42 protein-coding genes are annotated in these 54747 nt (G+C 67.3%); 19 read left to right on the forward strand and 23 right to left on the reverse strand.

Going from position 1 to position 54747, the window contains the following annotated elements; all coding sequences use genetic code 11:
• The 5 genes from ACT6S0_RS06400 to ACT6S0_RS06420 all read left to right on the forward strand — a co-directional run.
• The coding region (locus ACT6S0_RS06400; RefSeq protein ID WP_444763056.1) for a TolC family protein at window positions 1-932 on the forward strand (932 nt) is incomplete at its 5' end.
• 2 nt (window positions 933-934) lie between these two features.
• Complete coding sequence (locus ACT6S0_RS06405) at window positions 935-2062, forward strand: efflux RND transporter periplasmic adaptor subunit (RefSeq protein ID WP_444763057.1); 1128 nt, start codon at window positions 935-937, stop codon at window positions 2060-2062.
• Window positions 2063-2076: 14 nt separating this feature from the next.
• A complete protein-coding gene (locus ACT6S0_RS06410) occupies window positions 2077-5163 on the forward strand; it encodes an efflux RND transporter permease subunit (protein ID WP_444763058.1) in 3087 nt (1028 codons plus the stop codon).
• A 293-nt stretch (window positions 5164-5456) separates the two neighbouring features.
• Window positions 5457-5729 carry a chemotaxis protein CheB gene (locus tag ACT6S0_RS06415; protein ID WP_444763059.1) on the forward strand — a complete coding sequence of 91 codons (273 nt, stop codon included), beginning with the start codon at window positions 5457-5459 and terminating at the stop codon, window positions 5727-5729.
• A gap of 93 nt (window positions 5730-5822) precedes the next feature.
• Complete coding sequence (locus tag ACT6S0_RS06420) at window positions 5823-11624, forward strand: PAS domain S-box protein (protein WP_444763060.1); 5802 nt, start codon at window positions 5823-5825, stop codon at window positions 11622-11624.
• On the opposite strand, the gene ACT6S0_RS06425 is transcribed toward ACT6S0_RS06420, so the two are convergent.
• From ACT6S0_RS06425 to hutC, 6 genes are all read right to left on the reverse strand, one after another.
• Window positions 11614-12069, reverse strand: coding sequence for a response regulator (locus ACT6S0_RS06425; protein ID WP_444763061.1), 456 nt, complete (start codon window positions 12067-12069; stop codon window positions 11614-11616). The two genes, ACT6S0_RS06420 and ACT6S0_RS06425, sit on opposite strands and share 11 nt — an antisense overlap.
• Before the next feature lie 262 nt (window positions 12070-12331).
• The gene (hutF, locus tag ACT6S0_RS06430; RefSeq protein WP_444763062.1) at window positions 12332-13717 is read right to left on the reverse strand and encodes a formimidoylglutamate deiminase; all 1386 of its coding nucleotides are present in this window, start codon (window positions 13715-13717) and stop codon (window positions 12332-12334) included.
• Window positions 13705-14505: an N-formylglutamate deformylase gene (gene hutG, locus ACT6S0_RS06435; RefSeq protein ID WP_444763063.1), complete on the reverse strand. Its 801-nt coding sequence runs from the start codon at window positions 14503-14505 to the stop codon at window positions 13705-13707. Before hutG ends, hutF begins: the two co-directional genes overlap by 13 nt.
• Window positions 14502-15695, reverse strand: coding sequence for an imidazolonepropionase (hutI, locus tag ACT6S0_RS06440; protein ID WP_444763064.1), 1194 nt, complete (start codon window positions 15693-15695; stop codon window positions 14502-14504). Before hutI ends, hutG begins: the two co-directional genes overlap by 4 nt.
• The gene (locus ACT6S0_RS06445) at window positions 15692-16231 is read right to left on the reverse strand and encodes a HutD/Ves family protein (RefSeq protein ID WP_444763065.1); all 540 of its coding nucleotides are present in this window, start codon (window positions 16229-16231) and stop codon (window positions 15692-15694) included. The genes hutI and ACT6S0_RS06445 overlap by 4 nt, the downstream gene beginning before the upstream one ends.
• A gap of 58 nt (window positions 16232-16289) precedes the next feature.
• On the reverse strand, window positions 16290-17009 hold the full coding sequence (gene hutC / locus ACT6S0_RS06450; protein WP_444763066.1) for a histidine utilization repressor: 720 nt from the start codon (window positions 17007-17009) through the stop codon (window positions 16290-16292).
• A 66-nt stretch (window positions 17010-17075) separates the two neighbouring features.
• On the opposite strand from hutC, the gene hutU reads away from it, so the two are divergent.
• From hutU to ACT6S0_RS06465, 3 genes are all read left to right on the forward strand, one after another.
• The gene (gene hutU, locus ACT6S0_RS06455) at window positions 17076-18752 is read left to right on the forward strand and encodes a urocanate hydratase (RefSeq protein WP_444763067.1); all 1677 of its coding nucleotides are present in this window, start codon (window positions 17076-17078) and stop codon (window positions 18750-18752) included.
• Window positions 18749-20248: a histidine ammonia-lyase gene (gene hutH, locus ACT6S0_RS06460; protein WP_444763068.1), complete on the forward strand. Its 1500-nt coding sequence runs from the start codon at window positions 18749-18751 to the stop codon at window positions 20246-20248. Before hutU ends, hutH begins: the two co-directional genes overlap by 4 nt.
• A 154-nt stretch (window positions 20249-20402) precedes the next feature.
• Window positions 20403-21437 carry a hypothetical protein gene (locus ACT6S0_RS06465; protein WP_444763069.1) on the forward strand — a complete coding sequence of 345 codons (1035 nt, stop codon included), beginning with the start codon at window positions 20403-20405 and terminating at the stop codon, window positions 21435-21437.
• Window positions 21438-21499: 62 nt separating this feature from the next.
• Here the strand turns inward: ACT6S0_RS06465 and clsB are convergent, their stop codons facing one another.
• The 9 genes from clsB to ACT6S0_RS06510 form a co-directional block, all read right to left on the reverse strand.
• Window positions 21500-22759 carry a cardiolipin synthase ClsB gene (gene clsB, locus ACT6S0_RS06470; RefSeq protein ID WP_444763070.1) on the reverse strand — a complete coding sequence of 420 codons (1260 nt, stop codon included), beginning with the start codon at window positions 22757-22759 and terminating at the stop codon, window positions 21500-21502.
• Between the two features lie 13 nt (window positions 22760-22772).
• Window positions 22773-23561 (reverse strand): endonuclease/exonuclease/phosphatase family protein, encoded by a 789-nt coding sequence (locus tag ACT6S0_RS06475; RefSeq protein ID WP_444763071.1) that lies wholly within the window; start codon window positions 23559-23561, stop codon window positions 22773-22775.
• A gap of 157 nt (window positions 23562-23718) precedes the next feature.
• Entirely contained in the window at window positions 23719-24189 is a 471-nt protein-coding gene (nudB, locus tag ACT6S0_RS06480) for a dihydroneopterin triphosphate diphosphatase (protein WP_444763072.1), read from the reverse strand.
• A gap of 313 nt (window positions 24190-24502) precedes the next feature.
• Complete coding sequence (gene aspS / locus ACT6S0_RS06485) at window positions 24503-26296, reverse strand: aspartate--tRNA ligase (RefSeq protein ID WP_444763073.1); 1794 nt, start codon at window positions 26294-26296, stop codon at window positions 24503-24505.
• Window positions 26297-26383: 87 nt separating this feature from the next.
• The gene (locus ACT6S0_RS06490) at window positions 26384-27100 is read right to left on the reverse strand and encodes a DUF502 domain-containing protein (protein WP_444763074.1); all 717 of its coding nucleotides are present in this window, start codon (window positions 27098-27100) and stop codon (window positions 26384-26386) included.
• A gap of 11 nt (window positions 27101-27111) precedes the next feature.
• Window positions 27112-27417, reverse strand: a complete 306-nt coding sequence (locus ACT6S0_RS06495) for an FmdB family zinc ribbon protein (RefSeq protein ID WP_444763075.1) — start codon at window positions 27415-27417, stop codon at window positions 27112-27114.
• A gap of 54 nt (window positions 27418-27471) precedes the next feature.
• Window positions 27472-28935 carry a sodium:solute symporter family protein gene (locus ACT6S0_RS06500; RefSeq protein ID WP_444763076.1) on the reverse strand — a complete coding sequence of 488 codons (1464 nt, stop codon included), beginning with the start codon at window positions 28933-28935 and terminating at the stop codon, window positions 27472-27474.
• Window positions 28936-28998: 63 nt separating this feature from the next.
• A complete protein-coding gene (gene ubiB / locus ACT6S0_RS06505; protein ID WP_444763077.1) occupies window positions 28999-30561 on the reverse strand; it encodes a ubiquinone biosynthesis regulatory protein kinase UbiB in 1563 nt (520 codons plus the stop codon).
• Window positions 30558-31112 (reverse strand): hypothetical protein, encoded by a 555-nt coding sequence (locus tag ACT6S0_RS06510; RefSeq protein WP_444763078.1) that lies wholly within the window; start codon window positions 31110-31112, stop codon window positions 30558-30560. The genes ubiB and ACT6S0_RS06510 overlap by 4 nt, the downstream gene beginning before the upstream one ends.
• A 136-nt stretch (window positions 31113-31248) precedes the next feature.
• Between ACT6S0_RS06510 and ACT6S0_RS06515 the strand changes: the two genes are divergently transcribed.
• From ACT6S0_RS06515 to rfbC, 8 genes are all read left to right on the forward strand, one after another.
• A complete protein-coding gene (locus tag ACT6S0_RS06515) occupies window positions 31249-32637 on the forward strand; it encodes an undecaprenyl-phosphate glucose phosphotransferase (protein ID WP_444763079.1) in 1389 nt (462 codons plus the stop codon).
• A 55-nt stretch (window positions 32638-32692) separates the two neighbouring features.
• The gene (locus ACT6S0_RS06520; RefSeq protein ID WP_444763080.1) at window positions 32693-33868 is read left to right on the forward strand and encodes a hypothetical protein; all 1176 of its coding nucleotides are present in this window, start codon (window positions 32693-32695) and stop codon (window positions 33866-33868) included.
• Complete coding sequence (gene galE / locus ACT6S0_RS06525) at window positions 33868-34887, forward strand: UDP-glucose 4-epimerase GalE (protein ID WP_444763081.1); 1020 nt, start codon at window positions 33868-33870, stop codon at window positions 34885-34887. Before ACT6S0_RS06520 ends, galE begins: the two co-directional genes overlap by 1 nt.
• A gap of 3 nt (window positions 34888-34890) precedes the next feature.
• Window positions 34891-36324 (forward strand): mannose-1-phosphate guanylyltransferase/mannose-6-phosphate isomerase, encoded by a 1434-nt coding sequence (locus tag ACT6S0_RS06530; RefSeq protein ID WP_444763082.1) that lies wholly within the window; start codon window positions 34891-34893, stop codon window positions 36322-36324.
• Between the two features lie 154 nt (window positions 36325-36478).
• A complete protein-coding gene (gene rfbB / locus ACT6S0_RS06535; RefSeq protein WP_444763083.1) occupies window positions 36479-37540 on the forward strand; it encodes a dTDP-glucose 4,6-dehydratase in 1062 nt (353 codons plus the stop codon).
• A complete protein-coding gene (gene rfbD, locus ACT6S0_RS06540) occupies window positions 37537-38418 on the forward strand; it encodes a dTDP-4-dehydrorhamnose reductase (RefSeq protein ID WP_444763084.1) in 882 nt (293 codons plus the stop codon). Before rfbB ends, rfbD begins: the two co-directional genes overlap by 4 nt.
• A 22-nt stretch (window positions 38419-38440) precedes the next feature.
• Window positions 38441-39325, forward strand: a complete 885-nt coding sequence (rfbA, locus tag ACT6S0_RS06545; protein ID WP_444763085.1) for a glucose-1-phosphate thymidylyltransferase RfbA — start codon at window positions 38441-38443, stop codon at window positions 39323-39325.
• A gap of 5 nt (window positions 39326-39330) precedes the next feature.
• On the forward strand, window positions 39331-39882 hold the full coding sequence (rfbC, locus tag ACT6S0_RS06550; RefSeq protein WP_444763086.1) for a dTDP-4-dehydrorhamnose 3,5-epimerase: 552 nt from the start codon (window positions 39331-39333) through the stop codon (window positions 39880-39882).
• 54 nt (window positions 39883-39936) lie between these two features.
• Here rfbC and ACT6S0_RS06555 read toward each other — a convergent pair whose 3' ends face one another.
• Together ACT6S0_RS06555 and ACT6S0_RS06560 are read right to left on the reverse strand one after the other, a co-directional pair.
• Window positions 39937-41262: a UDP-glucose dehydrogenase family protein gene (locus ACT6S0_RS06555; protein WP_444763087.1), complete on the reverse strand. Its 1326-nt coding sequence runs from the start codon at window positions 41260-41262 to the stop codon at window positions 39937-39939.
• Between the two features lie 64 nt (window positions 41263-41326).
• Window positions 41327-42334 carry an NAD-dependent epimerase gene (locus tag ACT6S0_RS06560; protein WP_444763088.1) on the reverse strand — a complete coding sequence of 336 codons (1008 nt, stop codon included), beginning with the start codon at window positions 42332-42334 and terminating at the stop codon, window positions 41327-41329.
• 599 nt (window positions 42335-42933) lie between these two features.
• Here ACT6S0_RS06560 and ACT6S0_RS06565 point away from each other — a divergent pair.
• The 3 genes from ACT6S0_RS06565 to ACT6S0_RS06575 all read left to right on the forward strand — a co-directional run bounded on the left by ACT6S0_RS06565 (window position 42934) and on the right by ACT6S0_RS06575 (window position 49117).
• The gene (locus ACT6S0_RS06565; protein WP_444763089.1) at window positions 42934-45843 is read left to right on the forward strand and encodes a right-handed parallel beta-helix repeat-containing protein; all 2910 of its coding nucleotides are present in this window, start codon (window positions 42934-42936) and stop codon (window positions 45841-45843) included.
• Window positions 45844-45979: 136 nt separating this feature from the next.
• Window positions 45980-46603: a hypothetical protein gene (locus ACT6S0_RS06570; protein ID WP_444763090.1), complete on the forward strand. Its 624-nt coding sequence runs from the start codon at window positions 45980-45982 to the stop codon at window positions 46601-46603.
• Between the two features lie 201 nt (window positions 46604-46804).
• Window positions 46805-49117: a heparinase II/III domain-containing protein gene (locus ACT6S0_RS06575; RefSeq protein WP_444763091.1), complete on the forward strand. Its 2313-nt coding sequence runs from the start codon at window positions 46805-46807 to the stop codon at window positions 49115-49117.
• Here ACT6S0_RS06575 and ACT6S0_RS06580 read toward each other — a convergent pair.
• The 6 genes from ACT6S0_RS06580 to ACT6S0_RS06605 form a co-directional block, all read right to left on the reverse strand.
• The gene (locus tag ACT6S0_RS06580) at window positions 49110-50225 is read right to left on the reverse strand and encodes a DUF1972 domain-containing protein (RefSeq protein WP_444763092.1); all 1116 of its coding nucleotides are present in this window, start codon (window positions 50223-50225) and stop codon (window positions 49110-49112) included. The two genes, ACT6S0_RS06575 and ACT6S0_RS06580, sit on opposite strands and share 8 nt — an antisense overlap.
• Window positions 50222-51400 (reverse strand): glycosyltransferase family 4 protein, encoded by a 1179-nt coding sequence (locus ACT6S0_RS06585; RefSeq protein WP_444763093.1) that lies wholly within the window; start codon window positions 51398-51400, stop codon window positions 50222-50224. Before ACT6S0_RS06585 ends, ACT6S0_RS06580 begins: the two co-directional genes overlap by 4 nt.
• A complete protein-coding gene (locus tag ACT6S0_RS06590; protein WP_444763094.1) occupies window positions 51397-52590 on the reverse strand; it encodes a glycosyltransferase in 1194 nt (397 codons plus the stop codon). The genes ACT6S0_RS06585 and ACT6S0_RS06590 overlap by 4 nt, the downstream gene beginning before the upstream one ends.
• A gap of 14 nt (window positions 52591-52604) precedes the next feature.
• Window positions 52605-53351 (reverse strand): glycosyltransferase family 2 protein, encoded by a 747-nt coding sequence (locus ACT6S0_RS06595; protein WP_444763095.1) that lies wholly within the window; start codon window positions 53349-53351, stop codon window positions 52605-52607.
• Window positions 53352-53356: 5 nt separating this feature from the next.
• Window positions 53357-54571 carry a glycosyltransferase family 4 protein gene (locus tag ACT6S0_RS06600; protein WP_444763096.1) on the reverse strand — a complete coding sequence of 405 codons (1215 nt, stop codon included), beginning with the start codon at window positions 54569-54571 and terminating at the stop codon, window positions 53357-53359.
• Window positions 54568-54747 (reverse strand): hypothetical protein (locus ACT6S0_RS06605; protein ID WP_444763097.1); only part of this gene is annotated, 180 nt, incomplete at its 5' end. The genes ACT6S0_RS06600 and ACT6S0_RS06605, both read right to left, overlap by 4 nt.

Genomic DNA, 54747 nt, shown 5'->3' on the forward strand with positions numbered 1-54747 from the left:
CCTATGTGCAGCTGCGCCTGGCACAGGCGCGCGAGGAGTCCGCCGAGCTGGACGCGCGCTTTGCCGAGCAGATCGCCAACTGGGGCCGCCAACAGCAAGCCGCCGGCCTGTTGAGCGCCACGGACGCCGCCATCCTGAACACCGAGCGCGCCGTCGCCGCGGCCTCGCGCAGCCAGTGGCGCGCCGAGGCCCAGGTCGCGCTGCAGATCCTGGCGCTGCTCTGCGGCGAACGCGCCGATGCCCTGGCTGCCGAGCTGGCGCCGCCGGCCGTGGTCGCCGAAGGTTTCGAGGTCAGGCGCGAACAGCCCCGCACGCCGGCCTTCGACGTCAGCGCCCTGCCCGCCCAGCTGCTGGCACAGCGTCCCGACCTGAGCGCCGCTCACCAGCGCTGGATCGCCGCAGTGCAGCAGCAGCGCAGCGCCGAGGCTGCGCGCTGGCCGCAGCTCAGCCTGACGGCCCTGGCCGGCGAGACTCGGCTGCGCGTGGGCGGCGCGTCGAGCAGCGGCTCGATGTGGGCGTTCGGCCCCAGCTTGAGCTTGCCCATCTTCGACGCCGGCCTCAGGAAGGCGCGCGTGCAAGGCGCCGAGGCCGCGGCCGACGAGGCCGCCGCCGCACTGCAATCACGCTGGCAGACCGCCGTGGCCGAGGTCGAGGAGTCCCTGCAGCGCGTGACCGCCGGCGCCGAGCGCGAGCGCGAGGTCGACGCCGTGCGGCGCGAGTGGGAAGGCATCGCCCGCCGCTCCGGCGCCCAGGCCCAGGCCGGCCTGCAAAGCGGCACGCAGCGCAACGTCACTTTCCGCAATGCACTGGCCGCCTACGACGCCGTGCTGAGCGTGCGGGCCGAACATGCGCTGGCCTGGATCCGCCTGTACCGCAGCCTCGGCGGCGGCTGGACCGCCGACACCCTCACGAACACTGCTTCTGCCCGTTGATCATGAAGACACGCCTTCCCCTCCTCACCGCCCTCACCGCCGCCCTCACCGTCGCGCTCGCCGCCGCCTTCGTCGTCGCGCTGTCGGGCCCGGCCGTCGCCCAGCAAGCGGCCAGCGCGGCGCCACGGCCGGCGCTGACCGTCAAGCGCGTCCTCGCGCAGTCGGGTGCCTGGCACCAGACCTTGTCCGGCACCGGCTCCATCGCTGCCTGGCAGGAGGTCATCATCGGCGCCGAGATCGGCGGCCAGCGCCTGGCAGCGCTGAACGTCGACGTGGGTGACCGCGTCAGGAAGGGCCAGCTGCTGGCGCGCTTGAGCCCCGGCACGCTGGAAGCCGACCTGGCCGCCGGCCGCGCCGCGCTGCAGGAGGCCGAGGCCTCGGCCCGCGAGGCCCACCAGACCGCCGAGCGCGTGAAGACGCTGCAAGACAGCGAGGTGCTGTCGCCGCAGGCCATCGACCAGGCCCTGGCTGCCGACGCAGCCGCCCAGGCCCGCGTGGCCGCGGCCAAGGCGCGCGTGCAGGCCGACCAGCTGCGCCTGTCGTACACGCAGATCACCGCGCCTGATGACGGCGTCATCAGCGCCCGCTCCGCCGTGCCGGGTGCGCTGGTGCAGCCGGGGCAGGAGTTGTTCCGCCTGCAGCGCCAGGGGCGCCTGGAGTGGCGTGCCGAGGTGCCAGGCGCCGAGCTGGCGCAGCTGAAAACGGGCCAGCTGGTGCGCGTGCAACCGAGTGGCGCCCCGGCCGTGGAAGGCCGCGTTCGCCGTGTCGCCCCGCAGATCGACCCGCAGACGCGCAACGGCCTTGTCTATGTCGACCTGAAGGCCACCGAGCCCTTGCGCGCCGGCCTGTTCGCACGCGGCGACTTCGTGCTCGGCGAGAGCCAGGCGCTGACGGTGCCGCAGAGCGCCGTGCTGCTGCGCGACGGCTTCAGCTATGTCTTCCGGCTCGACGGCAACAAGGTGCGCGAGACCAAGGTGCAGATCGGCCGCCGCGAGGGCCACCGTGTCGAGGTGCGCTCGGGTCTGGCGGCCGGCGCCGCGGTCGTCGAGTCGGGCGTCGGCTTCCTGGCTGATGGAGACACCGTCCGCGTCGCGAACGGTGGCGGCGACAGCGTCCCCGCAGCCAAGTAAGGAAAGACGCCATCATGTTCAACGTCTCGCGCTGGTCCATCGCCAACCCGGTGCCGGCCATCATGCTGTTCATCATGCTGACCGCGGCCGGGCTGTACGGCTTCAAGCAGATGAAGATCCAGCAGTTCCCCGACATCGAGCTGCCCACCATCATCGTCAGCGCCTCCCTGCCGGGCGCCGCGCCGGCGCAGATGGAAACCGAGGTCGCACGCAAGATCGAGAACTCGCTGGCCGCCGTGCAGGGGCTCAAGCATCTCTACACCAAGGTGCAGGACGGCGTGGCCCCCATCACCGCCGAGTACCGGCTGGAGAAGCCTCTGCAGGAGGCGCTGGACGACACGCGCGACGCCGTCAGCCGCATCCGCGCCGACCTGCCGGCCGACCTGCGCGACCCGGTCATCACCAAGATGAACCTGTCGGGCATGCCCATCCTGACCTACACCGTCTCCAGCACGCGCATGGACGACGAGGCGCTGTCCTGGTTCGTCGACAACCAGGTGGCCAAGCGCATGCTGTCGGTGCGCGGCGTGGGCTCGGTGGCGCGCGTCGGCGGCGTGACCCGCGAGTTGCGCGTGGAGATCGACCCGGCCCGGCTGCTGGCGCTGCGCGTCAGCGCAGCTGACGTGTCGCGCCAGCTGAGGCAGGTGCAGCAGGAAGCGCCCGGTGGCCGCGCACAGCTTGGCGGCACCGAGCAATCGCTGCGCACCATCGCCACCGTGCACAGCGCTGACCAGCTGGCCGCGCTGAGCATCCCGCTGCCCGACGGCCGCCAAGTGCGGCTTGACCAGGTCGCCAGCGTCAGCGACACGCTGGCCGAGCGGCGCAGCGGTGCCTTCCTGAACGGCAAGCAGGTGGTGGGCTTCGAGATCGTGCGGGCCAAAGGCGCCGGCGAGGTCGACGTGGCCGAGCGCATCCGCGCCGCCCTCGACGAGCTCAAGGCGGCCCATCCCGACATCACCATCACCGAGGCCTTCAACTTCGTCGACCCGGTCATCGAGAACTACGAGGGCAGCCTGACGCTGCTGCTGGAAGGCGCCTTCCTTGCCGTCGTCGTCGTCTGGTTCTTCCTGCGCGACTGGCGCGCCACCTTTGTCAGCGCCGTGGCGCTGCCGCTGTCGGCCATCCCGACCTTCCTCGTCATGTACTGGATGGGCTTCACGCTCAACGTCGTGACGCTACTGTCGCTGTCCCTCGTCATCGGCGTGCTGGTGGACGACGCCATCGTCGAGATCGAGAACATCATGCGCCACCTCTTGATGGGCAAGACGCCGCTGGAGGCGGCGCGCGAGGCGGCCGACGAGATCGGCCTGGCCGTCATCGCCACCACCTTCACGCTGATCGCCGTCTTCCTGCCAACGGCCTTCATGAGCGGCGTGGTCGGCAAGTTCTTCGTGCAGTTCGGCTGGACGGCCTCCATCGCCGTGTTCTTCTCGCTGGTGGTGGCCCGCGTGCTGACGCCCATGATGGCCGCCTACATCCTGAAGCCACCCAAGAAGGCCCACAAGGAGCCCTTCTGGATGCCCACCTATCTGAAGGCCGCGCGCTGGGCCTTCACGCACAAGGGCAAGACCATGGCCCTCACGGCGGCTTTCGGCGTGGCCGCGTGCACACCGCTCTTCATGGGCGCCATCCCCGGCGCCTTCCTGCCGCCCGACGACCTCAGCCAGACGCAGATCAGCGTTGAACTGCCGCCCGGCAGCACCTATGAACAGACGGCCGCCATCGCCGAGCAGGTGCGCCTGGCAGCGGCGGGGCATTCGCATGTGAAGCTGGTCTACACCGCCGTCGGCGGCGGCAGCGCCGGCGGCGACCCGTTCGCGATGAGCGGCGCAGCGGAATCGCGCAAGGCCACCTTGACGCTGAATCTGACCCCCCGCAGCGACCGCTCGGGCATCAGCAAGCAACAGATCGAACGCGAGTTGCGCGAGCGCCTCGATGGCATTGCCGGGGCGCGGCTGAAGGTGAGCTTCGGCGGCTCCAGTGAGAAGTACCAGCTGGTACTGGCCGGCGAAGATGGCGACCAGTTGGCCGCCCACGCCGCCAAGGTCGAAAGGGAATTGCGCGCGCTGCCCGGCATCGGCCAGGTCACGAGCAGCTCCAGCCTGCAGCGCCCCGAGCTCATCGTGCGGCCCGATGCGGCGCGTGCGGCGGACCTGGGCGTGTCCACCGCCGCGATAGCCGACACCTTGCGCATCGCCACGGCGGGCGACTACGACCAGTTGCTGCCCAAGCTCAACCTCAGCCAGCGCCAGATTCCCATCGTCGTGCGCCTGCCCGACGCCGCGCGCACCGACCTCGCGCTGCTGGGCCAGCTGACCGTGCCCGGCACGCATGGCCCGGTGCCGCTGCAGCAGGTGGCCGACATGACGGTGACCAGCGGCCCGGCGCAGATCGACCGCTACGACCGGCTGCGCAACGTCAACTTTGAGATTGAACTCAACGGCCGGCCGCTCAGCGAAGTGCAGGCCGCCGCCGCGGCCCTGCCGACCATCGCCAACCTGCCGCCGGGCATCAGCACGGCCGAGATCGGCGACGCCGAGGCCTTCGCCGAACTGGGGCAGGGCTTCCTGCTGGCCATGGGCACGGGGGTGGCCTGCATCTACATCGTGCTGGTGCTGCTGTTCCACGCCTGGGTACAGCCGGTCACCATCCTCGGCGCGCTGGTGCTGTCCATCCCGGGCGCCATCCTGGCGCTGTTCGTCACGCAGACCGACCTCAGCATGCCGGCCATGATCGGCATGATCATGCTCATGGGCATCGCAACCAAGAACTCCATCCTGCTGGTGGAGTACGCCATCGTCGCGCAGCGCGACCATGGCCTGAGCCGCCTGGACGCGCTGCTGGACGCCTGCCACAAGCGCGCCCGGCCCATCGTCATGACGACGCTGGCCATGGGCGCCGGCATGATGCCGATCGCCCTGGGATTCGGCACCGACCCGAGCTTCCGCGCTCCGATGGCCATCGTCGTCATCGGCGGCCTCATCACCAGCACCTTCCTGAGCTTGTTGGTGATCCCGGTGTTGTACGAAGTGGTGGACGACATGATCCAGAGCGTCACGCGCAAAGCGCCGAAGGGGCGCGAGGAGCCGGCTTCCACTTGAGGCTGCGGCTCTGCACCTTCGCAGGTGAGCAGTTGCTCCCCACGTAAGCGCTGAAGCAGTCAGGCGTGGCTCAAGTGCAGGACGCTGACGGGCTTGCCACGGCCAAGTCAAACTAAGGCCACCACCATGACGCGGCATGAATAGAACCATGCTCGCAACTGCGCTGCGGCAGTGATTACTATCGCTGCCAAAGTGCAGGGCAAGCGTATGTTCCAAGTGTGCAATCCAACCGACCGGGTCCGGTCCTTCTGGTCACAAGCCGGCTAGCTTGCCCACGCGTCAAGATGCAAGGCATGAAAGACAAGCCAGCGGCGGCTCGCACCCCTGAATCGTCAGCGGCGCAAACGCCGGCGCCAGCTGCGACGCATCGGAAGGTGGCGCAGGCCAGCGACCGCACCGAGGTACGGCCCGGCTGTGTCTATGTGATCCCGCCCAACCGTGACAGGTCCATCTTCCACGGCGTGCGCCATCTCTTCGAGCCGACATCGCCGCGCGGGCTGCGGCTGCCGGTTGATTTCTTCCTCCGCTCGTTGCCCAGGGCGGGCGCTGGTGCAGCGTGCGGGTGATGCCTTACCGCACGACGGACGACAAGATTGACGTGACTTGCAGGCGAGTGCCATAGGGCGCCCCGGGAACTGCTGAAAGGAAGGACTGAGCCAGTGAAAAAGCCGCGTCCACGCTTGCCCTTTGCCGCCGACCTGCGCCGCCGCGCGGAGGAACGGCTGCGCGCCGCGCCCCCCGTCGCGGTCGACAACGATGAGGCGCAGCGCTTGCTCCATGAACTGCGGATCCACCAGATCGAGCTGGAACTGCAAAACGAAGAGCTGCAGCAGTCCCGCGCCGCGCTGGAGGCGAGCGCGGAAAAGTACGCCGATCTCTACGACTTCGCCCCGGTGAGCTACCTCACGCTCGACCTCGCGGGCGCGATCCGCGAGGCGAACCTGACCGCCGCCACCTACCTGGGTGTGACCCGCGCGAAGCTGCTCGGCCAGCGGTTCTTGCGCTTCCTCGACCCAGAGTCCAGCGCGCCGTTCCTCGCCTTCCTCGACAAGACTGCGGCCAGCGACGGGCGGCAAACCTGTGAAGTGACGCTGCTTCAGGCGGGCGGCCCGCCGCGCCGGGTGCGGCTCGAAGGCCTCGCCCTTGCCGACGGCTCAGGGGCGGGCCGGCATTGCCGGCTGATCCTGCACGACATCACCGAGCACGCGCGCGAGTCCACCGAGAACCGCACCCTGCTTGCCGAGGCCGAGCGGACACGCCTTGCCTTGCTTGACAGCATCAAAGACCTGAACCTCACGCAGGAGGCGCTGCGCGAGAGCCAGGCGCATCTTCGCTTCACGCTCGAGTCCGCCCGGTTGGGCGACTGGGAGCTGGACCTGACCACCGACACCGCGCGCCGCTCGCTGCGCCACGACCAATGCTTCGGCTACACCGAGCCGGTGGCGGAGTGGGGCTTCGAGAAGTTCATCGCCCATGTGCACCCCGAAGACCGCGCCCGGGTGGAGTGCGGCTTTCGCGCCGCGACCACGGACCTGGCGCCATGGGACTTCGAGTGCCGCGTGGTCTGGCCGGATGGCAGCACGCACTGGATCAGCGCCCACGGAGACGTTTATCGCAAGGAGGGCAAGCCGGTGCGGATGCTCGGCCTCGTGACCGACATCACCGCGCGCAAGCAGACCGAGGCCGCGCTGCGCGCCAGCGAGGCCAACATGGCCGACGCGCAGCGCATCGGTCACTTTGGCAATTGGGAGTTGGATTTGGGTCAACAGGATCGTCTCGACACCAATCCGTTGCACTGGTCCGACGAGGTTTTTCGCATTTTTGGCATCGAGCCCTCGCGCTTTGGCGCGTCGTATGAGGCCTTCCTTGCTGCCGTTCTTCCCGCCGACCGTGAACGCATGGAAGCAGCGCAACGCCGGGTTCTGGCCGGCGAAGAAAGCCTCAACCTCGAACACCGCGTCGTCCGGCCGGACGGCACGATCCGCTGGGTGCGCGAGCTGGGGGAACTCAAGCGCGACGACCAGGGCCGGGTGACGCGCCTGACCGGGACGGTGCTGGACATCACGGATCAAAAGGCCGCCGAAGAAAAAGCTCGCAGCTCCGCAGAGCGTCTGGCGCAAACGCTGGAGAGCATCACAGACAGCTTTTTTACCCTGGATCGCGACTGGCGTTTCACCTACGTCAATGCCGAGGCGGAACGGCTGTTGAGTCGCCCTCGGGCGACCCTGCTTGGGCGTTCGGTCTGGGAGGCGTACCCGGAATCGGTCGGCTCCACGTTTGACCGGGAGTATCGACGGGCGGCTACGACGAAGACGGCAGTCGCGTTCGAGGAGTACTACCCGCCGCTGGAGATTTGGTTTGAGGTCAAGGCCTATCCCACCGCCGACGGGCTGGCGGTGTACTTCCGGGATGTGACCGAGCGCCGCCGCATCGGCGAAGCGCTGCGCACCAGCGAGTCGAAATTCCGCCAGCTCGCCGAATCAAACATCCTGGGCATCCTGTTCTGGGATGCTGAAGGCAATATTTCGGATGCCAACGACGCCTTTCTGCAAATGGTCGGCTACACCCGCGAGGACTTGGCGAGCGGCGCGATTGATTGGCGCCACATGACCCCGCCGGAGTTTGGGCTGCAGGATGAACGGGCGCTGGCCGAAATCGCCGCCAGCGGCAGCTGTACGCCGTTTGAGAAGGAATATTTCCACAAGGCGGGTCACCGGGTCGCAGTGTTGATCGGCGCCGCCGCGCTGGACGGCGCGAAGGACCAGGGCATTTGCTATGTCGTGGACATCTCGCCGCAGAAGAAGGCGGAGGCCACGTTGCGCGTCAGCGAGGAACGCTTCCGCCTGCTCGCCAAAGCCACCAACGACGCCATCTGGGACTGGGATCTGAACAGCCATCAGTTGTGGTGGAACGAGGGTTACGAGAGCTTGTTCGGCTACCCGCGCGCGCAGGCCGACCCCACAGTTCGTTCTTGGACGAACTACATCCACCCCGACGACGTGGCCCGCGTGACGGCGGGCGTCCATAGCGTCATTGACCACGGCGGCGAGAGTTGGTCGGACGAGTACCGTTTCCGGCGCCAGGACGGCAGCTACGCCCATGTGCTGGACCGCGGCTACGTCATCCGCGACGCAACGGGAACGCCGCTGCGCATGATCGGCGGCATGACCGATCTGACCAAGGTCAAGGCGCATGAGATCGCGCTGTCCCAGAGCAACCGTGCCCTGCAACTGCTGAGTCGCTGCAACGAGGCGTTGATCCGCTCGGAAACGGAGAGCGGGCTGCTGGTGGACATCTGCCAGACGGCAGTAGACGTCGGCGGGTTCCGCCTGGCCTGGGTCGGCTATGCGCTGGACGACGCAGACAAGACCATTGCGCCCCGGAGCCACGCCGGCGTCGAGGAAGGCTATCTCACCGGGCTACGCGCAACCTGGGCGGCAAACGACCCTTTGGGGCAAAGCCCTGCGGGCAAGGTCATTCGTACCGGAGAGCCGGTCGTCATCCCTGATATCGAGACCGACGAATCCTTCCGCCCCTGGCGTGAATCGGCGCTTTCGCGCGGGTTCCGTGGCGTGATTGCGCTGCCGCTTGCAGACGCGACGCGCACGTTTGGCGTGCTCGTGCTCTATTTGCCCGAAGTGCGGCAGCCCTTGCCGGATGAAATGCGTCTGCTGGGCGAGTTGGCAAGCAACATGGCCTTCGGCATCGTCAGCATCCGCACGCGCCTTGACCGGCTGAGAATCCACACGGCGGTCGAGCAGGTCGCCGCAGCCGTCTCGGCGGCGACAAGTGAAGACTTCTTCGAACAGCTGGCGCGCAACATGGCACTGGCCGTGGGCGCGCATGCCGGCTTCGTCGCGAAGCTGCTGCCTGGCGAGCCCCTGACCGCCCGGACCATCGCCGCCGTGGTGGGCGATCAGGTGGCTGACAACTTTGACTACGTCATCCAAGGCACACCCTGCGAAAGCTTCGTTACGACGGATGAGTGCGTCATCCATCAGCAGGTTGCCGACCAATTTCCGCGCTCGCCTTCGCTCGCCGCGCTGGGCGCGCACGGCTACGTGGGGCGGCGGCTGGACAGTTCGGCGGGCAAGTTTCTCGGCCTGCTGTTCGTGATCTTCCGCGAGCCGCTCAAGCAAGCCGATTTCGTGACCGCCACGCTGAGAATTTTCGCGGCACGCGCGGCGGCGGAGCTGGAGCGTGCGCAGACGGACTTGCAGGTGCGCGAGCAGGCGGCGTTGCTGGACAAGGCGCAGGACGCCATCCTCGTGCGCGATCTGGACGACCGCATCACCTACTGGAACAGCAGCGCTGAGCGTCTTTTCGGTTGGGCCGCACCGCAAGCCCTAGGGCTTTCAGTGCGGGAATTGCTCCACGCCGAGGCGGGCACCTACGACCGGGCTCTTGCGCAGTTGCTCAATCGCGGCGAATGGACAGGTGAACTCAGGCACCAGTGCAAGGATGGCCGCATCATCGACATCGAAGGTCGGTGGACCCTCGTGCGGGACGCCGCCAACCAACCCAAGGCCATTCTCGACATCAGCACCGACATCACGGAACGCAAGCGCATCGCGGAGCAACTGAGCGCCAGCGAAGCCGGGCTGGCCGCGGCCCAGGCGCGGGCGCATCTCGGCAGCTGGGAGCTGGAGCTGGCAACGGGGACGGGCAGCTTTTCAGCAGAGATGTTCCGCCTGCTCCATCTCGACCCGGCGCAGGGCGTGCCAGGGTTTGCGGAGTTCCTGCAGCTCGTGCACCCGGACGACCGCGCCGGGCTCGAGCGCACCTTCGCCGATACAACGACGACAACAGAACCGGCCACCATCGAATACCGCACCCATCCCGAGCGCGGCCCGCTACGCCACCTCAGCGCGACGATCCACGTCATCCGCGATGCCCAAGGCCAGCCGGTGCGCACCGTCGGCACGGCGCAGGACATCACCGAGCGCAAACGGCAGGAGGCGCGCTTTAGCCGGCTGGTCGAGTCCAACGTGCAAGGGGTTCATTTCTGGAAGCTGGACGGCCGCATCACCGACGCGAACGATGCCTTTCTGCGCTTGACCGGCCGTACCCGCGAAGACCTCGAAGCGGGGCGCCTGAACTTCCATTCGTTGACCCCGCCTGAGTGGGCCGAGGCGGACCGGCGCGCCCTGGTGCAGCTCCACGCCAGAGGCGTCTGTGATCCTTTCGAGAAGGAGTACCAGCGACCGGACGGCTCGCGCGTGCCGGTGCTGCTTGGCGCGGCCTTCTTCGAGGACCAGCCCGACGAAGGCGTCGCCTTCGTCGTCGACCTGACCGAGCGCAAGAAACTAGAACAGCAGTTCCTGCGCGCGCAGCGCTTGGACGGCATCGGCACACTGGCCAGCGGCATCGCGCACGACCTGAACAATGCGCTCGGGCCGATCATCCTGTCGCTGGACCTGCTGAAGATGAACTTCCCCGATGCCGCCAGCCAGGAGTTGCTGGCGATCGTCGCCAGCAGCGCCCAGCGCGGGGCCGACATGGTGCGGCAGGTGCTCTCGTTTGCTCGCGGGGTCGAAGGGCGGCGCATGCAAGTGCAGGTGAAACATCTGCTGCGCGACGTCGAGAAAATCCTGCGCGACACCTTCCCCAAGGACATCCAGGTTCGCACCAGCATCCCGCCGGAGCTGTGGAGCGTCGTGGGCGATCCGACGCAGCTGCACCAGGTGTTGCTCAACCTGTGTGTGAATGCGCGCGACGCCATGCCCGACGGCGGTGTGCTGACACTGTCCGCGCAAGACCTGGTGGTCGACGCCCACTACTCGGCCATGAACCCAGAGGCCCATCCCGGGCCCTATGTCTTCCTCCAGGTCGAGGACAGCGGCACGGGCATGCCGCCGGACGTGCTGGCGAAGATCTTCGACCCCTTCTTCACCACCAAGGAGCTGGGCAAGGGTACGGGGCTGGGTCTGTCGACCTCGATGGGCATTGTGCGCAGCCACGGTGGCTTCATCCGTGTCTACAGCGAGCCGGGCAAAGGCACGACGTTCAAGGTCTATCTGCCTGCGGTCACGCAAAGCTCGCCCGCCACCGCGGCGGAGGAGGCGGTGCAAATGCCGCGTGGCCAGGGCGAGCTGATCCTCGTGGTGGACGACGAGGCCTCCGTGCGGCAGATCACCCAGCAAACGCTGGAGGCCTTTGGCTACCGCGTCATCGTGGCTGCCGACGGGGCCGAGGCGGTGGCCATCCACGCCCGCGAGGGCGCGCGGATCGCCGTCGTGCTGACCGACATGATGATGCCGATCATGGACGGGCCGGCGACCATCCAGGCGTTGCGCCGCTTGAATCCGGCGGTGCCCATCATTGGCGCGAGCGGGCTGTCCGCCAATGGCCACGCAGCACGCGCCGCGACTCTGGGGGTGGAGCACTTCCTGCCCAAGCCGTACACCGCGGAGGCGCTGCTGAAGGCCCTGAAGGCCGTGCTGAACCCGCTCAGCCGCTGAGCAGTTCGCGCAGCGCCGCGATCGAGAAGGGCTTCGCCAACGCGCCAATCACCAGCAGCCCGCGGGCGCGCGCGTGGTCCAGCGCCGCCTGGATCTGCATCGCATCGGCGCCGCTGGAGATGATGACCCCGGCACGGCAGCCTGCCGCTGCAAGCTGGTCCAACACCTGCACGCCGCCCATGCCCGGCATGCCCAGATCGATGGTCACATGGCTGGGTGACCACGCCGCGGCACGCTCCAGGAAGGCCGCAGCGTGTGCCGTCAGCTCGACCTGAAAGCCCAGCCTCTGCGCAGCCATACCCAGCACCGTGGCCACGACCGCGTCATCGTCCAGTACCAGCAGTCGGCCTGCGGGGGCTGGTTGCGCTTGAGGTCCAGCCGCGTCGGCGGCAGGCGTTGTCTCAGCCAGTGGATGCAGTTGCTCGTTGCCAGTCAGTTCCTTCACAAACACCTCTGCATTGCTCGTGGTCGCGGTCAGCAGGTTCCTGACATCGTCGGGGATGCCGCCGCCTCTTGCCTCGGTCGGGGGAGTCTACGCGTCGGGCCTCACGCACCTGACCTGAACACCGCCACCGACCGCGACAAATCATCCGCTTGCTGCTGTTAGGTCTGCAAGGCGATGCCGTCGATGACCGCCCTCGTCTGCACAACCTGGTTGAGCACGCTGCCACCACGGCGTGCCACCTTTGTCAGCGGGCCGCCAACCCTCAGCTACCCGGCGTGGAGTCAGGCGACCACAGCTCACGCATCGCCGCCTCGAAGGCGTCACCCACGCGCTGCGGCGCGCGCCAGGGCCTTGCCCGGCCAGCCACCCAGACCGATTGCCAGGGCGAGCCGTTGCTGCCGAAAACAACCGCGTCCAGCAGGGCCTCGTCGGGAAGGCCGCGCAGCGCATCGGCGTCGCGGTTGAGCACCAGGGCGTCGGCTCGGGCGCCGGGGGTCAGGCCCCAGGCGGAGAAGCCCGCCGCACGGGCGCCGCCTGCCACGGCCGCGTCGAACAGCCGCGCGGCGCTGGACGGCTGCGAACCCGGTGCAGCCGCCACGTTGCGTTGGCGCAGGGCCAGCCGCTGGCCGTACTCCAGCCAGCGCAGTTCCTCCACCCAGCCGCGCGTGACCTGGCTGTCCGATCCGACGGTCAGCGGCACGCCGGCCTGCAGCCAGCCCGGCAGATCGCACAGGCCGTCACCGAGGTTGGCCTCGGTGCCGGGGCAGATGACGATGCCGGCGCCGCTTCGAGCCACAGCCTCGATGTCCGCGGGGTCGGCATGCGTCGCATGCACCAGCTGCCAGCGCGGGTCGAGATGACCGGCCTCAGCCAGCCACTGGAGCGGCCGCATGCCGGTCGCCTTCAGGCAGTCGGCGACCTCGAGGGTCTGCTCGGCCACATGGATGTGGATGGGCAGGTCGGCCGCGCCGACGAGACTCTGCAGTCGGGTGATGTCCTGCGGCGCGGCGCCGCGCAATGAGTGCAGGGCCACGCCGGCATTGACGCGTGGCAGGCCGGCGGCCATCACGCGTTGATGGGCGCGCCAGGCCCAGTCGGCATCGGCTGCGAAACGGTGTTGGTCGGCGCGCAGGCTGTCTGCGCCGAAGCCGCTGCGCGTGTACACGACCGGCAGCAGCGTCAGCCCGATGCCGACGTCCTCCGCCGCCGTGGCCAGCGCCCAGGCCATGTCGAGCTCATCGTCGAACTCTTGCCCCTGCGCCGGATGGTGCAGGTAGTGGAACTCACAGACCTGGGTGTAGCCGCCGCGCAGCATTTCGGTGTAGAGCTGGCTTGCCACCGCATGCAGCTGCTGCGGCGAGATGCGCAGGGCCAGCGCATACATGCGGTCGCGCCAGCCCCAGAAATCGTCCTGCCCGGCTTCACGGCGCTCGGCCAAGCCGACAAAGGCGCGCTGGAAGGCATGACTGTGCGCGTTGACGAGGCTGGGGATGACCGGGCCGTTCAGCCGCTCGGCGTCGGCCGGCGCTGGCAGGTTGATGGTGATCTCGGACCAATGGCCGCTCGCGTCGACGCTGAGCAGCACGTCGCGCTGCCAGCGGCCATCGACCCAGGCAAGCGGCGCATGGAGCTTTTTCAGACCGGACATGCGAGCATCTCCTGCAGCATGCGCTGGATCAGCGGCGCGACCGAGGCTGCGGCGGCCTCGTCATAGGCCGCGGCGGGGTCGCGAGATTCGTCCATGTAGCAGCGCTGGCACATCTCAAGCTGCACGGCATGCACGCCCTGGCCCGGCTGGCCGTAGTGGCGCGTGATGTAGCCACCCTTGAAGCGGCCGTTGACGACATGGCTGAACTGCTGCTGGCGGGCCAGCAGCGCGGCCAGCCGCGTGGTGATGAGGGGCGAGCAGGACGCTCCGTCGGCCGTGCCGATGTTCAGCGCGGGCAACTGGCCGTCAAACAGCCAGGGCAGCTCCGAGCGGATGCTGTGGCCGTCGAACAGCAGCGCGTGGCCATGTTCGGCGCGCAGGCGTGCCAGCTCGGCCGCGAGCGCCTGGTGGTAAGGCTGCCAATAGGCCTCGTGCCGCGCGGCGATGCCGGCGGCATCCGGCTCGCCACCTTCGACATAAAGCGGGTCGCTGGTGAAGAAACGCGTGGGCACCAGGCCGGTGCCACCGGAGGCACCGGGGTAGAGCGGCTGGTCGTCGGGCGGCCGGTTCAGGTCGATGACGTAGCGGCTGTAGCGCGGCACGATCAGGCTGGCGCCCAGCTCCTGCGCCAATGGGCGGTACAGGCGCTCCAGATGCCAGTCGCTGTCTTCGCTGTGGAGGGCACGCGGTACCAGGTTGGCAGCCACCTCCGGGGGGATCTCGATGCCGACATGCGGCAGGCTGATCAGCAGCGGCACGCGCCCAGGCTGCAGACTGAAAACGCTCATGCTTCTCCCTGATGTCCTTCGAAGACCCGCTCTAGCAGCGGGTTGTGTCCAAAGCATGCTGCCAGCTCGCGCGGATGTCCGCCATCCCAGACACAGAAGTCGGCCCGCTGGCCCGCCACGAGCCGGCCACGGTCGGCCAGGCCGAGCGCCCGCGCGCCGTTGACCGTCATGCCGCGCCAGGCCTCCTCGGGCGTCAGGCCGAAAAGCACGCAAGCCATGTTCAGCATCAGCAGCGGCGACAGCGTCGGCGAGCTGCCCGGGTTGTGGTCGGTGGCGATGGCAATGGGTACGCCGGCCTCGCGCAGCGCGGCAACGGGTGGCAGCCTGGTCTCGCGCAGCGCATAGAAGGCGCCGGGCAGCAGCACGGCGACGGTGCCGGCCTCGGCCATGGCCCGGATGCCGGCGGGGCTGAGGTATTCGAGGTGGTCGCAGCTCAGCGCCCGGTAGCCGGCGGCGAGCTGGGCGCCGCCCTGGTCACTCAGCTGTTCGGCATGCAGCTTGACGGGCAGGCCCAGGCGCCGGGCGGCGTCGAACACACGCCCTACCTGGGCCGGGCTGAAGGCGATGTGCTCGCAGAAGGCGTCAACCGCGTCGACCAGACCGGCATCGGACAGCCCGGTCAGCCAGCGGCAGACGGCGTCGATGTAGGCGTCGGCGTTGCTGAACTCGGGCGGCAGCGCGTGGGCTGCGAGGTAGGTCGTGCGTACGTCGACCCCCAGGCCGGCCAGCTGGCGGGCGACACGCAGCATCCGGGTCTCGGTGGCGCAGTCCAGCCCGTAGCCGGATTTGACCTCCAGCGTCGTCACGCCCTCCGCGATCAAGGCGCGCGCGCGCTTGGTTGCGGCCGACAGCAGCTCGGCTTCACTGGCAGCGCGCGTGGCCGCCACCGTCGAGCGAATGCCTCCGCCGGCCTTGGCGATGTCGGCATAGCTCGCGCCGAGCAGGCGCTGCTCAAACTCGTGCGCGCGGTTGCCGCCATAGACCAGATGGGTGTGGCAGTCGACCAGGCCCGGCGTCACCAGGGCGCCGCGCAGCTCGACGATGTCGTCGGCAGGCGGCGCATCGGCGCTCGGCCCCACCCAGCGCAGTAACCCGCCCTCGACGAGCAGCGCGCCATCGTCGATCAGGCCCCAGCCGCTGTCGCCGGCCAACGTGGCGACGACGCCGCCACGCCAGAGCCTGGCCTTCATCCGCCGTCGCTCCAGGTCAGCCACCAGGCATTGCCCTCGCCCGTGAAGACGCAGCTCTGCGCGACCGGCTGCTCGCACCAGGCCAGCGTCAGTGGCGCCATCGGCATCGCACGGTGCCCATGTTCCAGCAGGCCGCCATTGACGGTGAACAGGCCCACCCACGGCGTCCTGGGCAGCAGCACATGGTGGGCCGACTCGACCTCCAGATTGCCGCGCCGCTCCATCACGTTGAAGACGTCGGTTTCGCCCTTGATGAGCTCGGCCGCGGGCGCCAGGCCGCCCTCAAAGCGCAACGGCTCGTCGCCCATGCTCTGCGGCCAGTCGAACAGGCGCAGGCCCGCGCCACCGATGACGGCCAGCCAGCGGTGCACGCCAGGAAAGGCTGAAAACGGCCCGTCGCGCTCCACGCGTGCCACGCTGATGCGCAACGCCCAGTCATGCGCGTGCGGCCAGGCGAGCAACTCGCGCGTCGTACCACCCTGGTTCTTCCAGGCCTGCGGCTGTACGGAGTCCGCACTGACCCTGCTCCAACTCATGTTTTTGTCCTAGCTTCGAGACGCACGGCGCATTTTCAGCAGCGCCGGCACGCCCGGCTCACGCCGAGAAGCTCCCTTGCAATTGGTAACGCACGCCGGGATGCGTCAATTTCACGGAGGTTACCGCCACGCCGCGGCTGTAGGTGATGCGCTTGACGACCAAGCAGGGATCGCGCCTGTTGATGCCAAGCAGCTTGGCTTCGACTTCGCCGGGCAGGGCCGCCTCGATCATGTAGCGCGCTTCCGACAGTGGCGCCACGTCCAGCAAATAGTGAGTCGGCGTGATGCGCGTGAAATCTTGTGAAAGGTAGTCGGGCGCGCAGGCCGGGTTGACGGCGCGCTCCTCGCATTGAATGGCCACGCCGTTCTCCAGGTGCGTGATCAGGCTCAGGTAGACCGGGGCGCCGCGCTTGAGGCCCAGCTCCGCCGCCTGCTGGGGCGTGGCCTTGCCCTTGGTGAGTGCATGCACCAGCGCCTCGTGCGTGCCGCCGCGCTCGACGATCTCCTCGTGCACGTCGCGCACATTGAGCGTCGACGAGATGCGGTGCAGCTGGGCGACGAAACTGCCGACGCCCTGCACGCGCTCGATCAGCCCCTCCTGCACCAGCTCACGCAGCGCCCGGTTGACCGTCATGCGGCTGACCTCGAACTGGCCCACCAGCGCGCCCTCGCTGGGCAGCAAATCACCGGCCACCCAATGGCTGCTGGCGATGCCTTCGCGCAGATGGTTCTTGACCTTCAGGTACTGGGGCTCGGGGCTGGCAGCGGTTCGTGGCATCCGGCGATCCTAGTTGACTTGACTTGTATAGACAACTAGAGTCGCCGACACCTTGAGGAGCCTCGAATGCCCGCCCTGCCCCGCCCAGTCAAAGCGCCCACCGGCACCCAGCTCAGTTGCAAGAGCTGGCTCACGGAGGCGGCCTACCGCATGCTGCAAAACAACCTCGACCCCGCCGTGGCCGAGAACCCGGATGCACTGGTCGTCTACGGCGGCATCGGCAAGGCAGCGCGCAACTGGGCCGCCTTCGATGCCATCTGTGAATCGCTGCGCGAATTGAACGACGACGAGACGCTGCTGATCCAGTCGGGCAAGCCGGTGGGCGTTTTCAAGACGCATGCGGATGCGCCGCGCGTGCTGCTGGCCAACTCCAACCTCGTGCCGGCCTGGGCCACGTGGGAGCACTTCCACGAACTGGACCGCAAGGGCCTGATGATGTACGGGCAGATGACTGCGGGCAGCTGGATCTACATCGGCAGCCAGGGCATCGTGCAGGGCACCTACGAGACCTTTGCCGAGGCGGCGCGCCAACACTATGGGGGTGTGGCCAAGGGTCGCTGGGTGCTGACGGCAGGCCTGGGTGGCATGGGCGGCGCGCAACCGCTGGCGGCGACGTTCGCGGGTTTTTGCTCGCTGAACATCGAGTGCCAGCAGTCGCGCATCGACTTCCGCCTGAAGACCCGCTATGTCGACGAGCAGGCCTTCGACCTGGATGACGCGCTGGACCGCATCGCCAAGTACACCGCCGCCGGCGAGGCACGGTCCATCGCGCTGCTGGGCAACGCGGCCCGCCTGATCCCGGCGCTGGCCGAGCGCTGCAGGCAGGGCACGGCCATCAAGCCCGACCTTGTCACCGACCAAACCTCCGCCCACGACCTCATCAACGGCTATCTACCGGCCGGCTGGACGGTCGAGCAATGGAGGGCCGCTGCCGCCGACCCGGCCCGGCACGCAGAGCTGAAGGCCGCCGCCGCCATGAGCTGCGCCGACCATGTACGCGGCATGCTGGCCTTCAAGCAGATGGGCATCCCGACGGTGGACTACGGCAACAACATCCGCCAGGTCGCACTCGACCAGGGCGTGGAGAACGCCTTCGACTTCCCCGGCTTCGTGCCCGCCTACGTGCGGCCGCTGTTCTGCGAGGGCAAGGGGCCATTCCGCTGGGTGGCGCTGTCGGGTGACCCGGAAGACATCCGCAAGACCGACGCCAAGCTGAAGGAGCTTTTCCCCAGGCATGAGGCCCTGCACCGCTGGCTGGACATGGCGGCCGAGCGCATCGCCTTCCAGGGCCTGCCGGCCCGCATTTGCTGGCTCGGCCTGGGCGAGCGCCACATCGCCGGCCTGGCCTTCAATGAGATGGTGAAGAGCGGGGAGCTGAAGGCGCCCATCGTCATCGGTCGTGACCACCTGGACAGCGGCTCGGTCGCCAGCCCTAACCGTGAAACAGAGGGCATGAAGGATGGCTCGGACGCCGTGTCAGACTGGCCGCTGCTCAACGCGCTGCTGAACACCGCCGGCGGCGCGACCTGGGTGTCGCTGCACCATGGCGGTGGCGTCGGCATGGGCTATTCACAGCATTCGGGTGTGGTCATCGTCTGCGATGGCACGCAAGCTGCGGCCAGGCGCATTTCACGAGTGCTGTGGAACGACCCGGCCACCGGCGTCATGCGGCATGCCGATGCCGGCTATGAATCGGCTGCCGCTTGCGCCCGCCAGAACGAACTGAAATTGCCCTCGCTATGAAACTCATTCCCGGACACCTGACCCTGGCCCAGCTGGCCGACATTGCTGCCGGCCGCGCCGCGCTGCAGCTCGACGACTGGATGCCGGTCGACAAGAGCGCGGCGCACGTGGCGGCCGCCGCGGCGGGCGACGCGCCGGTCTATGGCGTCAACACCGGCTTCGGCAAGCTCGCCAGCACGCGCATCGCCAAGGACCAACTCGCGCAGCTGCAGCTCAACCTGATCCGCAGCCATGCGGTGGGTGTCGGTGTGCCGATGTCACCCGAGGTGGTGCGGATGATGCTGGCGACCAAGGCGGCCAGCCTGGCGCGCGGCTTCTCGGGCGTGCGCCGCGAGGTCGTGCAGTCGTTGCTGGATGCCTTCAATGCCGGCTTCATTCCCTACGTGCCCTGCCAGGGTTCGGTCGGCGCCAGTGGCGACCTGGCGCCGCTGGCCCACCTGACTTTGGCGCTGATGGGCGAAGGCGAGGCACTGGTCAATGGCCAGCGCCTATCAGCGCGCGGCGAACTGGCGCGCCTGAAGCTGCAGCCGCTGACTTTGGCCGCCAAGGAGGGCCTGGCCCTCATCAACGGCACGCAAGCCAGCACAGCGCTCGCCCTGCATGCCTTGCTGCGCTTCGAAGGCTTGTTCGCGACGGCACTCGGCAGCGGCGCGATGACGCTGGACGCGGCGCGCGGCAGCGACGGCCCCTTCGATGACCGCATCCATCAGGTGCGAGGCCAGCCCGGGCAGATCGAGGTGGCCGGCGTCTACCGCACGCTGCTTGCCGGCAGCGCCATCCGCGCCTCGCACCGTGAAGGCGACGAGCGCGTCCAGGACCCGTATTGCCTGCGCTGCCAGCCCCAGGTGATGGGTGCCTGCCTGGATCAGGCCCGGCATGCCGCCCAGGTGCTCGTGCGCGAGGCCAATGCGGTGACGGACAACCCGCTGGTCTTCGAGGATGTGATGCTGTCCGGCGGCAACTTTCACGCCGAGCCGGTCGCCTTTGCGGCCGACAACCTGGCCCTGGCCATCGCCGAGGTCGGCGCCATTGCGGAGCGCCGCATCGCCATGCTGATCGACCCCGGCATCTCGCGCCTGCCGCCCTTCCTGACGGCTGATGCCGGGCTGCACAGCGGCTTCATGATTGCCCACGTCACCGCCGCGGCACTGGCCAGCGAGAACAAGAGCCTGGCCCACCCGGCCAGCGTCGACAGCCTGCCGACCAGCGCCAACCAGGAAGACCATGTCTCGATGGCCACCTTCGCCGCACGCCGCCTGCACGCGATGCTGGACAACACGGCCCACATCATCGCCATCGAGCTGCTGGCCGCGGCCCAGGGCATCGACTTCTTGCGGCCGCTGACCAGCTCCGCCGCGGTGGAGGCCTTGCACATGCAGCTGCGCGCCGAGTGCGCCAGCAGCCCGGCTGACCACTACCTGGCGCCAGACATCGAGCGTGCTGCCGCGCTGGTGCAGGCCGGGGTGCTGAAAGCACCGCACGCGCCGGGCTTCTGACCTGCGCTTTCCCGGCGTTCTTGCGGGTTAACACTGCGCTGAGGCAACTCCTGGGAACCGCACGAGCGCCATTGCCACCAATGGCCCGTGCCAACGCACCCGGATATCGAGCCCGGGCAGGTTCGACAGCATGAAACGCGCATAGGAGTCCGCCGTGAAATACAAGGTTAGGTTCACCCATCAGCTCACCGACGGCGCCAACCCCAAGCGCTTCGCGCGCGCCGTCAATGTGGACGTGAACTTGGAGTTTCCCCTTCCAAAGCAGACCAGCGAGCTGATTCTCAAACTGAAGACCTTGCATCCGCAGATGTATGCGAAGCTGAAGCTGGAGCAGTTTGAAACCTACACGGGCGTTGATCCCGAAAAGTTCCAGGCGGCGTTCAACGCGAACATCAAGAAGAAGATAGACGCGAACTTCGCCGACTACGTGAAGAATGTTGCCAAGCCGGATTTCTCCCCGGCGCAATGGGACAAGGTGCTGAACTTCTTCGAAGGCCGGCAGGTGGAACTTGTCAAAGCAGCCTTTGCCAAGGGACTCGCGGAGATTACCCAGGTCAACTACGAAAAGCTGGAGAAGCTCCGGGCCGCGGCACCGAAGCCAGACGAGGTCCGAAAGCTCGATGTCGATCAGGCCTTCCTGTTGTGGAACGGCAGAAAGGCAGTCAAGTTCTCTAAGGTAGAAGACAAGTTCTACGGGGACCATTTTCAGAAGGACGTGAGCCAAGCGAGCGCATTCGATCTGGCTATCGAGCGGTACAAGAAGAAGAAATCCGTCACGACGAGCTCGGTGGCGAAGGTCGCGCCTTCGGATCTGCTCAACAAGGCGAATTCCGGTCAGGCCTACCCAGCCGTCTTCAACGGCAGCCAGCAGATTGCCGTCAAGGTGACATGCGAGGTGATCTCGGTCTCCCTCGAAACAGTCACGGTCACCGGAGAAAAGAATCTCAAGACATTCAAGGCCGACAACAAGCATCACCATCACGTTGGCAACGACCAATGGATAAAGCCCACGTTTACGAAGGGCCAACAGACCTTCTATGTGATGGGAGACTGGGATCCAGAGACCGGCAAGGCGGTCCTGTACCACTATCAGAACGAAAGTGGCAAACCTGCTGCCAAGATGCTGCCTGAATACCTGACGTGGACGTACTCGCACAAGGAAGGCAAGTTCACAGGCCCGACGGGCTGACAGAGCCTTGAGCGCACGGCAGGCTCGAAGCCCTCAGGCTCATACCCGAAAACCGACGCCGCCTAGTACCGCCCCGCCGCGCCCGCTACACGCAGGAAAACGTAGGCGAACCAGACGACGATGGCCCGATGCATGAGGGCGCGCAGGCCTTTGCCGGCGCGCTCGCCGACGCGCTCTGACACGGCAATGGCGGCCTCGATCTCTTGCGCCAACAGTGTCGCGAAGCCGGCGTCACGCACGACGACATTGGCCTCGAGGTTGACCAGCAGCGACAACGGATCGATGTTGGAGCTGCCCACCGTGGCCCAACGGTCGTCAACGACGGCGACCTTGGCGTGCAGGAAGGCTGGGGTGTACTCGTAGATTTCCACGCCATGCCCGAGCAGGTCGGCGTAGAGGGCCTCTGCCGCCCAGCCGGCGATGCGGTAGTCCAGCTTGCCCTGCAGCAACAGGCGCACCCGCACCCCACGGCGGGCGGCCTGGCGCAGGGCTTGGCGGATGCGCTGGCCCGGGTAGAAGTAGGGGCAGACGAGGTCGACGCTCTGGCGCGCGCCGCGGATGGCGTCGGCATAGGCGTGCTCGATGGTGCGGCGGCGGCGCAGGTTGTCACGCAGCACGAAGGCCGCGCTGACCGGCTGCAGCCGCGACGGCGGCTCGGCCAGGCGCTGCGGGCCGCGCCAGAGCTGGGTCACCCACAGGCTGAAGCGCCGGCGCAGCGGCACATAGTCGATCAGCGCATCGTCGAACTCACGCCCCAGCCAGGCGCGCGACCAGATCGAGCGCACGCTCAGGGCGATGTGGTTGACCAGGTCGCCGCGCAGTTGCACGGCGAAATCCAGTCGTGGCAGGTTGGTCACGCCGTGGTGCATGTCGAGGCGGTCGTCGATCACATTGATGCCGCCGACGAAGGCGATGTCGCCGTCGATGACGCACAGCTTCTGGTGCAGCCGGCGCAACTGGCCGGGCTGGAACCAGCGCCACCAGCGGTCCATCGGCCGGAACACGGCGAACGCGACGCCGCTGTCGGCGAAGCGCTTGCGCAGGATGCGGATGCTGGCGTTGCTGCCAAATCCGTCGACGACGACGCGTACCCGAACGCCGCGCCGGTCCGCGGCGATCATGGCGTCCGCCAGCGCCAGCGAGGTGTCGTCGTGGTGAAAGATATAGGTGGCCACCCAGACCTCGGTATGGGCGCGCTGGATGGCGGCCAGCATGCTCGGGAAGAGCTGGTCGCCGCCGCGCAGCAGCTCGACCTCGTTGCCGCCGACGAAGCCAGGGTCGGCGGCTTGGTGGCGCCGTCGCTTGCTGCCCAAACGCCTCATCGCTGCAGCTGGCTCATTCCAGCGCCAGCTCCACGATCAAGGGCAGGTGGTCGGACATGCGCGCCCAACTGGGACCGCGCGGTACCTGCACACCGGTGCAGCGCAGGCCGCTCATGTAGACGCGGTCCAGCGCAAACACCGGCAGGCGTGACGGAAAGGTGGCTGCACGCGCCCGTCCATGCGGCGGTGCCGCGCGGCGCAGGCCGTGGGCGCGCATCGCCGGGTCCAGGCGCTCGCCCCAGTCGTTGTAGTCGCCCGCCACGAGCACGGGCGCACCGGCAGGCACATGCTCGCGCACAAAGGCGGCGAGGCGGTCGACCTGGCGCACGCGGCTGGCATGGATCAGCCCGAAATGGGCGACGACGACGTGCACCACCGTGCCCTGCCAGTGCACCGGCACATGCAGCAGGCCGCGCTGTTCAAAGGAATGATCGGACACGTCGTGGTGACCGATATCGCCGATGGGCCAGCGCGACAGCAGGGCGTTGCCATGCTCGCCGAACTTCGTCGTCGCATTGGTGCGGTAAGCCACCTCGTATCCCTCGGGCGCGAGGAAGTCGGCCTGGCCTTTCTCGGGCCAGCCGAACCAGGTGCGGTCGAAGAACGCGGCCTCGCGGTGATGGAAGAGGCGCACTTCCTGCAGGCAGACCAAGTCGGCGTCCATGGCTTCGACGCCCATCTGCAGGTTGTGGATCTCCAGGCGCTTGGCCGGCCCGAGGCCGCGGACGCCCTTGTGAATGTTGTAGGTCGCCACGCGCAGCACGGCGCCGGGTGGGTGGGGAGTGGGGCGGACTGGGCTCATGGCAAGCGGCATCCGGCCGCCCGAAGCCGCTGAACGTCCCCTCGGGGGGCTGAGCCCGCGCAAGCAGTGTCCAGTGGACGCTGCATGGCTGGCGAAGAACCGAGCCACCGGCTCGGTGCGGCCTGCAAGGCGTTGAGCAAAGTGAGCGTGGGCGCTTTCATGTCGTGGCGGGGCTGAAGCGCGGCAACTGCGATATCGCTTCGGCGTTGGACGGCGAAAAACAGCGGTCGGCCGCTTCCGGCCAGGGCAACCAGACCCAAGATAGGTGCTCGCGCGGCGCCAGCGTCGGCGTCAACGCCGATGGCAGTTGTAGGCCGAAGACGTGTTCGATGTTGCGCGTCACGCCCGGCGCATAGCGGTGCCGCCACTGCGGGTAAATCTCGTAAACATTGGCCAGCTGCCAGTCGCGCAGCATGTGGCCGGCGGCGTGCGCATCGATGCCGGTTTCCTCCTGCACCTCGCGCCACGCCGTCACGGCAGGCTCCTCGTCGGGCGTGTCCTTGGAGCCCGTGACACTTTGCCAGAAGCCGGGCTGGTCGGCGCGCTCCAGCAGCAGCACCTGGAGGTCGGGCGTGTGGATGACGACGAGGACCGACTCGGGGATCTTGAAAGGCTTGGCCGCAGGCATCGGCAAAGCATAGCGGCCGTGCGAGTCGCGGTGGGCGGCACCCGCCTTGCAGCAACGCGACCGCCGCAGCCCGAACCCCGCGAGATGGACCCCTGACGCGTCAGCGGGCGCCCAGGCCCTCCTGGCCCAGCAACGGGCTCAACGACCCGGCCAACTCGGCACTGAAGCCGCGGCCGCCACCGCGCCTGCGGCGTGACCCCGCTCGTGCGTGACGCGCAGAGCGACTTCACCGCCACCCGACCTGCCCGTGGTGATCCTGCCGCCTGCAAAGAAGGCCCCGCCGAAGCGGGGCCCGTGCGGCGAGATAGCGCGCTTACTGCGCCGCAGCCGTCGCGTTGCGCAGGCGGATGTGCAGCTCGCGCAGCTGCTTCTCGTCGACCAGCGAGGGTGCGCCGGTCAGCAGGCATTGGGCACGCTGGGTCTTCGGGAAGGCGATGACGTCGCGGATGGACTCGGCCTTGGTCATCATCGTGACGATGCGGTCCAGGCCGAAGGCCAGGCCACCGTGCGGGGGCGCGCCGTACTGCAGCGCGTCCAGCAGGAAGCCGAACTTGATGCGCTGGTCTTCCGCGCTGATGTTGAGCGCCTCGAAGACCTTGGCCTGCACCTCGGCGCGGTGGATACGCACCGAGCCGCCGCCCAGCTCCCAGCCGTTGAGCACCATGTCGTAGGCCTTGGCGATGCACTTGCCCGGGTCGGTCGCCATCAGGTCCTCATGCCCGTCCTTGGGCGCCGTGAACGGATGGTGAACGGCCGCCCAGCGGTCGTTCTCCTCGTCGTGCTCGAACATCGGGAAGTCGACCACCCACAGCGGCGCCCAGACGTCGTTGAACAGGCCGTTGGCCTTGCCGAATTCGCTGTGGCCCACTTTGAGGCGCAGCGCGCCGATGGCGTCGTTGACCACCTTGGCCTTGTCGGCGCCGAAGAACAGCAGGTCGCCATCCTGCGCGCCGGTGCGCTTGAGGATCTCGGCGACGGCTTCGTCGTGCAGGTTCTTGACGATGGGCGACTGCAGGCCCTCGCGGCCCTTGGCCACTTCATTCACCTTGATCCAGGCCAGGCCCTTGGCACCGTAGATCTTGACGAACTCGGTGTAGGCGTCGATCTCGCCGCGGCTCATGGACGCGCCCATGGGCACGCGCAGCGCGACGACACGGCCGCCCGGCGTCGTGGCCGGGCCGCTGAAGACCTTGAAGTCCACCGTCGTCATCGCGTCGGTCAGCTCGGTGAACTCGAGCTTGACGCGCAGGTCGGGCTTGTCGGAGCCGTAGCGGTGCATCGCTTCCGCGTACTTCATGACCGGGTAGTCGCCCAGCTCGACATTCAGCGCCTTGCGGAAGACGTGGCGGATCATGCCCTCGAACATCGAGCGGATTTCTTCTTCGGTCAGGAAGGAGGTCTCGATATCGATCTGCGTGAACTCGGGCTGGCGGTCGGCGCGCAGGTCCTCGTCACGGAAGCACTTGGTGATCTGGTAGTAGCGGTCGAAGCCCGACACCATCAGCAGTTGCTTGAACAGCTGGGGCGACTGCGGCAGCGCGAAGAAGTGGCCGTCGTGCACGCGGCTGGGCACCAGATAGTCGCGCGCGCCTTCGGGCGTGCTCTTGGTCAGCATCGGCGTCTCGATGTCGACAAAGCCGTGCTCGTCGAGGAACTTGCGCACCTCCATCGCCACGCGGTAGCGCAGCATCAGGTTGTTCTGCATGTAGGGGCGGCGCAGGTCCAGCACGCGGTGCGTGAGGCGGGTCGTCTCGGACAGGTTGTCCTCGTCGATCTGGAACGGGATGGGCACCGACGGGTTCAGCACCTCGATCTCGTGGCAGAGCACCTCGATCTTGCCGGACACCAGGTTGGCGTTCTCGGTGCCGGCCGGGCGTGCGCGCACCTTGCCGACGATCTTCAGGCAGAACTCGCTGCGGACGTCTTCGGCAATCTTGAAGCTGTCGGCGCGGTCGGGGTCGCAGACGATCTGGACCAGGCCTTCGCGGTCACGCAGGTCGATGAAGATGACGCCGCCGTGGTCACGGCGGCGGTGGGCCCAGCCCATCAGGGTCACGGTCTGGTCGAGCAGCTTTTCGCTGACTTGGCCGGCATAGCAGGTACGCATGGAGGTTCTCCGAATTCTTTGCAAAGAGTGTTCTGTAGGCGCTGGTGAGCTCGCTTGGCTCTCAGGATTGAACGCCGGCCGGGGCGCTCAACCCGGCTGATTTGACCGCCCGTCCGGGACGGCCGACCCCTGCGGGTTGCGACCCGCCTCGTCGGCGATGGCGCCTAGATCCAGCGGATGGGGCAGCGGCGAGACGGTACCCATGGAGATGATGTACTTCAGCGCCTCGTCCACCGTCATGTGAAGCGGCCTGACATCTGCCTTCGGCACGATGAGGAAGAAGCCCGACGTGGGGTTGGGCGTCGTCGGCACGTAGATGCTGACGTGCTCGTCCTCCAGCTGGCGGGCAACCTCACCGCTGGGCGTGCCGGTCACGAAGGCGATGGTCCAGCTGTCGGCTCGCGGGTATTGAACGAGCACGGCCTCGCGGAAGGCGTTGCCGCTGCTGGAAAACAGCGTGTCCGACACCTGCTTGACCGAGCTGTAGATGCTTTTGACGATCGGAATGTGGGACATCAACCGGTCCCACTGCGTCAGCAGCCACTGGCCAAAGATGTTGGCGACGAAAACCCCGGTAGCCAGCAAGCCCGCAGCCAGGATGAACAGTCCGAGGCCCGGCACATGCTCCAGTCCCAGGATCGCTTCGCGCCAGGCATCTGGCATCACCAGGGCCACGGCGGCCAGCATCGAGCCGAACACGCCGTTGACGACGCCCAGCACCTGGGCCAGCACCCAGATCGTGATGGCCAGCGGCAGCCAGACCAGCAGGCCGGCAACCAGGTACTTCCGAAGTGACGCGCCCACGAATCTTCCGGTCAGTGACAGGCGCAAGAGCCGCCACAGGAAGCAGACGCCGAGGGCGCGGCCGCGGCTTCGGGCTTGGGCGCATCGGGCTTGGCCGCATCGGCGGCCGGGGCGGCGGCCGCGGCCGGGGCGGCGCCGCCCTTGAAGTCGGTGGCGTACCAGCCCGAACCCTTGAGCTGGAATCCGGCGGCGGTGACCTGTTTGGAGAAGCTCTCGGCCGCGCAGGCAGGGCAGGTGGTCAGCGGCGCGTCGGAAAGCTTTTGCAGCACGTCCTTGGCGTGGCCACAGGCGCTGCAGCGGTAGGCATAGATGGGCATGAGAGGCTCTAGTGAGTCGCGGAGGGCGAAAAGCCCGCCATTTTAGGGGGCGACTCAGCCGTGGGGCGGCAGGTGGTGGCTGACGTGCTCGTGCCGGTTGGTCATCCACTGCGGTGCCAGCGAACCCACGACCATGCCGCCAAGGGCTGCCAGCAACCCGGCCAGCTGGCCGGGGAAGAACTCGCCCCAGGTGCTGACCTGCGGAAAAAAGGCCACCCAGACGGTCACGCCGGCAAAGATGGCGGCGACGGCGCCCTGCGTCGTGGCGCGCTGCCAGTACAGGCCGAACACCAGCGGCACAAAGGCCGCGACCAAGGTGACCTGGTAGGCCGCACTGACCAGTTCGTAAATCGGCGTGCCCTGCAGCGCGATCGAGTACGCCAGCACGGCCAGAGCGAAGACAACCAGCGTCACGCGCATGGCCACCAGGCGCTGGCGGTCGCTCATGCCGGGGCGGATCTGCGCGAGGATGTTCTCGACGAAGCTGGTGGTCGGCGCCAGCAGCGTGGCCGAGGAGGTGCTCTTGATGGCCGACAGCAGCGCCCCGAAGAACAGGATCTGGATGAACAGCGGCATGTGGCCCATGATGAAGCTGGGCAGCACGCGCTGGTAGTCGTTCTGCGCCAGCTCGAGCGCCTGCTCGCCCATGACGACGACGGCCGCCAGCACGATGAACATTGGCACGAAGGCGAAGGCGATGTAGCTGAAGCCGCCGATCATGGCGCCGCGCTGGGCGGTCTTGGCGTCCTTGGCCGACATGACGCGCTGGAACACGTCCTGCTGCGGGATGGAGCCCAGCATCATCGTCAGCGCCGCGCCGATGAACATGGCGATGTCCGTGAAGGTTGGCGCGGGAAAGAAGTTGTCCAGTTCCTTCTGCTGCGCCAGGTCCAACACCTTGCCGGCGCCACCGGCCAAGTCGGCGGAGAAGAAGGCGATCACCGACAGGCCGATGACCAGCACGATCATCTGGATGAAATCGGTCCAGGCCACCGCCAGGAAGCCGCCGATGACGACATAGACCAGCACCGCCGCCAGGCCCACGATCATGCCCACCTCGGTACTCATCGCACCGTCGGTCAGGATGTTGAAGACCAGGCCCAACGCAGTGACCTGGGCGGCCACCCAGCCGAGGTAGCTCAGGATGATGGCCAGCGAGCAGAACACCTCCACGCCCTTGCCATAGCGCTGACGGTAGAAGTCGCCGATGGTCAGCAGGTTCTTGCGGTAGAGCTTGGCGGCGAAGAAGGCGCCCACCAGCACCAGGCACAGGCCGGCGCCGAAGGGGTCTTCGACGATGGCGCCCAGGCCGCCCTGCACGAACTTGGCCGGGATGCCCATCACCGTCTCGGCACCGAACCAGGTGGCAAAGGTCGTCGTGATGACCATGACCAGCGGCAGGCTGCGGCCGGCCACGGCGAAGTCCGCGGTGTTCTTGACCCGTGTGCCGGCCCAGACACCGATGGCCAGCGTGCCGAGCAGATAGAGCACGACGAAAACGATCAGCGTGGTGTTCATGGGGTCGCGAAGGCGGGCCTGAAAAATTGGCGCGGATTATGACGGCGGCAAGCCGCCGGGCGGCTAGAGGCCCAGGTCCAGGACACGCATCGTCAGCGCCGCCAGGGCAATGCCCAGCGCGAAGCCGGCCGCTCCCCAGAGCAGCCCCGACAGCAGGCGGTTGGTGCTGCGCAGCTCACGCACCAGGGCGCGCATCTCGGCGTCGCCACCCCGCTGGGCCTGGTTTCTCAGCGCATCGTGCAGCAGCCGCGGCAGCTCGGGGACGAGCTGAGCGAAGCGCGGGGCCTCCTTCATCAACTGCTTGTTGAAGGCGGGCCAGCCGACCTGCTCGTTCATCCAGCGCTCCAGGAAGGGCTTGGCGGTGGCCCAGAGATCCAGCTCCGGGTCGAGCTGCCGGCCCAGGCCCTCGACGTTGAGCAGGGTCTTCTGCAGCAGCACGAGCTGGGGCTGGATCTCCACGTTGAAGCGGCGCGAGGTCTGGAACAGACGCATCAACACCTGGCCGAGCGAGATGTCCTTCAAAGGCCGGTCGAAATGAGGCTCGCAGACGGCCCGAACGGCACTCTCGAGCGCATCCACACGCGTCTCGGCGGGCACCCACCCCGAGGCGATGTGCAGCTCTGCCACGCGCTTGTAGTCGCGCTGGAAGAAGGCGATGAAGTTCTGCGCCAGGTAATCCTTGTCCACCTCGGTCAGCGTGCCGATGATGCCGAAGTCCAGCGCCACATAGCGGCCGAAGGTTTCGGGCGCCAGGCTGACCTGGATGTTGCCGGGGTGCATGTCGGCATGGAAGAAGCCGTCGCGGAACACCTGGGTGAAGAAGATGGTCACGCCGTCGCGCGCCAGCTTCTTGATGTCGATGCCGGCTTCCTGCAGCGCGGCCAGCTGCGAGATCGGCACGCCCTTCATGCGCTCCATGACGATGACCTCGGAGCTGCACAGGTCCCAATGCATCTCGGGCACCAACACCAGGTCCAGGCCGTCCATGTTGCGGCGCAGCTGGGCGGCGTTGGCCGCCTCGCGGACGAGGTCGAGCTCGTCATGCAGGTACATGTCGAACTCGGCGACCACCTCGCGCGGCTTCAGGCGCCGGCCGTCGGCCGAAAAGCGCTCGACCCAGCGGGCCAGCGTGCGCATCAACGACAGGTCATCGTCGATGACGTCGAGCATGCCGGGGCGAAGCACCTTGACCGCCACCTCGCGGCCGTCCTGCAGCGTGGCGAAATGCACCTGCGCAATGCTGGCGCTCGCAATGGGTTCGGCGTCGAAGCTGGCAAACAGCTCTTCCAGCGGCCGGCCGAAGGCGCGCTCCACCATCTCGCGGGACAGCGACGCCGGGAACGGCGGCACGCGGTCCTGCAGCTTGGCCAACTCAAGCGCCACATCGTTGGGCAGCAGGTCTCGGCGGGTCGACAGCACTTGGCCGAACTTGACGAAGATGGGGCCCAGCCCCTCAAGCGCCAGGCGCAGGCGCACGCCGCGGGGCTCCTGCCAGCGCCGTCCGAGCCGCGTGAACCGCCTCAGCAGCTGAAAACGCCGCCGCTGCAGGCCGGACAGGGCCAGTTCATCGAGGCCGAAACGCCAAACCGTCCACAGGATGACCAGCAGCCGCGAGACAAATCTCATGCGCCGCTACCGGGCGCAGAAGACATCGAGGGCGCGAACCGCTGGGCCACGCCGGACAGGGAACGCCGCAGCGCGCGGCCAAACTGGCCCAGTTGGCGGGCGGCCAGCGGACCGACGATGCCGGCGAGGTCATCCTCGATGTCCCAGCGCAGGTTGTCCATCAGCCAGTGCATCTCGCCGGCGAACGCGGCGTCGCCCTGCACGCTGACCGTCGGCGCGTCGCCGCTGAGCGCACCCAGCGCCAATCTAGCGGGGTTGGACGCGTCGATCTCGATGCGCAGCCCGCCTGGGCCGCCAGGCACCGTGTCCAGGCGTTCGAACAAGCCGGCCGGCGTGACGCCCAGCACCAGGTCCGGCGCCGACGGCAACAAGCTGGGCCAACCCGCCAGGTGGACCACCAGAGCACGCCCGGCCAGGGGCCGCAGGCGCTGGGCCGCGATCGGTTCACGCGAAACGACATGGTTGATCAGCAGCACGAGGCGGTCCTGCAATGCCGGCATTAGCAGGGGCGTGAGGGACGGCAGCGGCGGGAGTGACCAGGGGGCAGACATGTACAAGATTGTAGGCAGCGGACCTTGAACAAGGGACGTCGCCGGCTTGGTTGTCAAATTTGTTGGTAGAGAATCCGAAGTCGCATTTTTTCAGCCCGCCCCTGTCCCCAGGTCCAAGGATCACCGAACCGCCACGATGTTTGAGGACCGCAGCTACAAGAGGACGTTCTACAGCGCACCGCAGTCGGTCGAGTCTCTGATTGCCGCCCTTCTTGAGCCCGGCATCATCGTCCTGACCTTCCTGCTGGTGAACGGGCATTTCGACGAACCGGTGATGCGTCCGACTCTGACGCTGTGCCTGCTGATATTCGCCCTGACGTTCCCGGGTCGCAACCGCTTCAATGACCACCCGGCCAGCGCCATCGTCGACGTGGTGTCGTCCTGGCTGCTGCTGCTAGGCATCCTGCTGCTGTGCGGCTATGCGACCAACAGCCTTTATTACTTCGAGAACGAAGTTTTGCTCTGGTGGGCCATCATCACGCCGGTGGCACAGATGGCGGCGATCACGATCGGCCGGCGCATCCAGCAGTGGCGCGCGCGCGACCCGCGCGCGCGGCGCACCGCGGTCATCGTCGGCGCCGGCCCGCTGGGGCACAAGTTGTCTCGGGCGCTGCGCGACTCCGCGGGCGTCATCTGCCTAGGCTATTTTGATGACCGCAGCCCGGACCGCCTGCACCCCGAGGCGGGGGCTTCCATCCTCGGCTCCCTGGCTCAGCTCAGCGAGTTCGTGCGCGACAAGGGCGTGCGCGAGGTCTACATCACGCTGCCGCTGGGCTCGCAGCCGCGCATCGTGGAACTGCTCGAACAGGTGCAGGGCACCACGGCGTCTTTGTTCTTCGTGCCCGACGTGTTCGGCATCAGCATCATCCAGGGCCGCCTGCAGGACATCAGCGGCGTGCCGGTCGTCGGCATCTGCGAGACGCCCTTCACGGGCACCAACCAGCTCGTCAAGCGCATCAGCGATGTCGTGCTGTCCAGCCTGATCCTCATCCTGATCTCACCCATCCTGTTGGCGCTGGCCATCGGCGTGAAGCTGAGTTCGCCGGGACCGATCATCTTCAAGCAGCGCCGCAACGGCGTGAACGGCGAAGAGATCATCGTCTACAAGTTCCGTTCGATGCGCGCGCAGGACAACGGCGCCGTCGTCAAGCAGGCCACCAAGGGCGACTCGCGCATCACCCCTTTCGGCGCCTTCATCCGCCGCACCTCGCTGGATGAACTGCCGCAATTCATCAACGTGTTGCAAGGCCGCATGAGCATCGTGGGCCCGCGCCCGCATGCCGTGGCGCACAACGAGGAATACCGCAAGCTCATCAAGGCCTACATGGTGCGCCACAAGGTCAAGCCCGGCATCACCGGCTGGGCCCAGGTCAACGGCCTGCGTGGCGAGACCGACACCATCGACAAGATGGTCGCACGCGTCGAATACGATCTTGAATACTTGCGCAACTGGTCGCTGGCCCTCGATCTGCAGATCATCCTGCGGACGGTGAGGCTGGTGGTGTTTGACCGCCATGCCTACTAAGCACCTTCGCCTCCCCGCCCGGACCTCGCTCGCAGCGGCCTGCCTGTTGGCCGCAATGACCGCAGCCCAGGCCCAGACCGACGACACCACGCCTTTCTATGTCGGCGGTTCAGTCGGCGTTTCCAAGGTGTCGAACGTCTACCGGGAGCCCAATTCGACGAACGACGACACCGTCGTCAGCGTCGGCCTGCTGGGCGGCATCGACCAGCGCCTGGGGCGCCAGCACCTGACCCTGGACGGCTCCCTGCAGAACAACCGCTATTCGACGAACAGTGATCTGAACTACCGCTCTTCAAGCCTGCGCGGCGCCTTGAACTGGGAAACCATCGGCCGGTTGTCGGGTGTGCTGAGCGCCAAGTCGGACCGCTCGTTGGCCGACTTCAATATCGGCAGCGGCATTGATCCCATCCGCCAGAAGAACATCGAGCGCAATGACGAGTACCAGGCGGTCGCGCGCCTTGGTGTTGCGACCCGCTACACGCTGGAGACCAGCCTGACGCACCGGCGCCGGGACTTCACGGCCGAGCAGTACGCCCGCTTCGTCTATCAGCAGAACGCAGCCTCCGTGGGCGTCTATGCAACCCCTGCCGGCAATGTCAGGCTGGGCGTCGTCGCGCGGCATACCAAGGGAAAGAATCCTCGCTATCCCGTCGGCTTCGCCATCGACCCGGCAACCGCCGCGGTGGTGGTGGTCAGCCAGCTCAACGACTACAGCCGTGATGACATCGACTTCACAACGCGCTGGAGCACGGGTGGCAGCAGCACGTTGAGCACGCGCATCAGTCGAAGCAGCACCAAGAACAGCCTCGACCAGCTGCGGGACTTCAGCGGCACGACCGGCTCCGTTGCCTGGGAATGGCGACCGACCGGCAAGCTGCAGCTCAATCTCCAATACTCGCGCGATACGGGCCAGGAAAGCGTGGTCCGCGCCCCAGGCCTGGACCGCGTCTACACCTCTTGGCAGCTGGGCGGCAGCTACGCCCTGACGGCCAAGGTCAAGCTCAACGCCAGAGCCAGTAACAACCGCGCTCGGCGCACCAGCGGTTCCGGCGCACCGGTTGCGGACGCACTCGACGACAACCAGCTCTACAACATCGGCGTGCGCTGGGCCATCTCGCGCAGCTTCAGCCTGGGCTGCCAGTACGACCGCGTGAACCGCAACAACAGCGTGCCGGAGTACGTCTACAACGCCAGCAGTTACGGCTGCACCGGCCAAGCCATCGTCTACTGATGACCACCGTCCTGCTCACCGGTGCCACCGGCTATATCGCCTCGCACACCTGGCTGGCCCTGCAGCAGGCCGGCTACCGCGTCGTCGGTGTCGACAACTTCGTCAACAGCTCGCCCGTCGTGCTGGAGCGACTGGCCGAGCTGGCCAGCGCGCCCATCGAGTTCGAGCGCGCCGATGTCTGCGATACGGCGGCGATGGACGAGGTCTTCGCCGAGTACCAGCCCGCCGCCGTGGTTCATTTCGCAGCCTACAAGGCGGTCGGCGAGTCGGTCAGCCAGCCGCTGGCCTATTACCGCAACAACCTCGGCGGCCTCGTCAACACCTGCGAGGTCATGAAGCGCCATGGCTGCTCGCGCATCGTCTTCAGCTCCAGTGCCACCGTGTATGGCGCGCCGGAGCAACTGCCGCTGCGCGAGGATGCGCCGACGTCGTCCACCAACCCCTACGGTGCCACCAAGCTGATGGGCGAGCAGATCCTGCGCGACCTCGGCGTCGCCGATCCGCGCTGGCAGACCGCCTGCCTGCGCTACTTCAACCCGGTGGGCGCCCATGAAAGCGGCCGCATCGGCGAGGACCCGCGCGGCACGCCCAACAACCTGATGCCCTATGTCGCCCAGGTCGCCGTGGGTCGGCGCGACAGGCTCGCCGTGTTCGGCAACGACTACGCCACGCCCGACGGCACCGGTGTGCGCGACTACATCCATGTCAGCGATCTCGCCGAGGGTCATGTCGCCGCGCTGCGCTGGCTGCTGGGCAACACCGGTTCGCTGACGGTCAACCTCGGCACCGGCCAGGGCTATAGCGTGCTCGACCTGGTGCGCGCCTACGAGGCCGCCAGCGGCCGCAGCGTCCCGTACGAAATCGGCCCGCGCCGCCCGGGTGACATCGCGGCCTGCTGGGCCGACCCCACGCTGGCTCGGGAGCTGCTTGGCTGGCAGGCCAAGCTCGACCTGGCTCGCATGTGCGAGGACAGCTGGCGCTGGCAGAACCTCAATCCACACGGTTTCAACCCCGCTTAAACAATGATCCAGGTTCAACCCGTCATCATGGCCGGCGGCTCCGGCACCCGGCTGTGGCCGCTGTCGCGCAGCGGCTACCCCAAGCAGTTCCTTGTGCTGTCGGGCAACGAAAGCCTGTTCCAGCTTGCCGCACGGCGCCTGGCTGCATTGGCCTCACCCCAGTTCGAGCTGGCTGGGCCTTGCATCGTCGGCAACGAGGAACATCGGTTCCTGGTGCTGGATCAGTTGCGCGAAACCCGCCTGGAACCCAGCGGCGTGCTGCTGGAGCCGTCGGGCCGCAACACCGCGCCGGCCTTGACGCTGGCGGCGCTGGCTGCGCTCGAAGGCGGCAATGATCCCGTCCTCGTCGTCACGCCGGCCGACCAAACCGTCACCAACGCCGAGGCCTTCACGGCGGCACTGCAGGACGCAGTTCGCATCGCGGCCGAGGGCGCCATCGCCATCCTGGGCATCACGCCGGACCGCCCTGAAACGGGTTATGGCTATATCCGCACCGCCGGCGACTCGGCCGGCCTGGCGGTCGCGCAGTTCGTCGAGAAGCCCAATCTGGAAACGGCCCAGCGCTATCTGGCCGAAGGCGACTATTACTGGAACAGCGGCATGTTCGTGCTGCGCGCCAGCGTCTGGATGAAGGCGCTGGAGCGCTTCCGGCCCGACATCGCCAGCGCCACACGAGCATCGTGGGACGTCCGCAAGACCGACGCCAAATTCGTGCGGCCCGGCAAGGCGGAGTTCGCCGCCGTGCCGAGCGAGTCCGTCGACTACGCCGTCATGGAGCGCTGCCCCGGCACCGACATCCCCCTGCGCATGGTCGCGCTCGATGCGGGCTGGAACGACCTGGGGGCCTGGGAAGCCGTCTGGCAAGTGTCCGAGAAGGACGAGAACGGCAACGCCTTCGTCGGCGACGCGCTGATCGCCGACAGCAAGAACACCCTCGTGCACGCCACCAGCCGCCTGGTCGGTGTTGTCGGCCTGACCGACATCGTCGTCGTCGAGACCGCTGACGCCGTGCTCGTCAGCGACCGCTCGCGCAGCCAGGAGGTCAAGCAGATCGTCAACCGCCTGGGCGCCGAACAACGTGGCGAGCATGCCCTGCACCGCAAGGTGCATCGCCCCTGGGGCTGGTACGACAGCATCGACTCGGGCGAGCGCTTCCAGGTCAAACGCATCATGGTCAAGCCGGGCGCGTCGCTGAGCCTGCAGATGCACCACCACCGGGCGGAGCACTGGATCGTCGTCAGCGGCACGGCCGAGATCGTCAACGGCGACAAGACCATCCTGCTGACCGAGAACCAGTCCACCTACATCCCGCTGGGCCAGACCCACCGTCTGGCCAACCCGGGCAAGGTGCCGCTGGAGATCATCGAAGTCCAGTCGGGCTCCTACCTCGGCGAGGACGACATCGTCCGCTTCGAGGACACCTACGGCAGGACATGAAGCCCCTCGTCCATGGAGTACCTTGGCCGGTCCCCCGCGGGGTCGGCGATGCTTGCCGGATTGACCGGCAAGCACATCGCCAGTGCGGGCCGGCTTGGGAGCGGCCCGGCGCTCTGCCCGCGAATTCCACGTCGACGCCCAGCGGAAAACTGACATGACCATCCTCGTCACCGGCGGCGCCGGCTTCATCGGCAGCAATTTCGTGCTCGACTGGCTGCGCCAGTCCGATGAGCCCGTCGTCAACCTCGACGTGTTGACCTATGCAGGCAACCTCGACAACCTCAGCAGCCTGGATGGGGACGCACGCCACACCTTCGTCAAGGGCGACATCTGTGACCGCGCCCTCATCGACAGCCTGCTGGCCACGCACCTGCCGCGCGCCATCGTCCACTTCGCCGCCGAAAGCCATGTGGACCGCTCCATCAGCGGCCCGGGCGCTTTCATGAAGACCAATGTCGACGGCACCTTCACCCTGCTCGAAGCCGCCCGCGCCTACTGGGGCGGGTTGGAAGGAGAGGCGAAGGCGGCCTTCCGCTTCCACCATGTGTCGACCGACGAGGTCTACGGCTCGCTGAAGGCCGATGACCCGCCCTTCGCCGAGACCAACCCCTACGAGCCCAACAGCCCCTACTCGGCCAGCAAGGCCGCCAGCGACCACCTCGTGCGCGCCTGGCACCACACCTATGGCCTGCCGGTCGTCACGACCAACTGCTCGAACAACTACGGCCCCTATCACTTCCCCGAGAAGCTGATCCCGCTGATGATCGTCAACGCGCTGGCGGGCAAGCCTCTACCCGTCTACGGCGACGGCCAGCAGATCCGCGACTGGCTCTACGTCACCGACCACTGCAGCGGCATCCGCGCCGTGCTGGCCGGCGGCAAGCTCGGCGAGACCTACAACATCGGCGGCTGGAACGAGCAGGCCAATATCGACATCGTCAAGATCGTCTGCCAGCTGCTCGACGAACTGCGGCCCGACCCGGCGGGGCCCTATGAGCGCCTCATTACCTACGTGAAGGACCGCCCCGGCCACGACCGCCGCTATGCCATCGACGCGCGCAAGATCGAGCGGGAACTCGGCTGGCGGCCGGCCGAGACCTTTGAGACCGGCATCCGCAAGACGGTGCAGTGGTATCTGGACCATCCCGACTGGGTCGCCCGTGTTCAGAGCGGCGCCTATCGCGACTGGATCAGCCAGCAATACGCCGCAGCATGAAGATCCTTCTCCTCGGGAAAGGTGGCCAGGTCGGCTGGGAACTGCAGCGCTCGCTGGCCGTGGCCGGCGAGGTCGTCGCGATGGACCATGACGACGGCGGCGATTTCACGCAGCCCGAAGCCCTGCTGGCCGCCGTGCAGCGCCTGGCCCCGCAGGTCATCGTCAATGCCGCCGCCCACACCGCTGTCGACAAGGCCGAGAGCGAGCCGGATCTGGCCCGCCAGATCAACGCCACGACGCCTGCCCTGCTGGCCATCGAGGCCAAGCGCCTGGGCGCGCTGTTCGTGCACTACTCGACCGACTATGTCTTCGATGGCAGCGGCGACCAGCCGCGTGACGAAGAGGCGCCCATCGCGCCGCTGAGCGTCTATGGCGCCACCAAGGCCGAGGGCGAGGACGCCATCCGCGCCAGCGGCTGCCAGCACCTCATCCTGCGCACCAGCTGGGTCTATGCCGCCCGCGGCGGCAACTTCGCCAAGACCATGCTGCGCCTGGCCGCCGAGCGCGAGCAGCTCAAGGTCATCGCCGACCAGATCGGCGCGCCCACTGGCGCAGACCTGCTGGCCGACCTGACGGCGCACATGCTGCGCGCCGCGCGTGCGAACCCCGCGCTGACCGGCACCTATCACGCCGTCGCCGGCGGCGAGACGAGCTGGCACGACTACGCCCGCTTTGTCATCGAGTTCGCACGCCAGCAAGGCAAAGTCATCAAGGTGGCGCCTGACCAGGTCCTGGCCATCCCGACCAGCGACTACCCGACGCCCGCCAAGCGGCCGCTGAATTCGCGCCTGTCGACGGCCAAGCTCCAGCAGCGCTTTGGCCTGCGGCTGCCGAGCTGGCAGCAGGGCGTCCAGCGCATGCTGACTGAAATTCTTTGAGCGAAATCTTCCGAGGTCGTCCATGAAAAGCCGCAAGGGCATCATCCTCGCCGGCGGGTCCGGCACCCGCCTGCACCCGGCCACACTGGCTTTGAGCAAGCAGTTGCTGCCGGTGTACGACAAGCCGATGGTCTATTACCCACTGAGCACGCTGATGCTCGCGGGCATTCGCGACATCCTGCTGATCAGCACACCACAGGACATTCCCCGTTTCGAGGCCCTGCTGGGCGACGGCGCGCGCTGGGGCCTGAACATCAGCTACTGCGTGCAGCCCAGCCCCGACGGCCTGGCGCAAGCCTTCATCCTCGGCCGTGACTTCGTCGGCAACCATCCCAGCGCACTGGTGTTGGGCGACAACATCTTCTACGGCCACGACTTCGCCGGCCTGCTCGGCAATGCCACCAGCCGCGATGGCGGCGCCAGCGTCTTTGCCTACCACGTGCACGACCCCGAGCGCTATGGCGTCGTCGAGTTCGACGCCGACAAGCGGGCCCTGTCCATCGAAGAAAAGCCCAAGGCGCCCAAGAGCAACTACGCCGTCACGGGCCTGTACTTCTACGACGAGCAGGTCTGCGACATCGCCGCCCACATCAAGCCCAGCCCGCGCGGCGAGTTGGAGATCACCGACGTCAATGCCGAATACCTCAAGCGCGGCCAGCTCAGCGTCGAGATCATGGGCCGCGGCTACGCCTGGCTGGACACGGGCACGCATGACAGCCTGATGGAAGCCGGCCAGTTCATCGCCACGCTGGAAAAGCGCCAGGGCCTGAAAGTCGCCTGCCCGGAAGAGATCGCCTTCCGCGCCGGCTGGATCGATGCCGCCCAGCTCCAGGCGTTGGCCACGCCGCTGGCCAAGAACGGCTACGGCCAGTACCTGCTCAAGGTGCTGACCGAGAAGGTCTTCTGAACACGATGCAAGTCACTCCCACCGCCCTGCCCGAAGTCCTGCTGATCGAGCCCAAGGTCTTCGGCGACGCCCGCGGCTTCTTCATGGAGAGCTGGAACGAGGCGCGTTTCAACGCCGCCCTCGGCTACGACGTGCACTTCGTGCAGGACAACCATTCGCGCTCCTCGCGCGGCGTGCTGCGCGGCCTGCACTATCAGCTGCATCCACATGCCCAGGGCAAGCTGGTGCGCTGCACGTCGGGCGCGGTCTTCGACGTGGCCGTGGACATGCGCCGCTCCAGCGCCAACTTCGGCCGCTGGGTCGGCTATGAGCTGTCGGCCGAGAACCAGCGCCAGCTGTGGATTCCGGCGGGCTTTGCGCATGGCTTCGTCGTCATCAGCGAGACGGCCGACTTTCTCTACAAGACCAGTGGCCGCTACGCCCCCGAGTGCGAGGGCGCCGTGCGCTGGGACGACCCCACCATCGGCATCGCATGGCCACTGGACGGCATCACGCCGCAGTTGTCGGCCAAGGACGTGGCAGCTCCGCTGCTGGGCGAGGCCAGGACCTTCGGCTGAGCGCCATGAAGAACGCCCTCCGGCCGAGGGCGTTTTCGTTTCTGCAGGGCGGACTCAGCCCCGGCCGATGCCCCGGTACTCGATGCCCAGCGCCTTCATCAGCTTGGGGTCGTAGAGGTTGCGGCCATCGAACACCACGGGTGCCTTCAGCGACGCCTTGATGGCGTCGAAGTCCGGCGTGCGGAACTCCTTCCACTCGGTCACGATCAGCAGTGCGTCCGCACCCTGCAGTGCGGCCTCGGCCCGGTCGACCAAGGCCACGTCATCGCGAGGGCCGAGCACGCGGGCCGTTTCGGCCATCGACACCGGGTCATAGGCCGCCACGGTGGCGCCACGTCGCGTCAGCTCGTCGATGACGACCAGGGACGGCGCCTCACGCATGTCGTCGGTGTTGGGCTTGAAGGCCAGACCCCAGACGGCGAAACGGCGGCCCTTGAGGTCTTCGCCAAAACGCGCCACCACCTTGTCGACCAGTACGCGCTTCTGGCGCTCATTGGCTTCTTCCACGGCCGTCAGCACCTGGAGCGTGATGCCACTGTCAGCCGCAGCCTTCACTAGCGCCTTCACGTCCTTGGGAAAGCACGAGCCGCCATAGCCGGCCCCGGCGTAGAGGAACTGGTAGCCGATGCGCGGGTCCGAGCCGATGCCGCGGCGCACCAGCTCAATGTCCGCGCCCACCTTCTCGGCCAGCAGCGCCAACTCGTTCATGAAGCTGATGCGCGTGGCCAGCATGGCGTTAGCAGCGTACTTCGTGAACTCTGCACTGCGCACGTCCATGACCAGCATGCGGTCCTGGGTGCGGTTGAACGGCGCGTACAGCGCGCGCATCAGCAGCGTGGCCTGGTCGTCGTCGGAGCCCACGATGATGCGGTCGGGTTTCATGAAGTCCTCAACCGCCGCGCCTTCCTTCAGGAATTCGGGGTTGGACACCACGGCAAATGCCATGTCCGCCAGGCCACGCTGGGCCAGCTCTTCCTTGATCGCCGCCCGCACCTGGTCAGCCGTACCCACCGGCACCGTGCTCTTGTCGACAATGACCTTGTAGTCAGTCATGCGCTTGCCGATGGAGCGGGCGGCAGCCACGACATACTGCAAGTCCGCCGAGCCGTCTTCACCAGGGGGCGTGCCCACGCCGATGAAGAGCAGCGTGCCGTGGTTTACCGCCAGGTCCACATCGGTCGTGAACTGCAGCCGCCCCGCAGCCACGTTGCGGCGCACCACTTCCAGCAGCCCTGGCTCGTGAATGGGAATCGCGCCGTCGTTGAGGATGCGGATCTTCTCGGGGTTCACGTCCAGGCAGACCACGTGGTTGCCCATCTCGGCCAGGCAGGCGCCGGTCACCAGGCCTACATAGCCGGTGCCGATGGCGGTGACTTTCATTCGCTGTCCTCGTACAAAAAACGTTCACCCGTTTTTAACGCAGGCCCATGACAGGCCCGTGGGATTACAGCTTGTAGTAGTCCCGATACCAGGCGACAAAACGCTGAATACCTTCTGGTACAGGCATCGCCGGACGGAAGTCCGTCCAGGCCGCCAGTTCCTCCACGTCAGCATGCGTAGCCGGCACATCGCCATCCTGCAGCGGCATGAAGTTCTTCTGTGCCTCATGGCCCACGGCCTGTTCGATGGCCTGGATGAAGCTCATCAGCTCGATGGGCGCGTGGTTGCCGATGTTGAAGACGCGATACGGCGCGCTGGAGCGTGCCGGGTCGGCCTTGGCGGGGTCGTAGGCGGGGTCGGCCGTGGCGGCGCGGTCCAGCACGCGCACGACGCCCTCGGCGATGTCGTCGACATAGGTGAAATCGCGAATCATCTTGCCGTGGTTGAACACGTTGATGGGACGCCCTTCGATGATCGCTTTGGTGAACAGGAACAACGCCATGTCCGGCCGGCCCCAGGGCCCGTAGACCGTGAAGAAGCGCAGCCCCGTGGTCGGCAGGCCGAACAGGTGCGAATAGGTGTGGGCCATCAGCTCGTTGGCCTTCTTGGTGGCGGCGTAGAGGCTGATGGGATGGTCGACGCTGTGATGCTCCGAGAACGGCATCAGCGTGTTGCCGCCGTAGACGCTGGAGCTCGACGCGTAGGCCAGGTGCTGCACGCCGTTGTGGCGGCAGCCCTCCAGGATGTTGGTGAAGCCGACGATGTTGCTGTCGATGTAGGCGTGCGGGTTCTCGATGGAATAGCGCACGCCGGCCTGGGCGGCCAGGTGCACAACGCGGTCGAAGCGTTCATCGGCAAACAGTTTGGCCATGCCGGCTCGGTCCGCCACATCCATGTGCACGAAGCTGAAGCCCGGTTTGGGCGTCAGGCGCGCCAGCCGGTCATGCTTGAGCTGGGGGCTGTAGTAGTCGTTGAGGTTGTCCAGGCCAACCACCTGGTCGCCACGCGCCAGCAGGATCTGACTGACATGCATGCCGATGAAGCCGGCTGCGCCGGTGACGAGGACTTTCAAGGAACTCTCCCGAGGATGAAATCAGGCCGGCGCCGAGACAGCGCCCTGCCAAGGCGCCGCATTCTCCCTCAGGAGGCTCCCGGCCCACTCGGCGACGCTGGCTGCGGAGCCGCGGTGAACTGCGGGTAGCGCGGCCGTCGCCTGGAGCTATGACTGCCTCGCGGCTCGCGTGGCCCGCTGCGCTGGTAGGAGTGCCCGCCCGTTGCAATGCCTTACCTGCACGCACCTCAAAGCGCGAGTTATTGCACTGAGCGTTTTGGGGGCTGGTTCGACAATTCTTTCATCGCGCCGGCCCCCCAGTCGTCCTGCCGGCGCCAACTCCCAGGGTTCCCATGAAGCTACGCAACTTGTTCTCTCGAGCCGATCATGGTGCGCTTGCAGGCGTGATCATTTCGGCTGCACTGTTGACAGCCTGCGGCGGCGGCGGTGGCGGTGGCGCGGACGCCGGCCCGGCCGCGGCAGGCGCCGCCAGCGCAACCGCTACGACCAGCGCCGTGCCTGACACTGCCGCTGCGAGTCAATTCAACGCAGCGCAGCCTTTGGCCAAGCCGTTGGCAGTCAGCGCAGGCAGCACCGCGGCAGCTTCCGCAACCCTGGTCGTGAAGGCACGCGGTGTCCTCGCCGGCAACGTGGGCCCGATGGTCGAAGTGCGCGTCAATGGCCTGCTCGTCGCGACCACCGAAGTGCGCTCCACGACGCTGCAGGACTACAGCTACAGCGTGGCGGGCCTGGGGCCCGGCAGCGCCGTCGATATCGTCTACACCAACGACGCCGTCGCTGGCGGCGTCGACCGCAATCTGTGGGTCAATTCAATCCGCGTGGATGGCCAGAGCTACGCGTCCACCAGCAGCGGCACGGTGTTCGACCGTGGCGCCGGGAGCGCTGCGTTCGACGGGGTCGACACGATCCCTGGTCAGGAAGGCCTGTTTTGGAACGGAGCGTTGCGCTTCCAGTTGCCTGGCGGCACCCCCAATGCCGGGGCCGGTGCAGGTGTCTATGTCGACGCCGTCAATGGCAACGACAGCAACCCCGGCACCGAGGTCCTGCCATGGAGGACGCTGCGCAAGGTCACCGAAGTCCGCCTAACAACCGGCCAGAGCGTTTTTCTGCGTTGCGGCCGCGTCTGGCGTGAATCCCTGTCTCTGGACACCATCCAGCTGGCGAACGGCGTCAACGTCGTCGGCTACGGTAGCGAATGCACCACGGCCAAGGCGACGATCTCAGGCGCCGACCTTTTCAACGGCGGGTGGACCAAAAGCGGCAACGTCTGGTCGCGCGCCGTGCCGGCGGGGACGCCCAAGATCAAACGCCTGTTCGTCGACGGCAGCTCGCAGGCCACCGCACGCTGGCCCAATGCCACCGCCAATTCCCAGGGTTATGCGCTGGTGCATTCGCAAGGTGGCGGCGCCAGGTGGAGCATTCGCGTCGCGGGCGGCGACCTGGCCGCCCTGGCCGACAAGGACCTTGCCGGCGCCGCCGTCCATACCCGCACGCTGGCCTGGATGATCGAGTCGCGCCGCATCTCGGGCTACACGGCGGGCACCGGCACTTTGTCCCTGAGCAGCGGCACCGAGTTCACCATGGACGCTGGCGAGGGCTATGTGCTTGAAGACAAGCTGTGGATGCTCGATGCAGCGGGCGAGTTTTTTCACGACACCGCAAACAACCGCCTGTACGTCTATCCCGCCGCTACCGCTGCCCAGGCCGACCTGAACACTCACAACGTGGAAGGCAGCGTGCGCGACACCGCGCTGCGCATCAGCAGCCGCGCCAATGTCGGCGTGCGCGACCTCGCGCTGCAGATGGCCCGCGTCAGCGGCCTGGTGCTACACAACGCGAGCGGCGCCTCCGTAGAACGTATCGACGCGGGCGGCAACGGCGAATCTGGCGTGTCGGTGGTACAGGACGAGGCACTGCCCGGCGCCACGATCCGCAACAGTCGCTTCAACAACAACTTCATGTACGGCATCGATGCCAAGTTCGGCGGCGCCTCCATGATCAGCGACAACGCCGTCACAGACACGGGCACCATCAGCTACGCCGGGTGGACTCACGCGGCCATCGAGGGTGGCAAGGGGGCCAACATTGTGAACAACACTGTCGAGGGCATGGCCTACCACGGCATCCGCTTCTCGGGCTCCGGCGCCGGCACGGTCAGGAACAACAGCGTTGCACGCTATTGCGTGCGCCTGTCGGACTGCGGGGGTATCTACAGTTGGAACGGTCCCAAGCTCACCGGCAGCGGCCAGCGTTCCACCATCGAGGGCAACAACGTGCAGGGCGGCGTCGCCAACATCGAAGGCGCTGTCGGCCCCGGCATCGACGTCGTGTCGGGCATCTTCCTCGACGACTTCTCGCACGGCGTCACGGTGCGCGCCAACGCCATCAGCGGCATGCCCTTCGGCATCAAACTGCGCAACGGCTCGAACAACGTCATTGAGTCCAATCGAGTTTGGATGCCAAGCAAGGCGGCGATCTATGCAGTCAACGACCAAACCGACCGCGACTACCTGACCGGGAACGTCTTCCGCACCAATCAGATCGTGCCCGTGAAGTCGGCGGTGAACCAGTTCCCCGCGCTGCCCACTTTCAGCGAGTCATTTCCGATTTGGTTCTTCAACAACTTTGGTGCCGCCACGTCGATCAGCTCGGGTGCCAACACCTTCACGGGCAACCAGGTCGTGCGTTTCGACGGTAGCCTTGACGGCGTGCATGCCTGGTTGCGCTCCAACACCGAGGATGTCCAGCTCAGCTCGGCCACCTGGGCGACGTTCAATCGCCTCGATGCGAACACCGCGACGCCCATGACTTTCGCCCTGTACCAGCTGATGTTGGGCCCCGAACTGGTGCCAGGTGGCAATTTCGACAGCGGCCTGGGCAACTGGACCAGCTGGTTCAGCAACACGGGTACCGGTGGCAGCGTCATCAACGCCTCGGCGGCGGGTGCTGCCGGCTGTAGCGGCAACTGCATCACGATGCGCTCCGGCACCGCCGCTGACTGGGTCGCGAGCCCCGAGTTCACGATGAATGCCGGCAAGCCCCACCTCTACGCCTACACCGCCACGCTGCACGGCGCCGCGACGCTGGGCTGGCCCTATGTAAGCCGCAGTGTCACACCCTGGGACAACATGGCCTCGGGCGCGTACTCCACTTCTGTGGGCCTGAATGGCAGTGCGGGTCAAGTCATTCGCTACGAAGCCTTCTTTACACCCAAGTCCAACGCCGCGTCACGCGTCAACCTGCAGGTCAAGACGCCTGGCACCGCGGTCAGCTTCGACTCGGTCTCGGTACGTGAGATCACCGGCTTCGCCTTCTCGAGCATCGCCGACTGGGGCACCGTTGTCAGCGCCTCACCGACCGCAGCGCGCACCGTCACATGCGCCACGCTGGGCTGGGAGGCTGGTTGCAATGTGGCTGGCGCAGACGGCGCCGCCATCACGATGCCGCAGACCCTTGCCGCTGGCACCTCGCAGCTCTACCTGCGCGCCAATTCTGCTTGGCGCCGTTAAGACGGCCTCGGGATCGCTCAGACGGTCCCGTGCGCGCGGCCGGAGCGCCGCGCGGCGGCCGCAGGCCAGCAGCTAGGGGTGCCATGGACTGGTCGCCCGCCAAATAATTCCCCGACTGAGTCCTGCGGGGGTTTCCATGTCGTGGCCAAAAGCCGTGATCGTCCTTTATGCAGCCGCCGCCTGCTCGCAAGCGGCGCAAGCCGAACTGATTGCCGTCGACTGGCAAGCCGCCGGTGATCGGCTGCTGGTGAGGGACACCGCCACGGGCTTGGAGTGGCTGCGCGTGAGCCACACGCTGGGCCAGTCCTACGATGCCGTGACTGCACGCCTTCATGGTGGGGACCTCGACGGCTTCTCATTTGCGTCCGTGATACAGGTCGACGCGCTGTTCGCCGACGCCAAATCGAATGCTCACGACGGCATCAAAAACCTCGTGAACCTTTGGGGACCTGGCCAGAACTGGTCATGGGGTCTGGTCGGCGTCAGTGCCATCACTCAAACGGTGCATCCCGACTGGCCCCATGTGCAATGGCTAGCCGAAATTGCCTACCAAACCGATCCGGTGGCGAATCCGGACACGCCGTCTTTTGCCAATGCCATGAACGGCAGCATCGAGCATGCCTTTGCGTCTAGAAGAGTCGGCTCGGCCCTCCTAAGGGTGAGTGCCGTGCCCGAGCCGGTGACATGGCTTCAACTGCTTCTCGGACTCGGCACGGTGGGCATGCTCTTGCACCGACGTCCGGCCGACGCAGCGCAGTGACGGCGGCAAAGCCGGCACGCCGTTGACCGCAGGCGTCCAGTACCCGAGAACCCCAGCGTTCCTGACCAACGGGCGCGGCGGCATGCCGCGCCGCCCGCGACCGTGATCCGTTGCCGTTTTAGCGCTGGCTGCCCACGCATGGCAAATGTCGGGCAAGGAAAATCCCTTCCCTGCCCTTAGTCGTAGTTTGCTGGAATGCCCATGGCTATATCCCTCATGCACGGTCGGCTGTTCAAGGCCTTGAACGGTGCAATCCTGATCCTGGGCGTTTCCGCCTGCGGCGGTGCCGCCGAGGCACCGCAAGCATCCACGACGGCACAAGCGCCGAGCGACCCGGCAAGCGCGTCTGCGCAGGTGGCGGCATCTGCGCCGGCTGCCGCCAACGCGGCTTCCACTGTGGGGGCGGCCAGCGCCGCGGTTGTATCGACCGAGCCCGCTCCTTCGGCCGCCGTGGCCGGACCCATCCCTCTCGTCAGCGCGTTCGACGACGCGATCAGCACATCGTCGAGTGCTGCCGCAGCAGCGACGACAACTGAACCAGCGGCACTGGTCTCCGCAGCATCGCTGCCCGGCGTCATGGCCTCCACCGAGCGTCTGGTGGTAAGCGATCTGCGGTCCGGCGACGGCGTCAAGACCAGCGCCTCCACCGTGGTGCAGCTCGCTCAGCCGGATCGTGGCGCCTTTTACGGATTTCGCGAGGCACGCGAAGAGTGGACGCGCGTGAAGACTGAGTACAAGAGCAGGGCCGAGGTGCGCGACTGGATCGCCTATCAAAAGAACAAGGTCGACGCCTGGATCACGCGCGGCTTCGAGAAGCCTGACTACATCGGCGGCTGGATCCACGACTATGTGGACCCCAAGACCGGCGGGGGCATGAGCTGGACGCCAACAAGCGCCGAGCCGGCTGCTGGCACGACCGTCGCCGAGATCGCATTCAAAGCCGCGTGGGTCGCCTACGGCCGCGGCTACAACGTCCAGCAGATGCGCACCGCGGCGCGCATCTACAAAGCCACCGGCGAGGCCAAGTACGCCGACTGGGCTGCGCAGCAGCTCGACTTCTACGCCGACAACTACGCCAAGTGGCCATTGCAGACCAAGGACGGCCGCAGCCGCATGTACAAGCAGGGCCTGGACGAGGCGGTGGACGCGTTCTCCCTGCTCGATGTCGTGCGCCTGCTCGACGGCTACGTAGCCGCCACCCGCGCGACCCGCTGGAAGACCGCCCTCTTCATGCCGATGGCGGACAACCTGCGCTACAGCATGGCCGAGATGACCAACATCGCGCTGTGGCACGAAGCCGCCCGCGCCGCCATCGCCCTGCGCTACAAGGACAGCACGCTGCTCGAAGCCGCCCTGATCGGCCCCAAGGCGGTACGCGCGATCCTGCGCTATGGCGTGACGGTGGACAACGTCTGGGTCGAAGGCACCTTCGAGTACAACAACTACGTGCTGGCCGTGCTCGCCAAGCTGCTCACGCAGGCCTCCTTGGAGGGGCGCAGCGATGAATTCACCGTCGAGCGCGACGCCTCGTTGAAGCTGGCCCTGGGCATGCTCGACTACCGCTTCGACAACTGGACCCTGCCCAACCCGGCCGACAGCGTGAAGACGCAGAAGCCCATCTCCGAGGCCGTGCACGGTGAGCTCTACCGCGTCCTTCCCACCTACTGGGGCCTGGCCGAAGCTGGCAAGACGCGCACCTGGGAGTCGCTGATCGACCCGCCCGAAGCCGTGCCGGCCAAGGCACCTACCCTGCCCCCGGTCACGTCGCGCCACTTCACGGCGATGCGCCAGGCCGTGCTGCGCTCGGGCGACTGGCAGGCGTTCGTGCACTACGGCCAGGTCAACGGCTTCCATTCGCAGGAGGAGCTGACCAACTTCGAGCTGTTCCATGGCAGCACGCCCATTGCCGTCGACCCGGGCACAGTGTCGTACTCGTCACCGCTGCACAAGGGCTACTTCGCAACCGGCGTCGGCAACAACGTGCCGCTGATCGACGGGCTCGGCCAGACCAAGTGGGCACCCGGCGACGTGCTCGCCTTCGATCCTGCCCGGGCCTTCCTCAGCGTGCAGCAGTCGGCCTACCAGCCCGGCGTGTCGGTCACGCGCACCTACCGCGTCACGAACACCGGCTTTGCCGAGCAGAGCACCATCTTCACCAACGCCGTCACCGACCGGCGCCTGGGCGTGGTCTTCAACACCGACTGCAGTGTCGATCCTTCCGCTGGCCTGACCGAATCGACGGCCGCGCAGGCCCTGCCGGGCTCGGTCGGCTTCAAGCAGTGGGCGGCCGTGAAGCGCTACACCACGGGGTCGGACGGCCTCTGGTCACTGACGCTGAGCTGCGGCAGCAAGACCTACGTGATGCGGGTCAAGGGGCCGGCCCGCCAGCTCGTCCATATCGGCACGGCCCCGACCGTGCCGGTACCCAAGCGCCGCCAGTCGGTCTACTACGAGGCCTGGGGCAAGACGGCCAGCTTCGAGGCGCAAATCCAGGAGCAGCCCGCGGTCAAGTGAAGCGCCCGGCCCGCTCCAGCAGGCTGCGGTACTGGGCCAGGATGTCGGGCCACCGGAAGGCGGCCTGGTGGCGCTCGACGCTGGCCTGCTGCATGGCCTGCTGGCGCTGCGGCGAGTCCAGCAGCGCATCGAAGTGCTGCGCCAGCACCTGCTCGTTGCCGAAGTAGGCGGCGCCCGGGCCCGCCACCCAGCGGTTGAACGGGTTGTCGTGGGCGATGACGGCATTGCCGGCACCCAGCGCCTCAACCAGCGAGGGGTTGGTGCCCCCGACCCGGTGGCCGTGCACGTAGACGGCGCTGTGAAAGCGCAGCGCGCCCACCACCGCCTGGTCATAGATCGCGCCGAGAAACAGCACCTCGTCGCTGGCGCTGCGGCGCACCTCCTGGTGATAGGCATTGGCCGCCGAATAGTTCCCCAGCACCGCGAGTTGCCTGCCGCGGCGGCTGCGCGAGAACGCCCGCACGATCTCCAGCAGGGAGTTCTCCGGCTCGGGGCGCGCAATCACGCTGGCGTACCGGCCGGGCTCCAGCCCCAGGCGCCGCACCGGCTCGGCGTCGGCCTGGGCGATCCGGTCGGCGCCGTAGGCAATCGTGTGGATCTTGCTCGCCGACGCGCGCGTGGCCAGGTGCCGGGCAATCTCCGGATGGTCCGCCACCAGGTAGTCGCCCAGCCAGGCCCCGGCCCGCTCGTTGAGCCAGAACCAGGTCTTGGCCACCGGCCCCCATTTGGCGCGGCTCCACTCGATGCCATCCATGTTGATGACCGTGGGCACGCCACGCAGCCGCAGTGCGGCCATGAAGACCGCCGTGTTGTAGCCCAGCACCAGGCAGAGATCGCGATGCCCGGCGGCATGCAGCGTGGACTGCCAGTCAAAGCGGATGGTGCTGGTGGGCCCGTCGCCGGCCACGGCGATGTGGACGCGCTCGACACCTTGCCAGACGTCCTGGCGCAGCGGCTCATTGCCCTGCTGCTGGCAGTAGACGATGACGCGCCAGCCACGCTGCGCCAGGTCCAGCGCCAGTCTCTCGGCGAAGGTCTCGAAGCCGCCATGCGCTGCCGGCACACCGCGAATGCCCAGGATGCGAAGGGTAGGACGGGAGGTGTTCATGCCTGTGTACGACGAGTCAGCATCTGCTTGAAAACACGCGCCATGCCTGCGGCATAGGCGGCCACGGAGAACACGGTCAACTGCCGGACGCGACCCGCAGCCCCCATGCCCAGCCGCAGCCCGGGGTTGGCAGCCAGGCTTTGCATGGCGGTGGCCAGGGCATCGGCGTCGCGAGGCTGGAACAGCAGGCCGGTGCGCCCGTCCTCCACGATTTCCACCAGCCCGCCGTGGCCGGCGGCAATGACCGGGCGGGCATGGGCCATGGCCTCGATGGCCACCCGGCCGAAGGGCTCGGGCTCCAGGCTCGGCACCAGCACCACGTCGGATGCCTGCCAGATGCTGTCGATGTCGTCGCGGAAGGGCAGCCGCTGGATGGCGTCGCGGCAGGGCGACGCCGCCATCCGCGCCGCCAGCTCGGCCTCGAAATGCTCCTGGCCCGCGTAGGCCGACCCGACGATCAGCAGGCGCTGCGGCCCCGGGCGGCGCGCCTGCAGCCGCTCGAAGGCCTCCACCGCCAGCAACTGCCCCTTCCAGGCATTGAGCCGTCCGACAAAGCAGTACACCAGATCATCGGGCGCATAGCCCAGCGCCTGGCGCTCGGCCTCGCGCCGATCCGCTGACACGGGCGCATCCACGCCGTTCCAGATCACCTCGCAGCGCCCGCCCAGGCCGGGGCCGGCAATCCACGCACGGGTTTCGCCGGAGTTGCAGACCAGCCGCGTGGCCAGCCACAGGGCCAGGCCGCGAAAGCCCCAGGTCATCACGCGCGAATTCGCAACGATCTCGCGCACATGCCACACATGCGGCAGGCCCGCGCGCCGGGCCAGAAAGGCGCCGCCCAGCACCGCCATCGAATTGGAGTAGACCAGCTCGAACGGCCGGTCTCCAGCCAGCGCCTGCAGCGCCGCAACGCAACGCCGCGTGCTGCGCCAGACCGCGAGCAGGCCCGAAGGCCTGAGCATGTCGCGCCTGAGCTTGCACACGTCCATCACGGCCACGCGCGCACCCGCAGCGCGCAGCAGCGCGATCAGCGGCCCTTCCTCGGGCAGCGCGACGGTGAACTCGAACTCCGCCCGCCTGGCCTGCACCAGGTCCAGCAGCGACTTGTCCGAGCCATACAGCTCGGCCGAGGAATGCACCACCAGCACATGCGGGCGGTGGGCGCTTGCGCTCATGCGGCCTCCTGGGCAAGGGCGGCCTGCAGCGCCTCGTTCACGCCCGCGGGGGTGAACAGGCGGCGTGCCGCCACACGGGCGGGGTCGGCGTCCGCAGGTGCGTGCAGCGCCGCCCACACCTCGTCGGCAAAGGCGGCCGGGGTCTCGGCAATGCGCAGCAGCGCCGCAAAACTCTCGGGCAAGCCGCTCAGCCCCTGGGCGCGGCTCACGATGGGGGCGTCGGTCATCAACATGTCCAGTGTCTTCAATTGCACGCCGCTACCGGTGGCCACCGGGTTGACCAGCACGCGCGCGCCAAACAGCCAGGGCAGCACGTCGGCCTGGTCGGCCATCAGCCGCACACCCGGTGCGGCCTGCAGCTCGGCCACCAGCTCGGCCGAGGGTCGCGAGCCCACCACGGTCAGGCAAAGCTCGGGCCGGCGTGCGCGCAGCAGCGGCAGCACCTCGGCGACCAGCCAGCGCAGGCCCTGCAGGTTGTTGGGCGTGCTCAGGTTGCCCAAAAAGAGCAGATCGCTGGGCAGCACCGCCTGCGGCCGGTCGCGGAAGGCCTGCTCCGGCAGCGGCGGCAGCCAGCGGCCAGCCACGCCGCGCGCGGCCCAGAAGGCGCGGTCCTCCTGCGAGATGTCGAGCACCAGGCGGGCGCCGCGCATCAGGTCGAACTCATAGCGCTGCAGCCCGATGCAGGCCAGCCGCCAGGCGATGCGGTCGCGCCAATGCTGGGCGGCACGTGCCTGGCCCAGCATGTAGCGGTGCTCGATGTTGTGCGAGCGGTAGGCATAAGGCAGCGCCAGCCGCCGCGCCGTGCGCTTGACCATCTGGCCGAACCAGGGGCCCTCCAGCAGCAGCAGGTCGGGTGCGAAGGCGTCCAGTGCGGCATCCAGGCTGCGCAGCTCGTCGCCCTCGGGCACGCGGGTGGCGGCATGGCGGGGCACCCAGGGCGAGCCGGCCAGCTGCTTGAGGGCGCGCCATGGGCTGCGCTTGATCGGGAAGGCAAAGCGCCGTGGCAGCCTGGCATCCATGGCCGCCAGGTCCTGCGGCGTGGGCGCCAGCGGCCCGGCCGGCTCGTACAGGTGCACCAGCATCAGCTCATGCCCGCCCTGGCCCAGCGCCAGCAGGCGCCGCCACACATCGGCCCGGCCGCCGCGGTTGGGCGGGTAGGGACAGTCGGGTGCGAAGACTGCAATGCGCATCGCTGTCATCCCTTTCAGGCTTTGCCCAGCAGCTTGCGCAACTTCAGCCGCACACGCAGGGCCCCGTGCCCCAGCAGCCAGCGCCAGCGAGGGCTGCAGTGATGCGCACGCACGCAGTCGCGCTCGGCCTCGCTCTTCTCGGCCGCCGCCACATGCGCACCGGCGTCGTGGAAGTAGGCCACGTCGCGCGGCACATAGCGCATGCCCGTGCCGGTGGCCACGACCTTGAGCAGCCAGTCGAAGTCGGCGTTGTAGCGGTAGGCCAGGTCGAAGGCACCCACCTCGGTGAAGAAGCGGCGGCGCGCCAGCAAGGCCTGGTGGCAGAGGTCGCCATAGACGAGGTTGCCCGGCGTGACCCAGTCGAAGCGCTTGCGGCGCTCACCGTTGTCGCCGAAGTAGACGACGTCGCCATAGACCACGCCGTCGCCGGGCCGCGCCGCAGCCACCAGGTCGGCCAGCGTGCACTCGTCGGCCAGCCGGTCACCGGCATTCAGAAAGTACAACCACTCGCCCCGCGCCAGGCCCACGGCCTTGTTCATCGCGTCGTAGATGCCGCGGTCGGGCTCACTGACAAAGGCGTCGGGCGACTGCGCCGCACACCACTCGGCGCTGCCGTCCTTGGAGGCGCCGTCCACCACCACCCACTCGTAGCTCACGCCGCGCTGGGCGCGCAGCGAGGCCAGCGTGTCGGGCAGGACCGCCATCGCATTGAAGCTGACGGTGATGACCGAGACCTGCGGCGCCGCTTTTGTGTCATTCATGCCGTTCATGCGTGCAAACCTTGTGCCGGCAAGCGGCGATACAACTCAAGTAGTTCGTTGATCCGGAGATGCGTGTCGGCCGATTCACCGCGAATGACTTCCAGCGGCGCTGGCGCGCTGGCAAGCAGCCCGTCTGCCAACGAGGCCAGATCTGCGAACAAGCGCAGCTGACCATGCGCGCCATAGCGCGCCAGTTCGGGCGTACCGCCCCGCGCCAGGGCGTAGCAGGGCAGGCCGGTACGCAAGGCTTCCAGGGTGACCAGCCCAAACGCTTCTTCCCATAAGGACGGCACGATCGCCGCTGAAGCGCGCGAAAGGCCCTCCAGCACCTCGGTCTGATGAGCGTGGCCATGCCAGACGATGCGGTCGCCGCACAACTGCTGCAACTCAGCCCGACGCGGGCCATCGCCGTAAATGTGAAGCTCCCACCCTTCAGGCAACCTCGGCGCAAGCAAGCGTGCGAGATCGACGATGCCTTTGGCGCCGTCCAGCCTTCCTGCTGCTTGCAAGCGAATCGGTTGACCGGGGTCGCGTCGAGCCTTGTGCAAGCGGGCTTCATCGACGAAGTTGTGCACGACCCGCGAATTGCTCATCTCTGCTTGAGGCACCGCACGCATGAAGTTGTTGCGCAAGAAGTCGCTGACGAAGATGACCGGGTGGCGCTCGAAAGCCTCAGCTGCCTCATTTCGATAGCGCTGCACTGCCATCGCGGAGATGACGGTGCGAACGGGGCCCGGCGAAGGATGGGCGCACTGCGCACAAACCTTGGGATCAAGCGCTTCACACATGGCCCCGGCGCGGAAGCGCATGTGAGTGATGCATTCGCTGCCCTGGTCATGGCGGGTCTGAATGAAGGGCAGGCCGGGCGGCACATAGGCCGCCACCATGGGGTGGTGACCGTGGTAATGCAGCACGTCAAAACCTGCGGCATGGGCCGTGATGGCCTTGGCAATCTGTTTGGCGAAGTAGGGTCGCTTCCAGGGGTTGAACAGGCCCATGGGGCCTTCCTTCCAGCCCTTGAAGGGATTGCCGAAACCGGCGATGAAGGGGCCGTTGAAACCGATCTCGGCAGCGCAGTCGGCGTAGTCGGGCTCGCTGCGGCCCATCAGCGTCACGTCATGCCCGGCGGCCAGCAGCGCGTTGCCCAGCGCCACCACATGCTTGCCCAGGCCGCCGAGCTGCTGGGCGGGGATGTCTTCGCAGATCTGCAGGATCTTCATGGTTGGCTCGATGTCGGCCCGCGGGTCAGGCGGGCGCGCACGGCGGCGCGGTGTTCGGGGTGCAGCACCGCGCACCAGCCCGCGGCGGCATGCACCAGGGCGACGGCTGCGGCGCTGCCGATCAGCGGCAGCCAGCCCTGCCCTGCCCAGTCGCGCAGCAGCCAGCCCAGGGCCGC

Source organism: Roseateles sp. (assembly GCF_052436255.1).
In the GTDB taxonomy this organism is placed as follows: domain Bacteria; phylum Pseudomonadota; class Gammaproteobacteria; order Burkholderiales; family Burkholderiaceae_C; genus Pelomonas.

Bases quoted from the DNA above. Each gene is read 5' to 3' on its own strand.
- ACT6S0_RS06405 (WP_444763057.1), top strand. From the start codon at position 935: ATGAAGACACGCCTTCCCCTCCTCACCGCCCTCACCGCCGCCCTCACC.
- ACT6S0_RS06410 (WP_444763058.1), top strand. From the start codon at position 2,077: ATGTTCAACGTCTCGCGCTGGTCCATCGCCAACCCGGTGCCGGCCATC.
- ACT6S0_RS06415 (WP_444763059.1), top strand. From the start codon at position 5,457: ATGAAAGACAAGCCAGCGGCGGCTCGCACCCCTGAATCGTCAGCGGCG.
- hutF (WP_444763062.1), bottom strand. From the start codon at position 13,717: ATGTCCGGTCTGAAAAAGCTCCATGCGCCGCTTGCCTGGGTCGATGGC.
- hutG (WP_444763063.1), bottom strand. From the start codon at position 14,505: ATGAGCGTTTTCAGTCTGCAGCCTGGGCGCGTGCCGCTGCTGATCAGC.
- hutI (WP_444763064.1), bottom strand. From the start codon at position 15,695: ATGAAGGCCAGGCTCTGGCGTGGCGGCGTCGTCGCCACGTTGGCCGGC.
- ACT6S0_RS06445 (WP_444763065.1), bottom strand. From the start codon at position 16,231: ATGAGTTGGAGCAGGGTCAGTGCGGACTCCGTACAGCCGCAGGCCTGG.
- hutC (WP_444763066.1), bottom strand. From the start codon at position 17,009: ATGCCACGAACCGCTGCCAGCCCCGAGCCCCAGTACCTGAAGGTCAAG.
- hutU (WP_444763067.1), top strand. From the start codon at position 17,076: ATGCCCGCCCTGCCCCGCCCAGTCAAAGCGCCCACCGGCACCCAGCTC.
- hutH (WP_444763068.1), top strand. From the start codon at position 18,749: ATGAAACTCATTCCCGGACACCTGACCCTGGCCCAGCTGGCCGACATT.
- clsB (WP_444763070.1), bottom strand. From the start codon at position 22,759: ATGAGGCGTTTGGGCAGCAAGCGACGGCGCCACCAAGCCGCCGACCCT.
- ACT6S0_RS06475 (WP_444763071.1), bottom strand. From the start codon at position 23,561: ATGAGCCCAGTCCGCCCCACTCCCCACCCACCCGGCGCCGTGCTGCGC.
- nudB (WP_444763072.1), bottom strand. From the start codon at position 24,189: ATGCCTGCGGCCAAGCCTTTCAAGATCCCCGAGTCGGTCCTCGTCGTC.
- aspS (WP_444763073.1), bottom strand. From the start codon at position 26,296: ATGCGTACCTGCTATGCCGGCCAAGTCAGCGAAAAGCTGCTCGACCAG.
- ACT6S0_RS06495 (WP_444763075.1), bottom strand. From the start codon at position 27,417: ATGCCCATCTATGCCTACCGCTGCAGCGCCTGTGGCCACGCCAAGGAC.
- ACT6S0_RS06500 (WP_444763076.1), bottom strand. From the start codon at position 28,935: ATGAACACCACGCTGATCGTTTTCGTCGTGCTCTATCTGCTCGGCACG.
- ubiB (WP_444763077.1), bottom strand. From the start codon at position 30,561: ATGAGATTTGTCTCGCGGCTGCTGGTCATCCTGTGGACGGTTTGGCGT.
- ACT6S0_RS06510 (WP_444763078.1), bottom strand. From the start codon at position 31,112: ATGTCTGCCCCCTGGTCACTCCCGCCGCTGCCGTCCCTCACGCCCCTG.
- ACT6S0_RS06515 (WP_444763079.1), top strand. From the start codon at position 31,249: ATGTTTGAGGACCGCAGCTACAAGAGGACGTTCTACAGCGCACCGCAG.
- ACT6S0_RS06520 (WP_444763080.1), top strand. From the start codon at position 32,693: ATGACCGCAGCCCAGGCCCAGACCGACGACACCACGCCTTTCTATGTC.
- galE (WP_444763081.1), top strand. From the start codon at position 33,868: ATGACCACCGTCCTGCTCACCGGTGCCACCGGCTATATCGCCTCGCAC.
- ACT6S0_RS06530 (WP_444763082.1), top strand. From the start codon at position 34,891: ATGATCCAGGTTCAACCCGTCATCATGGCCGGCGGCTCCGGCACCCGG.
- rfbB (WP_444763083.1), top strand. From the start codon at position 36,479: ATGACCATCCTCGTCACCGGCGGCGCCGGCTTCATCGGCAGCAATTTC.
- rfbD (WP_444763084.1), top strand. From the start codon at position 37,537: ATGAAGATCCTTCTCCTCGGGAAAGGTGGCCAGGTCGGCTGGGAACTG.
- rfbA (WP_444763085.1), top strand. From the start codon at position 38,441: ATGAAAAGCCGCAAGGGCATCATCCTCGCCGGCGGGTCCGGCACCCGC.
- rfbC (WP_444763086.1), top strand. From the start codon at position 39,331: ATGCAAGTCACTCCCACCGCCCTGCCCGAAGTCCTGCTGATCGAGCCC.
- ACT6S0_RS06555 (WP_444763087.1), bottom strand. From the start codon at position 41,262: ATGAAAGTCACCGCCATCGGCACCGGCTATGTAGGCCTGGTGACCGGC.
- ACT6S0_RS06570 (WP_444763090.1), top strand. From the start codon at position 45,980: ATGTCGTGGCCAAAAGCCGTGATCGTCCTTTATGCAGCCGCCGCCTGC.
- ACT6S0_RS06575 (WP_444763091.1), top strand. From the start codon at position 46,805: ATGGCTATATCCCTCATGCACGGTCGGCTGTTCAAGGCCTTGAACGGT.
- ACT6S0_RS06580 (WP_444763092.1), bottom strand. From the start codon at position 50,225: ATGAACACCTCCCGTCCTACCCTTCGCATCCTGGGCATTCGCGGTGTG.
- ACT6S0_RS06585 (WP_444763093.1), bottom strand. From the start codon at position 51,400: ATGAGCGCAAGCGCCCACCGCCCGCATGTGCTGGTGGTGCATTCCTCG.
- ACT6S0_RS06590 (WP_444763094.1), bottom strand. From the start codon at position 52,590: ATGCGCATTGCAGTCTTCGCACCCGACTGTCCCTACCCGCCCAACCGC.
- ACT6S0_RS06595 (WP_444763095.1), bottom strand. From the start codon at position 53,351: ATGAATGACACAAAAGCGGCGCCGCAGGTCTCGGTCATCACCGTCAGC.
- ACT6S0_RS06600 (WP_444763096.1), bottom strand. From the start codon at position 54,571: ATGAAGATCCTGCAGATCTGCGAAGACATCCCCGCCCAGCAGCTCGGC.